53 protein-coding genes, 2 tRNA genes, 1 other RNA gene and 1 pseudogene (2 of these 57 running past the window's edge) are annotated in these 56,049 nt (G+C 67.8%); 38 read left to right on the forward strand and 19 right to left on the reverse strand.

The window, feature by feature from the left end:
- Positions 1-294, reverse strand: partial view of a patatin-like phospholipase family protein gene (locus RMP06_RS20105; RefSeq protein WP_310463637.1) — the 5' end (the start) only. It extends 624 nt beyond the left edge of the window; only the first 294 of its 918 coding nucleotides appear in the window; its start codon is at positions 292-294; its stop codon lies beyond the left edge, outside the window.
- Positions 295-391: 97 nt separating this feature from the next.
- Between RMP06_RS20105 and RMP06_RS20110 the strand changes: the two genes are divergently transcribed.
- The 13 genes from RMP06_RS20110 to RMP06_RS20170 all read left to right on the forward strand — a co-directional run bounded on the left by RMP06_RS20110 (position 392) and on the right by RMP06_RS20170 (position 12,129).
- The gene (locus RMP06_RS20110) at positions 392-1,189 is read left to right on the forward strand and encodes a sulfite exporter TauE/SafE family protein (RefSeq protein WP_310463571.1); all 798 of its coding nucleotides are present in this window, start codon (positions 392-394) and stop codon (positions 1,187-1,189) included.
- 17 nt (positions 1,190-1,206) lie between these two features.
- Positions 1,207-2,907: a nitrite/sulfite reductase gene (locus RMP06_RS20115; protein ID WP_310463572.1), complete on the forward strand. Its 1,701-nt coding sequence runs from the start codon at positions 1,207-1,209 to the stop codon at positions 2,905-2,907.
- Positions 2,908-2,915: 8 nt separating this feature from the next.
- Positions 2,916-3,446 carry a DUF934 domain-containing protein gene (locus RMP06_RS20120; protein WP_310463573.1) on the forward strand — a complete coding sequence of 177 codons (531 nt, stop codon included), beginning with the start codon at positions 2,916-2,918 and terminating at the stop codon, positions 3,444-3,446.
- On the forward strand, positions 3,443-4,165 hold the full coding sequence (locus tag RMP06_RS20125) for a phosphoadenylyl-sulfate reductase (RefSeq protein WP_310463574.1): 723 nt from the start codon (positions 3,443-3,445) through the stop codon (positions 4,163-4,165). Before RMP06_RS20120 ends, RMP06_RS20125 begins: the two co-directional genes overlap by 4 nt.
- Positions 4,166-4,203: 38 nt before the next feature.
- The gene (gene cysD, locus RMP06_RS20130) at positions 4,204-5,175 is read left to right on the forward strand and encodes a sulfate adenylyltransferase subunit CysD (RefSeq protein ID WP_310463575.1); all 972 of its coding nucleotides are present in this window, start codon (positions 4,204-4,206) and stop codon (positions 5,173-5,175) included.
- On the forward strand, positions 5,175-6,497 hold the full coding sequence (locus tag RMP06_RS20135; RefSeq protein ID WP_310463576.1) for a sulfate adenylyltransferase subunit 1: 1,323 nt from the start codon (positions 5,175-5,177) through the stop codon (positions 6,495-6,497). The genes cysD and RMP06_RS20135 overlap by 1 nt, the downstream gene beginning before the upstream one ends.
- 16 nt (positions 6,498-6,513) lie before the next feature.
- Entirely contained in the window at positions 6,514-7,233 is a 720-nt protein-coding gene (gene cobA, locus RMP06_RS20140) for a uroporphyrinogen-III C-methyltransferase (protein WP_310463577.1), read from the forward strand.
- Between the two features lie 56 nt (positions 7,234-7,289).
- Positions 7,290-7,613, forward strand: coding sequence for a ferredoxin FdxA (gene fdxA / locus RMP06_RS20145; protein WP_293996603.1), 324 nt, complete (start codon positions 7,290-7,292; stop codon positions 7,611-7,613).
- Between the two features lie 15 nt (positions 7,614-7,628).
- A complete protein-coding gene (locus RMP06_RS20150) occupies positions 7,629-8,678 on the forward strand; it encodes an NAD(P)/FAD-dependent oxidoreductase (RefSeq protein WP_310463578.1) in 1,050 nt (349 codons plus the stop codon).
- Positions 8,679-8,884: 206 nt separating this feature from the next.
- A complete protein-coding gene (locus tag RMP06_RS20155; protein WP_310463638.1) occupies positions 8,885-9,688 on the forward strand; it encodes an ABC transporter substrate-binding protein in 804 nt (267 codons plus the stop codon).
- Positions 9,689-9,764: 76 nt separating this feature from the next.
- Positions 9,765-11,855, forward strand: coding sequence for a sensor histidine kinase (locus RMP06_RS20160; protein ID WP_310463579.1), 2,091 nt, complete (start codon positions 9,765-9,767; stop codon positions 11,853-11,855).
- A gap of 72 nt (positions 11,856-11,927) precedes the next feature.
- Positions 11,928-12,003 (forward strand) — tRNA-Asn (locus tag RMP06_RS20165).
- 50 nt (positions 12,004-12,053) lie between these two features.
- Positions 12,054-12,129: transfer RNA gene (locus RMP06_RS20170), tRNA-Asn, on the forward strand.
- Between the two features lie 82 nt (positions 12,130-12,211).
- Here RMP06_RS20170 and RMP06_RS20175 read toward each other — a convergent pair.
- Complete coding sequence (locus RMP06_RS20175; protein ID WP_310463580.1) at positions 12,212-12,529, reverse strand: H-NS histone family protein; 318 nt, start codon at positions 12,527-12,529, stop codon at positions 12,212-12,214.
- A gap of 99 nt (positions 12,530-12,628) precedes the next feature.
- Between RMP06_RS20175 and ffs the strand changes: the two genes are divergently transcribed.
- Positions 12,629-12,727: signal recognition particle sRNA small type (gene ffs, locus RMP06_RS20180), an RNA gene on the forward strand.
- On the opposite strand, the gene RMP06_RS20185 is transcribed toward ffs, so the two are convergent.
- Positions 12,723-13,889 carry a class I SAM-dependent methyltransferase gene (locus RMP06_RS20185; protein WP_310463581.1) on the reverse strand — a complete coding sequence of 389 codons (1,167 nt, stop codon included), beginning with the start codon at positions 13,887-13,889 and terminating at the stop codon, positions 12,723-12,725. The genes ffs and RMP06_RS20185 overlap by 5 nt on opposite strands.
- A 100-nt stretch (positions 13,890-13,989) precedes the next feature.
- On the opposite strand from RMP06_RS20185, the gene RMP06_RS20190 reads away from it, so the two are divergent.
- On the forward strand, positions 13,990-14,454 hold the full coding sequence (locus RMP06_RS20190; protein WP_310463582.1) for a universal stress protein: 465 nt from the start codon (positions 13,990-13,992) through the stop codon (positions 14,452-14,454).
- A 10-nt stretch (positions 14,455-14,464) separates the two neighbouring features.
- Here the strand turns inward: RMP06_RS20190 and RMP06_RS20195 are convergent, their stop codons facing one another.
- The 3 genes from RMP06_RS20195 to RMP06_RS20205 form a co-directional block, all read right to left on the reverse strand.
- On the reverse strand, positions 14,465-16,147 hold the full coding sequence (locus tag RMP06_RS20195) for an MFS transporter (RefSeq protein ID WP_310463639.1): 1,683 nt from the start codon (positions 16,145-16,147) through the stop codon (positions 14,465-14,467).
- A gap of 179 nt (positions 16,148-16,326) precedes the next feature.
- A complete protein-coding gene (locus RMP06_RS20200; RefSeq protein ID WP_310463583.1) occupies positions 16,327-17,106 on the reverse strand; it encodes a hypothetical protein in 780 nt (259 codons plus the stop codon).
- Positions 17,107-17,386: 280 nt separating this feature from the next.
- Entirely contained in the window at positions 17,387-18,184 is a 798-nt protein-coding gene (locus RMP06_RS20205) for a gamma-glutamyl-gamma-aminobutyrate hydrolase family protein (RefSeq protein WP_310463584.1), read from the reverse strand.
- A 166-nt stretch (positions 18,185-18,350) separates the two neighbouring features.
- Here RMP06_RS20205 and folE point away from each other — a divergent pair, with 166 nt between their 5' ends.
- The 3 genes from folE (at position 18,351) to RMP06_RS20220 (ending at position 20,877) form a co-directional block, all read left to right on the forward strand.
- Positions 18,351-19,091 (forward strand): GTP cyclohydrolase I, encoded by a 741-nt coding sequence (gene folE / locus RMP06_RS20210; RefSeq protein ID WP_409050212.1) that lies wholly within the window; start codon positions 18,351-18,353, stop codon positions 19,089-19,091.
- 5 nt (positions 19,092-19,096) lie between these two features.
- Positions 19,097-19,522, forward strand: coding sequence for a BLUF domain-containing protein (locus tag RMP06_RS20215; RefSeq protein WP_310463586.1), 426 nt, complete (start codon positions 19,097-19,099; stop codon positions 19,520-19,522).
- Positions 19,523-19,611: 89 nt separating this feature from the next.
- The gene (locus RMP06_RS20220) at positions 19,612-20,877 is read left to right on the forward strand and encodes an SUMF1/EgtB/PvdO family nonheme iron enzyme (protein WP_310463587.1); all 1,266 of its coding nucleotides are present in this window, start codon (positions 19,612-19,614) and stop codon (positions 20,875-20,877) included.
- On the opposite strand, the gene RMP06_RS20225 is transcribed toward RMP06_RS20220, so the two are convergent.
- From RMP06_RS20225 to RMP06_RS20235, 3 genes are read right to left on the reverse strand one after another with little or no spacing between them, the layout of a single operon-like run.
- Positions 20,827-22,884, reverse strand: coding sequence for a putative bifunctional diguanylate cyclase/phosphodiesterase (locus RMP06_RS20225; protein WP_310463588.1), 2,058 nt, complete (start codon positions 22,882-22,884; stop codon positions 20,827-20,829). The genes RMP06_RS20220 and RMP06_RS20225 overlap by 51 nt on opposite strands.
- A gap of 8 nt (positions 22,885-22,892) precedes the next feature.
- On the reverse strand, positions 22,893-23,489 hold the full coding sequence (locus RMP06_RS20230; protein ID WP_310463589.1) for a YfiR family protein: 597 nt from the start codon (positions 23,487-23,489) through the stop codon (positions 22,893-22,895).
- A 24-nt stretch (positions 23,490-23,513) separates the two neighbouring features.
- Positions 23,514-25,541: a TonB-dependent receptor plug domain-containing protein gene (locus RMP06_RS20235; RefSeq protein WP_310463590.1), complete on the reverse strand. Its 2,028-nt coding sequence runs from the start codon at positions 25,539-25,541 to the stop codon at positions 23,514-23,516.
- A gap of 180 nt (positions 25,542-25,721) precedes the next feature.
- On the opposite strand from RMP06_RS20235, the gene RMP06_RS20240 reads away from it, so the two are divergent.
- The 11 genes from RMP06_RS20240 to RMP06_RS20290 all read left to right on the forward strand — a co-directional run bounded on the left by RMP06_RS20240 (position 25,722) and on the right by RMP06_RS20290 (position 37,899).
- Positions 25,722-27,899: a TonB-dependent receptor family protein gene (locus tag RMP06_RS20240; protein ID WP_310463591.1), complete on the forward strand. Its 2,178-nt coding sequence runs from the start codon at positions 25,722-25,724 to the stop codon at positions 27,897-27,899.
- Between the two features lie 14 nt (positions 27,900-27,913).
- Positions 27,914-28,717, forward strand: coding sequence for a quinoprotein dehydrogenase-associated SoxYZ-like carrier (locus RMP06_RS20245; RefSeq protein ID WP_310463592.1), 804 nt, complete (start codon positions 27,914-27,916; stop codon positions 28,715-28,717).
- A 4-nt stretch (positions 28,718-28,721) separates the two neighbouring features.
- Complete coding sequence (locus RMP06_RS20250) at positions 28,722-29,738, forward strand: quinoprotein relay system zinc metallohydrolase 1 (RefSeq protein ID WP_310463593.1); 1,017 nt, start codon at positions 28,722-28,724, stop codon at positions 29,736-29,738.
- 120 nt (positions 29,739-29,858) lie between these two features.
- Positions 29,859-30,344 (forward strand): (2Fe-2S)-binding protein, encoded by a 486-nt coding sequence (locus RMP06_RS20255; protein WP_310463594.1) that lies wholly within the window; start codon positions 29,859-29,861, stop codon positions 30,342-30,344.
- Positions 30,345-30,369: 25 nt separating this feature from the next.
- A complete protein-coding gene (locus tag RMP06_RS20260; RefSeq protein ID WP_310463595.1) occupies positions 30,370-32,727 on the forward strand; it encodes a xanthine dehydrogenase family protein molybdopterin-binding subunit in 2,358 nt (785 codons plus the stop codon).
- 25 nt (positions 32,728-32,752) lie between these two features.
- Complete coding sequence (locus tag RMP06_RS20265; RefSeq protein WP_310463596.1) at positions 32,753-33,547, forward strand: FAD binding domain-containing protein; 795 nt, start codon at positions 32,753-32,755, stop codon at positions 33,545-33,547.
- A 32-nt stretch (positions 33,548-33,579) separates the two neighbouring features.
- Positions 33,580-34,506, forward strand: coding sequence for an AAA family ATPase (locus RMP06_RS20270; RefSeq protein WP_310463640.1), 927 nt, complete (start codon positions 33,580-33,582; stop codon positions 34,504-34,506).
- Positions 34,503-35,699 carry a vWA domain-containing protein gene (locus RMP06_RS20275; protein WP_310463597.1) on the forward strand — a complete coding sequence of 399 codons (1,197 nt, stop codon included), beginning with the start codon at positions 34,503-34,505 and terminating at the stop codon, positions 35,697-35,699. Before RMP06_RS20270 ends, RMP06_RS20275 begins: the two co-directional genes overlap by 4 nt.
- A complete protein-coding gene (locus RMP06_RS20280; protein ID WP_310463598.1) occupies positions 35,675-36,208 on the forward strand; it encodes an SRPBCC family protein in 534 nt (177 codons plus the stop codon). Before RMP06_RS20275 ends, RMP06_RS20280 begins: the two co-directional genes overlap by 25 nt.
- A 27-nt stretch (positions 36,209-36,235) precedes the next feature.
- Positions 36,236-37,243 (forward strand): XdhC family protein, encoded by a 1,008-nt coding sequence (locus RMP06_RS20285; protein ID WP_310463599.1) that lies wholly within the window; start codon positions 36,236-36,238, stop codon positions 37,241-37,243.
- Positions 37,240-37,899: a nucleotidyltransferase family protein gene (locus RMP06_RS20290; protein ID WP_310463600.1), complete on the forward strand. Its 660-nt coding sequence runs from the start codon at positions 37,240-37,242 to the stop codon at positions 37,897-37,899. The genes RMP06_RS20285 and RMP06_RS20290 overlap by 4 nt, the downstream gene beginning before the upstream one ends.
- Here RMP06_RS20290 and RMP06_RS20295 read toward each other — a convergent pair.
- The 9 genes and pseudogenes from RMP06_RS20295 to RMP06_RS20335 form a co-directional block, all read right to left on the reverse strand.
- A pseudogene (locus RMP06_RS20295) lies at positions 37,839-38,924 on the reverse strand (substrate-binding domain-containing protein); the annotation flags it as partial. The gene RMP06_RS20290 and the pseudogene RMP06_RS20295 sit on opposite strands and share 61 nt — an antisense overlap.
- A 45-nt stretch (positions 38,925-38,969) precedes the next feature.
- Positions 38,970-39,275 (reverse strand): hypothetical protein, encoded by a 306-nt coding sequence (locus RMP06_RS20300; RefSeq protein WP_310463601.1) that lies wholly within the window; start codon positions 39,273-39,275, stop codon positions 38,970-38,972.
- 9 nt (positions 39,276-39,284) lie between these two features.
- The gene (gene thiS, locus RMP06_RS20305) at positions 39,285-39,539 is read right to left on the reverse strand and encodes a sulfur carrier protein ThiS (RefSeq protein WP_310463602.1); all 255 of its coding nucleotides are present in this window, start codon (positions 39,537-39,539) and stop codon (positions 39,285-39,287) included.
- Positions 39,540-39,549: 10 nt separating this feature from the next.
- Positions 39,550-40,875: an NAD(P)/FAD-dependent oxidoreductase gene (locus RMP06_RS20310; protein WP_310463603.1), complete on the reverse strand. Its 1,326-nt coding sequence runs from the start codon at positions 40,873-40,875 to the stop codon at positions 39,550-39,552.
- Positions 40,876-40,949: 74 nt separating this feature from the next.
- Positions 40,950-42,797, reverse strand: a complete 1,848-nt coding sequence (locus RMP06_RS20315) for an aldehyde ferredoxin oxidoreductase family protein (RefSeq protein WP_310463604.1) — start codon at positions 42,795-42,797, stop codon at positions 40,950-40,952.
- A 25-nt stretch (positions 42,798-42,822) separates the two neighbouring features.
- Positions 42,823-43,296, reverse strand: coding sequence for a 4Fe-4S dicluster domain-containing protein (locus RMP06_RS20320; RefSeq protein ID WP_310463605.1), 474 nt, complete (start codon positions 43,294-43,296; stop codon positions 42,823-42,825).
- 224 nt (positions 43,297-43,520) lie between these two features.
- A complete protein-coding gene (locus RMP06_RS20325; RefSeq protein WP_310463641.1) occupies positions 43,521-44,321 on the reverse strand; it encodes an ABC transporter substrate-binding protein in 801 nt (266 codons plus the stop codon).
- 23 nt (positions 44,322-44,344) lie between these two features.
- The gene (locus tag RMP06_RS20330; RefSeq protein WP_310463642.1) at positions 44,345-45,064 is read right to left on the reverse strand and encodes an ATP-binding cassette domain-containing protein; all 720 of its coding nucleotides are present in this window, start codon (positions 45,062-45,064) and stop codon (positions 44,345-44,347) included.
- A gap of 5 nt (positions 45,065-45,069) precedes the next feature.
- Entirely contained in the window at positions 45,070-45,783 is a 714-nt protein-coding gene (locus tag RMP06_RS20335; RefSeq protein WP_310463606.1) for an ABC transporter permease, read from the reverse strand.
- Positions 45,784-45,897: 114 nt separating this feature from the next.
- Between RMP06_RS20335 and moeA the strand changes: the two genes are divergently transcribed.
- From moeA to RMP06_RS20355, 4 genes are all read left to right on the forward strand, one after another.
- Positions 45,898-47,196: a molybdopterin molybdotransferase MoeA gene (moeA, locus tag RMP06_RS20340; protein WP_409050213.1), complete on the forward strand. Its 1,299-nt coding sequence runs from the start codon at positions 45,898-45,900 to the stop codon at positions 47,194-47,196.
- Positions 47,197-47,444: 248 nt separating this feature from the next.
- A complete protein-coding gene (locus tag RMP06_RS20345) occupies positions 47,445-49,184 on the forward strand; it encodes a PQQ-dependent methanol/ethanol family dehydrogenase (protein ID WP_310463608.1) in 1,740 nt (579 codons plus the stop codon).
- A 101-nt stretch (positions 49,185-49,285) separates the two neighbouring features.
- Positions 49,286-49,579 (forward strand): DUF427 domain-containing protein, encoded by a 294-nt coding sequence (locus tag RMP06_RS20350; RefSeq protein ID WP_310463609.1) that lies wholly within the window; start codon positions 49,286-49,288, stop codon positions 49,577-49,579.
- The gene (locus tag RMP06_RS20355) at positions 49,576-50,565 is read left to right on the forward strand and encodes a Bug family tripartite tricarboxylate transporter substrate binding protein (RefSeq protein WP_310463610.1); all 990 of its coding nucleotides are present in this window, start codon (positions 49,576-49,578) and stop codon (positions 50,563-50,565) included. The genes RMP06_RS20350 and RMP06_RS20355 overlap by 4 nt, the downstream gene beginning before the upstream one ends.
- A 16-nt stretch (positions 50,566-50,581) precedes the next feature.
- Here RMP06_RS20355 and RMP06_RS20360 read toward each other — a convergent pair whose 3' ends face one another.
- Positions 50,582-51,469 (reverse strand): LysR substrate-binding domain-containing protein, encoded by an 888-nt coding sequence (locus RMP06_RS20360; RefSeq protein ID WP_310463611.1) that lies wholly within the window; start codon positions 51,467-51,469, stop codon positions 50,582-50,584.
- A gap of 134 nt (positions 51,470-51,603) precedes the next feature.
- Between RMP06_RS20360 and RMP06_RS20365 the strand changes: the two genes are divergently transcribed.
- From RMP06_RS20365 to RMP06_RS20385, 5 genes are all read left to right on the forward strand, one after another.
- Positions 51,604-52,353 carry an SDR family NAD(P)-dependent oxidoreductase gene (locus tag RMP06_RS20365; RefSeq protein ID WP_310463612.1) on the forward strand — a complete coding sequence of 250 codons (750 nt, stop codon included), beginning with the start codon at positions 51,604-51,606 and terminating at the stop codon, positions 52,351-52,353.
- A 56-nt stretch (positions 52,354-52,409) separates the two neighbouring features.
- The gene (locus RMP06_RS20370) at positions 52,410-53,405 is read left to right on the forward strand and encodes a TRAP transporter substrate-binding protein (protein ID WP_310463613.1); all 996 of its coding nucleotides are present in this window, start codon (positions 52,410-52,412) and stop codon (positions 53,403-53,405) included.
- Positions 53,406-53,477: 72 nt separating this feature from the next.
- Complete coding sequence (locus tag RMP06_RS20375) at positions 53,478-54,014, forward strand: TRAP transporter small permease (RefSeq protein ID WP_310463614.1); 537 nt, start codon at positions 53,478-53,480, stop codon at positions 54,012-54,014.
- Positions 54,015-54,063: 49 nt separating this feature from the next.
- Positions 54,064-55,323 (forward strand): TRAP transporter large permease, encoded by a 1,260-nt coding sequence (locus tag RMP06_RS20380; RefSeq protein WP_310463615.1) that lies wholly within the window; start codon positions 54,064-54,066, stop codon positions 55,321-55,323.
- Between the two features lie 50 nt (positions 55,324-55,373).
- Positions 55,374-56,049: the 5' portion of a transketolase gene (locus RMP06_RS20385; protein ID WP_310463616.1), read on the forward strand. The gene runs 188 nt beyond the window's last position; 676 of the gene's 864 nt are visible here — the first part of the coding sequence; its start codon is at positions 55,374-55,376; its stop codon lies beyond the right edge, outside the window.

A 56,049-nucleotide genomic window follows, 5' to 3' on the forward strand; every position in this document is an offset into this window, starting at 1 on the left:
CGCGGCATAGAGCGCCGCCACGACGCTGCCCGCCGAGGTGCCGACGACCAGATCCGGGTGGATGCCGTTTTCCTCCAGCACCTGGATCACGCCGATGTGCGCGAAGCCGCGCGCCGCGCCGCCACCCAGCGCCAAGCCGATGCGCGGCAGGCGCGGAGCCGGCCGTGGCTGCGCCACCGGATCCACCGGCGCATTGCCGGTCACCAGCGGCGCCGTGCTGCAGCCCGCAAACACCAGCAGTGTCGCTGCCCCCAGACCCACAAGACAGCGTCGGCGCACCGTCTTCATATTCATTTTCATATAAACATCATCTCAAAAAGTCGTTTGCAGGCATGACAACACCCACTAGAGTCGCACACTCTCATTTTGCTGCGCTGCAAGGTACTTATTCATGCTCGACACCCTGGGTTTCACGATCGATTGGCTGGCCGTCGCGGCCGGCTTCGGCATCGGGCTGATCGTGGGCCTCACCGGCGTGGGCGGTGGCTCGCTGATGACGCCGCTGCTGATTTCGGTGTTCAACCTGGAAAAGGCCGTCGCCATCGGCACCGACCTGTGGTTCGCCTGCCTGACCAAGGTGTCCGGCTCGGTCGCGCACCACCGGCACGGCCATGTGGACTACAAGATCACCGGCCTGCTGCTGGCCGGCAGCATCCCCGGCTCCATCGCCACCGTCGCCTACATGCACATGGTCGGCCTGACCAAGAAAGCCGACAGCGCGCTGACCTTCGCGCTCGGCCTCGCGCTGGTGCTGACGGCCATCACGGTCATGATGAGGCCGGTGTGGTACCGCGTCGGCTTGTGGCTGGAACGCTGGATCACGCCGGCCCGCCAGCCCTGGCTCACGGTGCTGTGCGGCCTGGTGCTGGGCGTGCTGGTGTCGCTGAGTTCGATCGGCGCGGGCGCGGTGGGTGCCACGCTGATCCTGCTGATGTATCCGCGCATGGAGATGCGCCGGCTGGTGGGCACCGACATCGCCCATGCCGTACCCTTGACGCTGGTGGCAGGCATCGGCCACGCCACGCTGGGCAATGTCCACTGGCTGTTGCTGATCGAGCTGCTGATGGGCTCGCTCCCCGCCATCTGGCTCGGTGCCCACCTGACCAAGATGCTGCCCGACAAGTACACCCGCCTCGCGCTGTGCGCATCGCTGCTGTTCGCCGCCAAGAAAATCCTGCTGACCGCCTGACTGCCAGACTGCCCGCCATGTACCAATACACCGACTTCGACCGCCAGTTCGTCCACGCCCGTGCGGCCCAGTTCCGCGACCAGCTCGACCGCCACTTCGCCGGCCAGCTCGACGGCGACGACTTCAAGGCCCTGCGCCTGCAGAACGGCTGGTACATCCAGCGCCACGCCCCGATGCTGCGCGTCGCGGTGCCCTACGGCTCGATCAGCAGCCGCCAGATCCGTGCGCTGGCCGAGATCGCCCGTGTCCACGACCGCGGCTACACCCACTTCACGACCCGCCAGAATGTCCAGTTCAACTGGATCCCGCTGACGCAGGCCGCAGACGTGATGGACAAGCTGGCCGCCGCCGACATGCACGGCATCCAGACCAGCGGCAACTGCATCCGCAATACCACCACCGACGGGCTGGCCGGTGTCGCCGCCGACGAGATCGTCGATCCGCGTCCCTACTGCGAGATCCTGCGCCAGTGGAGCACGCTGCACCCGGAATTCGCCTTCCTGCCGCGCAAGTTCAAGATCGCCGTGTCGGGCGCCGTGGAAGACCGCGCCGCGATCGGCTGGCATGACGTGGGCCTGCAACTGAAGAAGAACGCCGCGGGCGAGATCGGTTTCCGCGTCCAGGTCGGCGGGGGCATGGGCCGCACGCCGATCATCGGTTCGGTCATCAGCGATTTCGTGCCGTGGCAGCAGATCCTCGTCTACATCGAAGCGATCGTGCGCGTCTACAACCGCTACGGCAGGCGCGACAACGCCTACAAGGCGCGCATCAAGATCCTCGTCAAGGCGGAAGGCCAGAAGTTCTTCGACGCCGTGAACGCCGAGTTCGCCAACATCCTGAGCCGCGACCTCGACGGCAGCGCCCACCTGATCACGCAGGCCGAATTCGACCGCGTGGCCGCCAGCTTCACGCGGCCGGCCGAGGTGGCGCCGCTGCCGGAAGTCGGGCTGCCGGCCGATCTGCCGGTGGCGTACCAACGCTGGATTCAGCGCAACGTGCATGCGCACCTCGTGCCGGGCTGGCGCGCCGTGACGCTGTCGGTCAAGCGCGCCGGTCAGGCGCCGGGCGACGTGACGGACGTGCAGATGGACCAGGCCGCCGACCTCGCCGACCGCTACAGCCACGGCGAGCTGCGCGTGACGCACGACCAGAACCTGCTGCTGCCGTGGGTCAAGGCCAGCGACCTGCCCGAGGTCTACGCCGCCGCCAAGGCCGCCGGCTACGCCACCCCCAACATCGGCCTGGTCACCGACATGATCGCCTGCCCCGGCGGCGACTTCTGCGACCTGGCCAACGCCCGCTCCATCCCGGTGGCGGCCGAGCTGACCGAGCGCTTCGCCGACCTGGACGAGGTGTTCGACCTGGGCGAGATCGACCTGCACATCAGCGGCTGCATCAACTCCTGCGGCCACCACCACAGCGGCCACATCGGCATCCTCGGCGTGGACAAGGACGGCAGCGAGTGGTACCAGGTCACGCTGGGCGGCTCGGACGGCTCGGCCCACGCGCCCACCGCCGTGCCCGGCAAGGTGATCGGCCCGTCGTTCGCGGCCAGCGAGATCACCGACGCCGTGGAAGCCATCCTCGACACCTACCGCAGCCACCGCGAAGCCGGCGAGAAGTTCATCGACGCGCTGCACCGCCTCGGCCTCGACCCGTTCAAGGCCGCCGCCAACGCCCAGCGCATCGCCACCGCCCGCGACCACACCCCTGCTTGAGTCTCACCATGAAATTCATCGACACCCCTCACGACGCCTGGCACACCGTCGGCGGTGAAGACGGCCCCTCGCCGCACCCCGTCGCCCGCGACCACCAGTTGCTGACGCTGGCGCAGTGGCACGCCGTGCGCGAAACATGGCCGGCCGGGCTGCTGACCGGCGTGATCGTGCCCAACACCGTGGACATCGAGACGCTGGAGGCGGACCTGCCGCGCCTGTCGCTGGTCGTGCTGCACTTCCCCAAGTGGGTCGATGGCCGGGCCTACACGCAAGCCCGGCTGCTGCGTTCGCGCTACCGGTTTGCCGGCGAGATCCGCGCCACGGGCGATGTGCTGGTGGACATGATGCTGCTGCTGCAGCGCACCGGCTTCGACGCGGTGGTGCTGCGCCGTGACCAGTCGCTGGAAGCGGCCGACCGGGCGCTGATGTTCTTCCCCGGCCACTACCAGGGCGATGTCAAGGAGCGCCGCCCCGTCTTCGGCCGCCCGGCCGACGAGGCAGGCCAGCGCGAATACCTGAACGCCGGAGCCGCGATATGAGCGCCATCGCCCTCTATGGCCGCAAGACCGCCGGCTTCGACGAGCGGCTGGCCGCGACGGTCCAGATCCTGAAGGACGCCGCCGCCGCCCACCCCGGCACCATCCTGCAGTCCACCAGCCTCGGCGCCGAGGACATGGTCGTCACTGACCTGATCGCCAAGCTCGGCCTGCCGATCACACTGGCGACGCTGGAAACCGGCGCACTGCACCCCGAGACCGTCGCGCTGATCCCGCGCATCACCGAACACTACGGCCTGGCGGTCGAGGTGTACCGGCCGGTCGAGGAGTCGGTGGTCCAGTTCGTGCGCACGAACGGCGAGAAGGCGATGTACGAGAGCCTGGCGCTGCGCAAGGCGTGCTGCGGCATCCGCAAAATGGAGCCGCTTGGCCGGATGCTCACCGGGCGGACGGCGTGGGTGACGGGGCTGCGCCGCGAGCAGTCGAATGCGCGCGGTGAAGTGTTGGCGGTCGAGGCCGATGACCAGGGGCGTGCGAAAATCAACCCTTTGGTCGATTGGAGCTGGAACGACGTGTGGCACTACATCGCGACCAACGAGGTGCCCTACAACCCGCTGCACGACCAGTTCATGCCCAGCATCGGCTGCGCGCCCTGCACCCGCGCCATCGCTGTCGGACAGGAGTTCCGCGCCGGCCGCTGGTGGTGGGAAGACGAGAGCGCCAAGGAATGCGGTCTCCACGTCAAGCAGCCCGCCGCCTGAGCCTGAATCGACCCGATCGACACGTCCCCACAAGACCCATGAACGCCCCGACGACCATGACCCAACTGCTCCCCGACGTGGACCACCGCCACCTCGACGCGCTGGAGGAAGAAGCGATCTTCATCCTGCGCGAAGTGGCCGGCGCCTTCGAGCGGCCCGGCCTGCTGTTCTCCAGCGGCAAGGATTCCTGCGTGGTGCTGCACCTCGCCGAAAAAGCCTTCAAGCAGAAGCTGTCGAAGCCTGGCGAGCGCCCGGTGTTCGCCGGCAAGCTGCCCTTCCCGCTGGTGCATGTCGATACCGGCCACAATTTCCCCGAGGTCATCGAGTTCCGTGACGCCCGCATTGCCGAAATGGGCGAGCGGCTGATCGTCGGACACCTCGAAGACTCGATGGAGCGCGGCACGATCCGCTTGGCGCACCCGCTGGAGTCACGCAATGGCCACCAGACGGTGACGCTGCTGGAGACGATCGAGGAGCACCGCTTCGACTGCATGATCGGCGGCGCCCGCCGCGACGAAGAGAAGGCCCGCGCCAAGGAGCGGATCTTCTCGCACCGCGACAGCTTCGGCCAGTGGCAGCCCAAGGAACAGCGCCCGGAACTCTGGAACCTGTTCAACACCCGCATCAAGCCGGGCGAGCACTTCCGCGCCTTCCCGATCAGCAACTGGACCGAACTCGACGTGTGGCTTTACATCGAGCGCGAGAAGATCCCGTTGCCGCACATCTACTACACCCACAAGCGCGAGATCTACCGCCGCAAGGGGCTGCTGGTTCCGGTGACGGACGTGACGCCGCCGGACGCGAGCGACACCGTGGAAACGGTGGACGTGCGCTTCCGCACCGTGGGCGACATGACCTGCACCTGCCCGGTGGAGAGCGACGCCGCCACCAACGCCGACATCGTGGCCGAGACGCTGCAGGTGACGGTCTCCGAGCGTGGCGCGACCCGCATGGACGACCGCACCTCCGAGGCGTCGATGGAACGCCGCAAGAAGGAAGGGTATTTCTGATGAGCACCGTGCAGACTGACGTGAACAACGTGGAACACATCGACGCCGGAGAAGAACTGGCGCACAAGGCCCTGCGTTTCCTGACCGCCGGCAGCGTGGACGACGGCAAGAGCACGCTGATCGGGCGCCTGCTGTTCGACAGCCGCGGCATCCTGGCCGACAAGCTTGACGCGCTGGAAAAGCGTGCGGCGGGTGCGCCGATCGACCTGTCGCTGCTGACCGACGGCTTGGAGGCCGAGCGCGAACAGGGCATCACGATCGACGTGGCGTACCAATACTTCACCACCAAGACGCGCAAGTTCAACATCGCCGATGCCCCCGGCCATGAACAGTACACCCGCAACATGGTGACGGCCGCGGCCGGCTCCGACGCGGCGGTCGTGCTGGTGGACATCACCAAGCTCGACACGGCGGTGGACGACGTGGTGCTGCTGCCGCAGACCCGCCGCCACAGCCTGCTGGCCCGCCTGCTGCGCGTGCCGAGCATCGTGTTCGCGATCAACAAGCTCGACGCGATCGAAGTCGGCACACAAGCCGCCTATGACGCCGTGTCGAAGGCGCTGAACAAGTTCGCCGAAGAAGCCGGGATCACCGTGCGCGGCATCGTGCCGGTGTCGGCCCTGCGCGGCGACAACGTGGCCACGCCGTCGGCGAACTGGGACTGGTACACCGGCCCGACGCTGCTGCAACTGCTCGAAACACTGCCCGTCGCCGACGAAGCGCACGACGGCAACCTGCTCGTGCCGGTTCAGTACGTCGCCCGCGACGAAGGCCACGGCACCGGCCACCAGCACCGCGTCATGTGGGGCCGCATCGCCCACGGCTCGGTGAAGGCCGGCGACACCGTGCAGATCTTCCCGAGTGGCGAGACCGCCATCGTCGCCTCGGTACGCCACGCCGGCAGCGTGGTGGATGTCTGCACCGCCGGGCAATCCGCCGGCATCGTGCTGGACCGCCAGGTCGATGTGTCCCGCGGCGACTGGGTCTTCACGCCCGGCAGCGCCCCGACGCAGCAGACCTTCAGTGGCACGCTGGCCTGGCTCGACACCGAACCCGCCGTGCTCGGCCGCAAGTACTGGGTGCGCCACGGCAACCGCTGGGTGCAGGCCCGCATCACCGCGATCGACCACCGGCTGGACATCAATACGCTCGAAAAGGTCGATGCGCATGAACTGGCTGTCAACGAGATCGGCCGCGTGCAGATCCAGACCCAGCAGGCGCTGCCGGTGGAAGCCTATGCGGACAACCGTGTCGGCGGCGCGCTGATCGTCGTCGATCCGACCACCAACCGCACCAGCGGCGCGCTGCTGGTGAGCGCCTGAACCGGTGGCGGAGCGCATGGACACCGCAGAGGTCCGCGTCGTTTTCATCGGCGCCGGCCCCGGCTCGGCCGACCTGATCACCGTGCGCGGCCTGAACCGGCTGCGGGCGGCGGAGGTCGTGCTGGCGGACGCGCTGACCGACCCGGCCCTGCGTGCGGAAGCACTTGAGGCCGAGTGGATCGACGTGGGCAAGCGCGGCTTCAGCAGCGAGAGCACCGGCCAGACGCGCATCAACGCGCTGCTGGTCGAGTGTGCGCAGCGGTCGGCGCGGGTTGTGCGGCTCAAGGGCGGCGACCCGAGCGTGTTCGGCCGGCTTGAAGAAGAGCTGGAGGCGCTGCACGCGGCAGGCATCGGCTGCGAGGTGGTGCCGGGCGTGACCTCGGCGCTGGCCGCCGCCGCGGTGTCGCAGCAGCCGCTGACCCGCCGCGGCGTCGGCCGCAGCGTTGCCTTCAGCACCGCGATGACGCAGACCGGCGACCTCGAAGCCCGCCGCAGCGCCGACACCGAGGTGTTCTACATGGCGGGTCGGCAACTGCCCTCGCTGGCCGAGCGGCTCGCCGAGGTCGGCTGGCCCGAAGGGACGCCGGTGGTAGTCATCTCGCGTGCGGGCTGGCCCGACGAGCGGTTCAGCCGCCACACCGTCGCCACGCTCGCCGAGGCCGATCCGCTGCACCGCGGCCGGCCCACGCTGGTCACGGTCGGCGCGGGTGCGCGGCCCGTCGCGCATCAGCCTTAAAATCGAACGTTTCGCAAATCGTTCTCCATCCAACTTACCCGAGTGAAAACCGCGTCATGACACACGTCGTCACCGAAGCCTGCATCCGCTGCAAGTACACCGATTGCGTGGACGTCTGTCCCGTCGATTGTTTCCGCGAAGGCCCCAATTTCCTGATCATCGACCCGGACGAGTGCATCGACTGCGCGGTCTGCATCCCCGAGTGCCCGGTCAACGCGATCCTCCCCGAGGAAGATGTGCCGGCGGACCAGCTCGCCTTCATCAAGATCAACGCCGAGCTGACCCCCAAGTGGCCCAGCATCACCAAGCGCAAGGCCCCGCTGCCGGACGCCGATGACTGGAAAGACGTCAAGGACAAGATCCAGTTCCTGCAACGCTGAACGGGATCGGTTGACGTGACCACCACACCGGCTGCACCGATCGAGACCGATGCGCTGGTGATCGGCGCGGGTCCGGTCGGGCTGTTCCAGGCGTTCCAGCTCGGACTGCTGGGGCTGTCGGTGCAGGTGGTGGACGTGCTGCCACAGGCTGGCGGCCAATGTGTCGCGCTCTATGCCGACAAGCCCATCTACGACATTCCCGGCGTGCCGGTGTGTACCGGTCGGGAGTTGACCGACCTCCTGCTGCGGCAGACTGCGCCCTTCCAGCCGGGTCTGCATTTCGGCCATGAGGTGCAGACGCTGCGCCCGCTGGGGGATGGTCGGTTCGAGGTCGGGACCCATGCGGGGCTGCAGTTTCTGGCGTGCAGCGTATTCATCGCAGCGGGCGTGGGTGCATTCACACCCCGGCGCCTCAAGGTCGCAGGACTGGAGGCGCATGAGCAGCGGCAGGTCTTTCACCACCCGGACGATCTGGCGCCATTCGCTGGCCAGCGTGTCCTTGTGGTGGGCGGCGATGACGCCGCACTGCACTGCGCGGCCGCGCTTGCCGAACACCCCCGAACGACCGACGTGACGCTGCTGCACAGGCGCGACCAGTTCACCGCCGAAGCCGATCTGCTGGCGCGTGTCGCTGCACTGCGGGCCAACGGGCGCCTGCGGGTCTGCATCGGCCAGATCACCACCGCGCGTGCGCAAGGTGATCGCCTGGACGCCGTGACCGTGCTGGACGCGCAGGGCCTCGAAACGCTGTGCCCACTGGACGTACTGATCGTCTGCCAGGGGCTCAGCCCGCGGCTGGGGCCGATCGCCGACTGGGGACTCGCGCTGGAGCGCAAGCTGCTGCCGGTCAATGTCACCACGTTTGAAACCGTGTTGCCCGGGATCTACGCCGTCGGCGACATCAATACCTATCCTGGCAAGAAGAAGCTGATTCTCTGCGGCTTCCACGAAGCAACGCTCGCCGCCCACGCGGCACACGACCACCTGCGTCCGCAGGAGCGCGGGCCGCTGCTGTACACGACCAGCAGCGCGCTGCTGCACCGGCGTCTAGGGCTCACTGGCTGAGCCTGGCTCATTTCAGGGAGCTTCCCGCTCGGTCGCCGTGACAGGCTTGTGCGCATTCCCTCACGGCAACCGGCGTGAATCAGGCTCCTGCCCTTCAGGCAGTCCGTGGTTTGCCCGAAGGCGGCATCACACTCCCCGATGTCAAAATTCGTATCTTTGCGGACAGGGCATCCAACAGAGCGGTCGTCACGCAAGGCAGGTTCAAGATGAAATGCTTCTTTCAGGTGGTTTCCGGTTTTCTGCTGGCTGGTCTGATGCACACCGCAGCCACGGCCGGCGAGGTGCTTGAGCGGGTCCAACGCAGCAGCGAGCTGCGGGTCTGTGTCTGGCCGGACTATTACGGCATCAGCTACCGCAACCCCAAGACTCGCCAGTTCACGGGCCTCGACATCGACATGTCGGCCGAATTCGCGCGCGAGCTGGGCGCGCGGCTGCACCACGTCGATTCCTCATTTGCCACGCTGGTGGACGACCTGCTGAAGGACCGGTGCGACATCGCGATGTTTGCCGTCGGTGTACTGCCACAGCGCGAAAAATTCCTGCGCTTCAGCCAGCCCTATCTGCAGAGCGACATCTACGCCGTCACCAGCCGCAGCAGTCGGGTCGTGCGGCGCTGGGAGGACATCGACCAACCGGGCGTGCAGGTGGCGGTCCAGGCCGGCACGTTCATGGAACCCGTGATGCGCGACTCCCTGCGTCAGGCAAACATGGTGGTGATCCGCCCGCCGACCACGCGTGAACAGGAACTCGAAGCGGGCCGGGTGGATGTCTTCATGACGGACTACCCCTACAGCCGCCGCCTGCTGGACAACGCAGAATGGGCACGCTTGATCAGCCCTCCACAACCGTTCCATGTGCTGCCCTATGCCTATGCAATCCGCCCCGGTGATGACGAGTGGCTGGCCCGCATCAACCGTTTTGTTACCGACATGCGTCAGGACGGCCGCCTTGAAAGTGCTGCCCGTCGCCATCGGTTGTCCGAAATCGTGATCCGGCCGACCGCCCGTTGACCCGCCCATGAGCCTGAAAGACGTTCCCACCCGCCTGATCTGGTTGAGTAGCGCGCACCTGGTCTGGGCCGGATCGGTGCTGGCGGTGCTGCTGACCCTGCTGTCGGGTGCGTTCGCGGTCTACCAGCGCAAGGACACGATCACCCAGGAAACTCGGCGAACGCAATTGCTGGCAAGACTCCTCGAGGACGAGACCAGCCGAACGCTCGACGCCGCTTCGCTCACGCTGGCGATGATCAGCCAGCGCGTGCAGAACCGCGAAACTGTCAGCGGTGATCTGTCCGAACGGCTGGTCGAAGCCGTGCGCGGACTCCCATATATGCGTAGCCTCTCGGTACTGGATGCCAGTGGCAAGGTGATGGTGAGTTCCAATGCCGCGGCGGTCGGAGCGGTATTTGACGTGCACCTGCTCGGCCAGCCGGTCAATGCAAGTGAAGCCTGGCTTGGCCCGTGGTTGCCGGGCCGTGATCTGCTCGACGCCGCACGACTGCGATCGCCTGGACAGGCCGGCACACCCCACGCCCTTCCTGGGGTCGGCCTGATCACGCTGATCCACCGCGGCACCACGCCGGATGGACAGCCCTTTCTGGCGGTGGCAGCGCTGAATCCGGACTACCTCGCCAACCATTTCCAGCAGATTCTGGGCGAACGGTCGCTGAACGCGGCGCTGCTCGACTACCAGGGCCGCATGCTGGCCGGCACCGAAGGCGTGCAGCGCCTGCCCGGCACCAGCGTGCAAAACCACCGCGCGCTGCAGGAGTTTCTGCCAGACCAGGAGTCTGGCAGTTACGAAGGCGCGGGGTTGGACACAGCGGTGGTGATCACCTCGTTCCGGACAAGCCGAAAGCACCCGCTGCTGGTTGTGGTCGAGGAGCCAATGGCCGAAGTGACGGCCAACTGGCGCCGCAAACTCGGCTGGCTGCTGATCGTGGACCTCGTCGGCATGCTGATGATCATCGCGGGTACCGTCACCACCTGGCGCAGTCTGCGCGCACACGAACGCATGGCAGCAGTGCTCGACCGCACACGCGGTCGTCTGGAAGAGAGTGAACGCCACCTCCGCGCCGTGATCGAGGCGGCTCCGGCGCCAATGTTCGTGCTCGATCCGCTGGGGCGTTACGTGTTGGTGAACCAGGCGTTCGAGGATTTCCTCGGCGTGCGGCGCGATGACCTGATCGGCCAGCGTGCCGACACCGACCCCACTCTGAGCCACCTGGCCTACCACCCCGTGCGCGACGTGGCACTGTGGGCCGGCGCGGGCCAGAGCAGCTACATGGAAAACATCGTGTTGCGCAACGGTGCGTGCCGGCAGGCGCTGATCGCCAAGGTCGCGCTGACACGGCCGGACGGCCGACCAGGCGGCGTGATCGGCAGCATCACCGACGTGACCAGCTTCCGCGAAGCCGAGCAGCGCGCTGCCGACGCGATGACCGCCTCGGCCACGGCGCACCGTGCAGAATCAGAGTTCATCGGCAACCTCAGCCACGCGCTGCGCACGCCCCTGCAGTCGATCATCGGTTTCTCCGAACTGGGTGTCATGCGCAGCCGCCACGACAGCGCGCAACACGAGATGTTCACACACATTCAAAGCGGCGGGCAGCGGATGCTCTCGGTCGTGAATGACATGCTCGATCTGTCACGCGTCAAGAATGCGACCGGCACGCTGCACCGCAGCGATGCGGACACCGGTGACCTGATCGAGGAAGTGATACGGCACGCACGCATTGATGCGCGGGCGCGTCAGATCGACATCGTCGTCAAGCCATGCGCTAACGGCATGGCGAGCGTGGACGCCTTGCGCTTCCAGCAGGCGGTGCGCACGCTGATCGAGCGTGCTGTGCGGGTATCACCGGCCGGGAGCCTGATCGAGATCCGCTCGTCACGCGACAACGATGGCGCGCTGCACTGGTGGATTCATGATGCCGGACCGGGCTTGCCTGACAGCGAATGCGAAGCAATGTTTTCGGCGTTCTTCCAGCCGCGCAGGGCCAGCGATGGCCTAGGAGATGGCAGCGGCCTGGAGCTGACTATCTGCCAGCAGATCCTGCGCGGACTTGACGGCGAAGTGCAATGCAAGAACCATCCGAACGGCGGCAGCGTCTGCCACCTGACCCTGCCGGCCCTGGGTCGGGTCTCGGTGACGGCGTTGAGCAATAAAATTGCCTGAAACTATTGCGCCGACGGCAGTCGGTGTCATACAATTGCGGTCTTGTCAGTTGACGCCAAAGCGCAATGCGATTCCCTGATAGCTCAGTTGGTAGAGCGACGGACTGTTAATCCGCAGGTCCCTGGTTCGAGTCCAGGTCGGGGAGCCAAATCAAATCGCGCTGAACGGCATTCAAAGCGGCATCCGCAACTGCACAATTCCCTGATAGCTCAGTTGGTAGAGCGACGGACTGTTAATCCGCAGGTCCCTGGTTCGAGTCCAGGTCGGGGAGCCAAACAAACCAAACAAGAAGGTCTGCATTCGCAAGGATGCAGACCTTCTTGCCTTGTGGAATGTCAAATGCCCCCGTGGGGATTTCAGCTGGCCGGCGTCAATTCGATCGAGATAGACTGACCCGCGACCGGGCGCAATTCATCTACTGTATAGCCCTCCTTGATCAGGGCATCACGCAACCACTGCGGTTGCGTGCCGCAACCATCCCAGACCTCCAGCGTGACCGGGTGCCGGTAGCGAATCTGGGCCGGTTCCTGCGAACGCGCGGAAGCAACTGGGCGTCCTCGCAATTCGGCTGGTGTGATCCGCCAGAAATCAATCAGTTTGCGGATCTTGCGGATGGCAGCAATTCTTTCGACGTCGTCTTCGAGGTCGACGATCTGGCGTTCGGTGTTCTTCATCGATGAATGACAGCCCTGCAAGCTGTAACAGAAACCAGATAATCGCACAGAACCGGATTCGACACAGCATCCTTGGTCAAGTCGATTACAATCTTCGGTGACGGGCCTCCCTGCATGGGGGCGCGGCCAAACGGGTCAGGTCGGGAACGAAGCAGCCCTAACCGTTAGCCTCCAGTGCCAGGGTTCAGGCTCGTCACCCATTCCCCTTGGCAACCAGTTGCCAGAGCATCGTGACTTCAGCAGTCCGGGCAGCGTGCAGCACATCGTTGGCATCGCCTGCTTTCGGATGACGCGGACGGATCGTCGGACACGCTATCACGCGCAACCCGGCCTGTTCGATCCATTCCAGCAATTGCGCACGTCGGCGCAACCCGAGATGTTCGGCCAGATCGGACAAGATCAACCATCCTTGCCCGTTCGGAGCCAGGTGATCGGCCAGCCCGCGCAGGAAACCCCGCAACATCCGGCTGTCCGGATCGTAGATGGCGTGTTCGATCGAGGAACTGGGCTTGCCCGGAAGCCACGGCGGATTGCAGACGACAAGCGGTGCCCTGCCCGGCGGAAACAGGTCCGCCTTCATCAGCTCAACCCGCCCGGCGTGCCCCAGCCGCTGCAGGTTGTCGGCGGCACAGGCCAGCGCGCGGTCGTCGAGTTCGGTCGCGACGATCCGCCTGACACCCCGCTGCGCCAGCACCGACGCCAGGACGCCCGTGCCGGTCCCGATGTCGAACGCCAGTTCCAGCGAGGGCAGTGGCGCCGCCGCGACCAAATCGATGTACTCGCCCCGCACAGGCGAAAAGACCCCGTAGTGGGCATGCACGCGCCCGCCCGCCGCGACGATGGGAACGCCCTTCTTGCGCCATTCGTGCGCCCCCACCAGGCCCAGCAACTCGCGCAGCGAGACCACGCTGGCCTGCCCGTCCGGCGCGCCGTAGGCTTCCGCGCAGGCCAGGCGCAGGTCGGGTGCGCGGCGCAAGGCAATGGCGTAATCCGCCTCCAGAGTGAGGGTGATCGCCGACAGCAGGCGCGACCGCTGCGCCTGCGCCAGCCGGTGACGGTGAAATGCGTCTGCGGGTGATCCGCCCGCAGCGCCCGGTGCTGTTGGCCCAGCGCGCGAACCCGCACGGTCCAGCCGCCGCCCCATGGCCTGCAGCAGCAGCCGGGCACTCTGGAAATCACCGCGCCACAGCAACACCGCACCCTCGCGTGCCAGGCGCAAGGCATCGTCGGCCCGGGTCTGGTCGTCAGCGACCACGACACGGCGTGGCACAGCCGCGCCGTTTTCGGACCGCCAGCGCGCGGTGTGGACTTGATCGGCTTCGGTCCAGGTCAACGTCGGGAACTGGAGGGGCAACGGCATGTGGATACGCGACGAACGGCGGTCATGGAAGAAGGCCGGCAGTATCGCCCGGCAGACGGTAGCATCACCGCATGCCCCCATTCATGACAGGAGTCACACGATGATCCGCACCCTTTTGCCCATCGACGGAAGCCCCCAGGCACTGGACGCCGTGCGGCAGGCACTGCAATTGCGCACGCAGGGGCTCGATTTCACCGCCGTCCTGCTGAATGTGCAGGAGCCGCCACATCTCTACGAAGTGGTGCTCGCCCCGAATGTCGACGTGATCGAAGGCGCCAGCCATGGTGCCGGAGAACACGCGCTGCTCGCCGCCCACGCCTTGCTGGACGAGGCAGGTGTGGCGCATGAGTCACTGGTGGTCACAGGGGATGTGGCACAACAGGTGGTGGAGCAGGCCGATCTGCTGGGCTGCGACCTGATCGTGCTGGCTGGCCGCAGCCAGGCGGTGACACAGGCCGTGGAGCGCCACAGCCATGTGCCGGTGCTGCTGGTGCCGCAGCGTCGCTCGGACGTGGAGGCGGAGGACCTCGCCGATCTGGTCGACGAGGCAGCCGAACAACCCTGAACGCCTCAGCCTACTTGCGCATCCGGTTCGGGTGCCAGAAGAGGAACTTGGCGTAGATGTCCACGTCCTTGGTCTCGCGGATGAAGAGCATGCCGACCACGAAGGTCAGCGCCGCGACACCGATCGGGTACCAGAGACCGTGGTACATGTCGCCGTTCTGCGCCACCATCGCGAAGGCGATGGTCGGCATCAGACCCCCAAACCAGCCGTTGCCGATGTGGTACGGCAAGCTCATCGAGGTGTAGCGGATGCGGGTCGGGAACATCTCGACCAGCGTCGCGGCGATCGGGCCGTAGACCATCGTCACCAGCAGCATCAGCACCACCAGCACCGCCACCACGCCGACGTGGTTGATCTTGGTCGGATCGGCCTTGCGCGGGTAACCAGCCGCCTCCAGCGCATCCGGCAGATCCTGCTTGCGGAACTGGGCGATATCGACGAGGTTTTCGGACTCGAATCGGTCGCCTTCGGCGGTCAGGCGGCCATTGGGCGGTGTCAGCACGGTGCCACCCACATGCACCTCCGTCGGTGTGCCCGAGGGCAGCGGCACGTTGGTGTAGCTGGCCGACAGCTGGGCCAGTGCGCGCTTGGCGATGTCGCACGAGGAAGTGAAGTCGGTTTCCTTGGCGATTGGACTGCCCTGGAACGAGCAGGTCATCGGATCGGCCTTGACGACGATCTGCACCCGCTCCTGCGCGGCAGCCAGATCGGGGTTGGCCAGCGAGGTCAACAGCTTGAAGAGCGGGAAATACACCAGGCACGCGATCAGCAGCCCCGCCATGATGATGGGCTTGCGGCCGATGCGGTCCGACAATGTTCCGAACACCACGAAGAACGGCGTGCCGATCAGCAGCGCGATGGCGATCAGGATGCTGGCCGTGCTCGGATCGACCTTGAGCACGCCGGTGAGGAAAAACAGCGCATAGAACTGCCCCGTGTACCAGACGACCGCCTGCCCGGCCACCAGCCCGAACAGCGCCAGCACGATGATCTTCAGATTCTTCCACTGACCGAAACACTCGGCCAGCGGCGCCTTGGAGGTCTTGCCCTCTTCCTGCATCTTGCGGAAGGCCGGCGACTCGCTCATCGACAGACGGATCCACAGCGAAAACGCCAGCATCACCGCTGACAGACCGAACGGAATGCGCCAGCCCCAATCGGCGAACTGCGCTTCGCCCAGCAGGTTGCGGGTCACCAGGATCACGACCAGCGACAGGAACAGGCCGACAGTCGCCGTCGTCTGCACCCAGGCGGTGTAGGCGCCACGGCGGTTCTGGGGCGCATGCTCGGCCACGTAGATGGCGGCGCCGCCGTACTCCCCGCCCAACGCCAGACCCTGCAGCATGCGCAGCAGCACCAGCGCGATCGGCGCGAAGGCACCGGCCGTGCTGTAGGTCGGCAGCACGGCGACCAGCATCGTCGAGATGCCCATGATCACGATGGTGGCCAGGAAGGTGTACTTGCGCCCGATCATGTCGCCCAGACCACCGAAAATCACGGCCCCGATCGGTCGCACGATGAAGCCGGCAGCAAACGCCAGCAGCGCAAAGATGAAGGCAGAGGTCGGCTCCAGCGCTGTGAAGAACTGCCTGGCGATGATGGCGGCCAGCGCGCCGTAGAGGTAGAAGTCGTACCACTCGAAGATGGTGCCGAGCGACGAGGCGAGGATGACCTTGCGCTCCTGCGCGGTCATTGGGGTCGGGGCATCGTGGTATTCGGCGTCGGTGTCGACGGCGGCGTCACGGACGTCCTGCAGATTGGACATGCTGTTCTCCTGCCGGGGCGGACGGTAAAATCGCCCGCGCACGCGGCGCAATAGTCAAGGCAAGACCGGGGGCTTCGGCACGAGGCCGCACCCACCAGTCATTCGGATCAGATGCGCAGGCCCTTGATGGTGACCAGCAGGCGACGCGGCGCAAACACCTTGGCCTCAGGCACAGCCTCGGCCGCGTCCAGACCGCGCTTGAGGACGTGGTCTGCACCTGCGCGGCCGAATGCATCACCCAGCGCCAGATAGACCACGCGGGTCAGTTCGGCCAGATCGGCGTGCGTGCCCGACAACTGCCAGTCGTGCTGCAGTGCACGGCTCCAGCCGCTGCGGAATTGCTGGCGCAAGGCGGGCACGGCCATCGAGTCGTCCAGCCGCTGCAAGGCATCCTTGCGGACCTCGTCGAGTGCCTCGCGGTGGTGCTGGAACACCTCGGACACGATGGCCCGCATCAGCGCGCCGAAGATGACCGGCGGCTCCTCCGGCACCAGCGTCTGCACAGGCACTGCGGCCTGCGCCGCCGCCAGCGCGGCCGCGACCGGATTGATCACCGGCGAGATCACTGGAGCCACTGGCGCCACGGCTTTCGGTGGTGGCGCGGGTGGCCGAGCCGCTGCACGGGCCGCCTGCATGGCCGGCCACGGATCCAGCGGCAGGCGCTCCGGGCTTTCGCGCAGTGCCTTGTAGAACCCGTTGTAGAGCCGCTTGACGGATGCCACGTCCAGCAGATTGCGCTGGGCGACCGCGTCGACGAACGCGATGATGTCCGAAACGTTTTCCCCTCGCATCGACTCGTGCTGGAGCCAGAGTGCCTCGGTCAGTGCCGTCTCGTCGAGCAAATCCGAAAACACGGACACAGCCGCTCGGCGCCGGGTTGCTTGCATGTCGGCCATGGTCAGGCGCCCCCACGTCTGTCTTGAATTGAAAATTTCATGCTATCCCGTCGAACGCCGTAGGGTCGGCGCCTTTGTTGTCAAGAACGATGCTCAAGAAAAATTTGAAAACATCAAATCCTGACATAAATTCACGCGAATTTTCGGGCTCCCCCTCGAATCATGGAGCGGTACCACGTCGTTTTTCACATAGGGTCCGCATACAACCCTATATCGACAGAAGCACAAGACTTTCAAGCAGTAACAGTATCCACGGCGACACGGGCTGCAGTCACCCCCGGCGGCGCAGGCAGGCCGCCAGGAAATCCGAAAGAATCGGGTTGCCGTCCAGCTGAGTGGCGTGGCTCAGCTGCTGCGCCATGAACTCCGGGTGCCACTGCATGCCGAAGACGTAGCTCGGGCCGTTCCAGCGGATGGCCTCAACCAGGCCGTCTGGTTGGGCGCGGGCCTCAACCGTGAGGTTGCGGCCCAGATCTTTCACCGCCTGGTGGTGGATCGAGTTGATCACCGCCGTACTCACACCCGGGTAAAGCGCCGACAGCCGCGTCCCCGGCACGATGCCCATCGCGTGGAACTGCTGGTCGTACTGCTCCAGGTGCAGATGGCGCACCGAGGATGGCGCCTGCGTGGGGATGTCCTGGTAGAGCGTGCCACCAAGGGCGACGTTGATGAGCTGGCAGCCACGGCAGATGCCCACCACCGGCTTGCCTGCCGCGACAAACGCCTCGAACAGGTCGATCTCGTAGCGGTCACGGACGCGGTCGCCACTCCACTCGGGGCGCAGCGGAGCTTCGCCGTAGCTCTCGGGCGCGATGTCATTGCCGCCCTGCAGCACCAGGCCGTCGAGGTGGCTGGCGTACTCCGACAGGCTCATCTCGCTGCGGGCGATCATGCCGTCGCTCTCGATGGCGGGAATCATCACGGCCAGCGCCCGCCCTCCCAGCACCCAGTGCGCCACCGACTGCTCCAGGTAGTGCAGCGTGCGGGTGAAGACACCACCCAGATCGGCCACCGGCGTGTTGGGGAAGTAGATGCGGGCGGAAATACCGATCAGCGGAGGGCGCGACATGGAGGCTCCTTGGATTCCATTCCAGTGCGTCCATTCTTGCAAACCCTTAGTCCGACCCGGCAGCAATGTTGCGGATTTGTGCGAGCACATCCGCACGCAACCCGCTCCGGGCATGGGAAGCCGAGCCCTGCTAGGATTTCTGCCTACTCCGGATGCCGCCAGCACGATGAACAGTCCCACCGAACTCTCAGCCCCGACGCCGTCGGGCGATCTCGACCAGGAGACTGGACGGCCGATGTCCGCTGTCATCCGGGCCCGCATCCAGGCCGCCAACCGGCGTTTCCATGCCAACGACAACATCGCCGACTTCATCCACCCCGGTGAACTCGACGCCCTGCTCGACGAGGTGCAGGGCAAGATGGCCGGCGTGCTCGACAGCCTGGTGATCGACACCGACAGCGACCACAACCCCCAGGACACCGCCCGCCGCGTGGCCAAGATGTACCTGCAGGAGGTGTTCCGGGGCCGCTACGTCGCCCAGCCGCCTGTCACGCAGTTCCCCAATGTGGAGCACCTGAACGAGCTGATGATCGTCGGCCCGATCACCGTGCGCAGCGCCTGCTCGCACCACCTCTGCCCGATCATCGGCAAGCTCTGGATCGGCGTGATGCCCAACGCGCACTCGGCGCTGATCGGCCTGTCCAAGTACGCGCGGCTGGCCGAGTGGATCATGTCCCGCCCGCAGATCCAGGAGGAAGCCGTCACGCAGGTGGCCGATCTGCTCAACGACAAGATGCAGCCCGACGGGCTGGCCGTGATCATGGAGGCCGACCACTTCTGCATGGGCTGGCGCGGCGTCAAGGATCTGGACTCCAAGATGATCAACAGCGTCATGCGTGGCTCCTTCCTGAAGGATCCGAACCTGCGCCGCGAATTTCTCGCGCTCGTCACCCACCGCAAAGGCTGAACCCCATGCTCGTCCGTCTGCTGTATGCAAGCCGCGCCTACGCGGTAACGACCGAGATGATCGACTCGATCCTCGCCCAGTCCCGTGCCCACAACCCCGCGCTCGGCATCACGGGCATCCTCTGCCACGGCGGCAATGTGTTCATGCAGGTGATCGAGGGCGGGCGCGACACGGTGAACCGGCTCTACAACGCCATCGTGCGCGATGGTCGCCACCATGACGTGATGGTGCTGCACTACGAAGAAATCACCGAGCGGCGCTTCTCCGGCTGGACGATGGGCCAGGTCAATCTGGCGCGCATCAATCCGTCGATCGTGCTCAAGTACAGCGACAGGCCGGTACTCGATCCCTTCTCTGTCTCGGGTCGGGCTTCGCTGGCCATGCTGGAAGAGCTGATCGCCACCGCGTCGATCGTCGGACGCACCACCTGACCGTCCCCCCAGTCCCAGGGCGCTCCACCCGCCCGGTCAGGTGTGTGGCAAGCATCGCCGAATAGCGTGAACAAGTTCACAATCGTTGCATGCCTTCCCTCCCTGGCCTGCCCACGATGCTGATGCCCGCTGCAGATCTTGACCACCCGGTGACGATGCGCCATGCCGGGCGCGAATTGCTGTCACTGGCCTTGATCGACGCCCGCAACCGCAGCTTGCGCCTGTTCTCGGCCTTCGAAGCCGCGGCACGGCCGGATGCGCTGGACGGCACCCCGCCACCGCTGCAAGGCTCACCGCTGTGGTGGCTGGGCCAGCTCGGCTGGCTTCAGGAAATCTGGATCGCCCGCAACGTGCAACGCCACCGCGGTCGGCGCTGCGACGCGCGCGGAATCCGCCTGGCGTCGATCGACCCGCGGGCCGACCTCTGGTGGGATCCGCGTCTGCGTTCCCCGGTCGAGCGCAACAGCGGCGACCTGCCGGGGGTGACCGCTGTCCGGCAGTACCTGGTCGACACGCTGGAGGTGACGCTGGAACTGCTGATGGACGCACCCGAACAGGACGACACGCTGTACTTCTACCGCGACGCACTGTTCCAGGAGGACCAGCAAGCCGAACGCCTGATCGAGGCCGCCCAGATGCTCGATGTGCCCCTGACCGAGGCCACCGCGCCGGGCGCCTGGGTGCCGCACCAGCCGCTGGCAGTGGCCGGCGGGCACTGGCACATCGGCATTGCGCCCGAAGACGGCGGTTATCTCTTCGAAAGCGAACGTGGCCGGCGCCTGGACTCCTGTCCCGACCACGACATCGACGCCCAGCCCGTGTCCTGGCAACAGTTCCTCGAATTTGTTGCGGACGGCGGCTACCGCCAGTCGCGCTGGTGGAGCCCGGCGGGCTGGGACTGGGTCTGCCAGCAGCAGCGCCGCGGCCCGGCCATGGTCGAAGACCCCGACGATGGTTTGACGCAAACGAGGTTCGGGCGAGCGGTGCGTATTCACCCGAATCATCCGGTCGTGCATGTCAACCTGCACGAAGCGCAGGCCTGGTGTCGCTGGGCTGGGCGCCGATTGCCGAGCGAGGTGGAATGGACCCACGCCGCCGAGCGCCTGGGCAGCCGCGGCTTCCGATGGGGCGCGGTGTGGGAGTGGACCGCTGACCGGCTGGTTGCCCTGGAGCAGGACCTGGGCGACTGCAACTTGCCGCAGCGCGAAGCCTTTCTCGCGGCCTGTTCACGGCATCGCGTCCTGCGCGGCGGCTCGACCATGACCCGGGCACGCCTGCGTGACCCGCGTCACCGCAGCCACCGCCTACCCGAGGACTGCCACGGCCTGACGGGTTTCCGCAGCTGCGCCCTGTGAAGCGGCCCAGTCGCGCAGGAATGGCGCGACCGCCTCGACCCGCAGTGGCCGGGACACCAGATAGCCCTGCACCTCCGCGCAGCCCTCTTCGAGCAGGGCCGCCATCTCGGCCTCGCGCTCGACCCCTTCAGCCAGCGTCTTCATGTGGAGGCCGGTGGCCATGTCGATGATGGCGTGGACGATCACGCGCGCGTCCGACTCGGTGGTCAGCGCCTTGACGAAGCAGCGGTCGATCTTGAGCTTGTCGAAGGGGAAGCGACGCAGATAGGCCATCGACGAATAGCCGGTGCCAAAATCGTCGAGCGCGATGCGCACCCCCAGCCGATTCAGTCCGTGCAACTGGGCCAGCGTCGCCTCGGTCTCGTTGAGCAGCACGGACTCGGTGATCTCCACCTCCAGCCGCACCGCAGGAAGTCCGGTGGCCGCCAGCACGCGACCGACCAGCAGCGGCAGATCCTGCGTCATCACCTGCACCGCCGAGAGGTTGACCGCCACCGACAGGTGTTCAGGCCAGGTACTCGCCACCAGGCAGGCCTGCTCCAGCACCCAGGCGCCAATCTCGTTGATCAGTCCGGCGTCTTCCGCCACGGCGATGAACTCGTCCGGACGCACTTCGCCCAGCTCCGGGTGGTTCCAGCGCACCAGCGCCTCGAAACCGGTGACGGCGCGGCTGGCCAGATCGACCTGTGGCTGGTAGACCACCGAGAGTTGGTCCAGCGTGATAGCCGAGCGCAAGGCCCGCTCCAGCTGCAAGCGCCGGACGACTCCTGCGCTCATGCCCGCGTCGTAGAAACAGGCACGACCACGCCCACCCGCCTTCGCGCCATAGAGCGCGAGGTCGGCGTTCTTCAGCAGCTGCTCGGGCTGGTCACCGTCCCTGGGCGCCAGCGCGATGCCGACACTCACGCCCATCGGCACAGTCAGCCCTTCGATGTCCACGGAGGCACACAGCGTCGCCAGCACGCGGTCGGCGATGCGCTGCACCTCGTGGCGGTCTGCGACGTCCAGCAGGATCATCGCGAACTCGTCGCCGCCGAGCCGCGCCACCATGTCGCCTTCGCGGGACACCGCCATCAGGCGCTGGCCCACCAGGGTCAGCAGCATGTCGCCCACATCGTGGCCCAGCGCGTCATTGACCGTCTTGAAGCGGTCCAGGTCCAGGCAAAGGACAGCGAAGGGGTGTCCGGACAGGCGGATCAACGCCTCGTCGAGCATCAACCGGAAGTGGTGGCGGTTGCTCAGACCGGTCACGGCATCGATGTGCGCCAGCGTGAACAGCCGTGCCTGCTGCCGCTGCAGGACGGTATCCCGTGCCTCCAGTTCACCCAGCAGCAGGTTGAATCCGTCGTACAGCGCGCCCACCTCGTCGCTGCGCTGCGTGCGGACGCGGGTGGCGTAGGAATGGGTACGCGAAACGTCATGCATCACGTCGGCCAGCCCGGAGATGGGCTGGACCATGCCGTCCTGCACCTTGACCGCCACCGCGCTGGCCAGCAGCCCGATGACTGCCGCCCCCACCAGCACCAGCACCGCCCGGGCCAGCGTGGCGCTGAACGCGGGTGAGGCGTCGGTGCACAGCACGAGCTGCCCCACCACCGCACCATCCACCCGGACCAGCTCCAGCGTGTGGACGAGGGATCCTCGCGACGCCTCCGTCGCCGCCGTGCGGCGCCCGATCTCGAATGCGGACGGCACCGCCTGCCCCTTGTGTGCAAAGGACGCGAACACGGCCGCATTCGCGTCAAGCAAGGCTGCCCAGCGCACTTCCGGCACGGCCCCCAGGCCTTCGAGCACCCGGTGCGCGGCGGCGGGGTCCTCGAAGGACAGCGGTGCGCGCACGTTCTGGGCCAGCACCCGCGCCAGGCCCTGCGCGCGCTCCTCGACCCGGTGGCGCGAGTCGTGGTACTCCAGCACAGTGACCACCAGGAACAGCAGCAGCGAGGCCATCAGCGTCGAGGTGATGACCACCAGGCTCAACTTGGTGCGCAGGCGCAGGTTGTTCAGCATGCGGGCAATCACATGGTTCCTTCCCGCCGGACCGCACCATCGACCACGCTCATCGCCAGTGACAGCAGATCAGCCGACAGCCGCAGGCCCGCCGCCTGCGCCATGCCACGGTTGATCTCGAAACGCAGCCGGCCACTCTGGCGCACCAGACCGATCACGCCGCCCTGCTGCGCGAACCCAGGCAGGTCGCTCACCGTGAGCACCGGCTGCCCGCCCAGCTGTGCCAGCGGCAGGCCCGCCTCGGCGATGAACAGCACATGACAGCCACGCACCTCGTCGAGCTTGTTCACCTTGCGCCACTGGATCGGCACGCCCTGCAGCAGGCGGCCTTCCAGCGCCCGGAAGGCCTGGGCAAGCTCATCGCGGGCGCCGAACTGGCAGAGCTGCATGGCGGCCTGGCGGCCAGGCAGAGTGGCCGGCGGCCACTCGGTGAACTTGGCAAAGTTCAGCACGAAGGCGGCCTGGACCGCCGATTCGTCCGGTGCCGCCTCGGCCGTACCGCCCCACCCCAGCACGCCGAGCACGACGGCACACGCCATCCGGGCGGTCCAGCCTGAGCGGTGCGCACGTCTGATGGGGCGCGGCGGTGAAAGGGCGGAGGACATGTCCGAATCTGTGGGTCAGTGGGGTCAGTGGCTGATTTCCACGCGCAGCCCAACACCAGGGGCCACCTCGACTGGCATCGAGTAGCCCATGTCCGGCTGGATCTCGACCCGGCGCGGACCCCCCAGGTTGTAGGCCCGGGCACTCAGCACCACGTCACGGGCGACCGACCAGCGCGCGCTCAGGTCCAGCACCTTGCGGGCCGCGATGTAACTGGCAGATGCCGTGTCGTGGCCACGCTCGCTGGTGTAGCGCGCCCAGGCATCCACACTCAGGTGCGGCGAGAGGTCGTAGGACAGGCGCAGCGTCAGCAGGTGGCGCGGACTCTGCGTCAGTGCGCTGCCATTGCGGGACTGGGATTCCGAAACCTCGGTCGCGAGCCAGGTATACCCAAGCTGCTGCCGCAGGAAGGGCAAGGGCCGCCAGTCGGCGGACAGCTCCAGCCCCTGCACCACGGCACGCCCAGCCTCACGGCCCAGCGACGCGTCGATGTACGGCGTCTGCGCCATCACGACCTGCGGATTGACGGGTATCGGGGAGCGCAAGCCCAAGGGATCGTAGACCTGCCGGAACAGGGTCGCATCGAGCGCCAGCTGGTCATGGATGCGGCTGCGCAGACCCACCTGCAAGGCCCGGACGGACTCGACCAGGGTCGGCGCATCGGAGCCGGAGCGCAGCAGCACCGGCAGCGGATTGCCCGCGGCCCCAGGCGGAATCACGGCCACCGCCAGATCGGCGTCCTCCTCGCCGCGCGAGGGCACGCGGATGGCCTCCGACAGCGAGGACCACAGCGTCGTGTCCGGCGTCTGCTTCCACGCGACCGCCAGACTGGGCTGGCTGCGCGTCCCGGCGAAGTAGGTGTGGTCCACCCGCAAACCGCCCACCACCGACAACCGGTCGTCGATCCCCACCCAGCGGTCCTGCGCAAAGAAGCGCCAGTCCAGCAGGCGCCGCCGTGCGGGCGTGAACTGCCCCAGGCCCTGGGTCTCGTTGTGGTCCACGTAAAGGCGGCCCCCCACGCCCCAGGTGATTTGGTGCGCGGCATCGGCGGGTCGGAAGGCATGGGACACCTCCACATCGGCGGACTGGCTGTCGACGCTCTGCGAGCCGCGCTCCTCGCCCGATTCGATGGCCACCCAACCAGACACCGTGAACCGGGACTCTTCCGCCAGCCGCCGGGTCAGCGTGCCGTGGGCGTGGGCGCGGCTGAAGGTCTGCGTGGTCGGAGATTGCAGCGAATACGGCGGGATCACCACCGGCCGCAACCGGGTGTCGTCGACCCGCGAATGCAGCACCTGTGCCTGCGCGCTGACCTGGGTGTGGGCATCGACATCGCGGTCGAAGCGCAGCCCCGCAGTACTGACCAGCGAAGCGTCATTGGCGTCACCACCGGCGGGATCGGAAGAGCGCCCGGTGCCATCCGCATGGGCGTACAGCCGCCAGGCGCCAGCCGCCGCTGTGCCGCTGCTGCGGCTGCCGTGGAGCACAGCCGCCCCCTCGCTGCCCAGCTCCACATCGACTTGCTGTCCAAGACTGTCCTGCGCCCGCCGCGTGATGATGTTGATGACCCCGTTGACCGCATTGGCGCCCCAGACCGCCCCGGCCGGTCCGCGGATGATCTCGATGCGCTCGATGTCGGCCAGCGGCACGCGCTGCGTTTCCCACATCACGCCGGAGAACAGCGGCGAGTAGATGCTGCGGCCATCGATCAGCACCTGCAGCTTGTTGGAGAACCGCCCCGCATCCCCGCGCACACCCACCGCCCAGCGCCCCCCCGATAGCCGCGCCACGTCCACGCCCGGCGCCAGCCGCAGCGCCTCGGGCAAGGAGCGCACACCCGTGCGCAGGATGTCGTCGCGCGTGATCACGAACACCGGCGCAGCCACATCGCCCAGGCGGTCGCTGCCACGGCTGGCACTGACGACCTCGACGCGCATCAGATCTTCCAGCGACAACTCCGCCAGCGCCCGCACACCGCCGGCGTTCTGTCCCTGCGCAAAAGGAGAAATCAGCGCAAGACACGCCAGCGCGGCGAACGTTCGGATTGCATGCATGTACGTCCGGGGCAGCTGGCGGCCCCGCTCCGAGAGAAGTTCTTGCTCTTATCGGTTCCGGCAGCGCTTAGCTTGAGATGTCACTTTCTGGCGCAACACCCGGTCCTGACCGGGTTAATGCCAACTGGCTCCAACCGGCACCGCACAGGTACACCGCCAGACTGAATCCCTGCACCTGCCATGACGCCGATCGCTCACTCCACCTCCCCTCTGCACCTGCGCCCGACCGCCGTTGCCGCCCTCGCCTGCCTGCTGTCGGGCTTCCACGCCGCAGCCCTCGCCCAGACCACGGCAGACACCACGCTGGAGACGGTCGTCGTCACCGGTTCGACCCGCGAACGCAAGCTGACCGAGGTGCCTTACGCCATCACCGCCGTCGGCGCCGAGGCCCTGCGCAACAGTGGCCCGATGGTCAACCTGTCCGAATCCCTGGCCCGCGTGCCAGGACTGGTGGTGGCCAACCGCAACAACTACGCGCAGGATCTGCAGATCAGCTCGCGCGGTTTCGGCGCACGGGCCGGCTTCGGCGTGCGGGGTCTGCGGCTGTACGCGGACGGCATTCCGGCCTCCATGCCGGACGGCCAGGGCCAGGTGGCGCATTTCGACCTCGCGGGCGCCGAGCGCGTCGAGGTGCTGCGCGGGCCGTTTTCGGCTCTGTACGGCAACTCGTCGGGCGGCGTGATCGCGCTGTTCTCGAAGCCGGTACGCGAGCGGCAGTTCGAGGTGGGCGTTGACGCCGGCAGCTTCGGGCTGCGCCAGGGCCGGGTATCGGTCGCAGCGCCGCTGGCGGACGGATTCGACATGTCGGCCAGCCTGTCGCGCCTGTCGATCGACGGCTTCCGACCCCAGAGCGGCGCCGACCGCCAGCTCGCCACCGCCCGCCTCGGCTGGAAAGGCGACCACGACCGTGTGACCGTCACGGTCAGCGACCAGAACCAGACGGCCGATGACCCGCTCGGCCTGACACGTGCCCAGTTCGCTGCCGATCCGGACCAGACCACGCCCGAAGCCGCCCAGTACGGCACCCGCAAGGTCATCCGCCAGACCCAGGCCGGCGCCAACTGGACCCACCAGTTCACCGACACCGGCCCGTTGTCGCGCACGCAGGTCACCGGCTACACCGGCTCGCGCGGCGTGATGCAGTTCCTCGCGATTGCACCGGCCACACAGGCCAACGTCCGCCACGGCGGTGGTCTGGTCGATTTCGACCGGCAGTACAACGGCGTCGATGCGCGTGCGCTGTGGCACTGGGACACGCTCGACCTGACCACCGGTGTCAACGTCGAGAAGCAGACCGACGACCGCCGCGGCTACAACAACTACACCGGCACCGCCGCCGCGCCGACAGCGCTGGGCGTGGCCGGCACGCTGCGCCGCAGCGAGACCAACCGCGCGGACACCCGTGAAGCGTACGCCCAGGCCGACTGGGCACTCGCCACCGACTGGCAAGCCAGCCTCGGCGTGCGCAGCGGCCGGGTGCGGATGCGGGTGAACGACGCCTACCTGAGCAATGGGGACGATTCCGGCGCGCTCGACTACCGCTACACCAACCCCGTGGCTGGCCTGCACTGGCGCGCCAGTTCGGCGCTGACGCTGCACGCCGCGGCCTCGCGCGGGCACGAGTCGCCCACGCTGGGCGAACTCGCCTACCGCCCCGACGGCAACAGCGGCTTCAACACCGACCTGCAGGCGCAGACCAGCCGCCAGGTCGAACTCGGGGCCAAGTGGCGCGAGGGTGGGCTGGCACTGGACGCCACCGTGTTCCGCATCGACACCGACCAGGAGATCGGCGTGGCCACCAATGCGGGCGGGCGCTCCTCGTTCCGCAACGTCGGTCGCACCGAGCGCTTCGGCGCCGAACTGGGCGCGGGCTGGCGTGTGATGCCGGGCTTGCGTGCGCAGATGGCACTGACGCTGCTCCACGCGCAGTACGCCGACGGCTTCCGCACCTGCACTGGCATCCCCTGCACCCTGACCGCCGCGACCAACACCACCACGGTCCCGGCGGGCAACCGCATCGCCGGCACCCAGCCCGCCTCGGCCTACGCCGAACTCGCGTGGACCACCCCGTGGAGCCCGGACGCCGAAGCCGCCGTCGAATGGCGCGCCCAGGGCCGCACCGCGGTGAACGACACCAACACCGACCACGCCGGCGGCTACGGCCTCTTCAACCTGCGCTACAGCCACCTGTGGCGCGTCGATGAAGCCGGCTCGCTGCAATTGCTGGCCCGCCTGGACAACGTCGCCGGACGGCGTGTCGTCGGCAGCGTCATCGTCAACGATGGCAACGGGCGCTATTTCGAACCCGGTGCGCCCCGCAGCGCGCTGGTGTCGCTGCGTTACCTCCGGCGCTTCTGAACCAGAGATCTGCCATGTCCATGTGCATCCGCCACCTGCTCGCCGCCCTGCTGACGCTCTGGCTGGGTCACGCCACGGCGGCGCCGGACCCGTTCGAGGGCGACCCCTACCAGTCGCACCCCTGGGTGGACATGCGCAAGGCGTACCTCGGTGCCGACGCGAAGGCGGTGTTCGACGCGCGGGTGCAGGTGCGCGGCCCGGTGTTCGCGGAAGACCCGATGAACGTGCCGATCACGGTATCGGTGAAAGACCTGCCCGGCGTGGACCGCATCGTCGTGCTGGTCGATCGCAACCCGATCCGCAAGGTGCTGGAGTACCAGCCGATGAGCGCGCTGCCGAGCGTGTCCTTCCGCTTCAAGCTGGAACAGGCCAGCCCGGTGCGCGCCGCGGCCAGGACGGCGGACGGTGTCTGGCACATCGGCGGCACGCTGGTGGACTCATCCGGTGGTGGCTGCACCGTGGCGGGCGCCACACGCAAGGACGGCTCGTGGACGCAGACGCTCGGCCTCGTCAGCGCCCGGGTGTTCGACGCGACGCCGATCCCCGGTGAATCGGCGGCGGTGGGGTCAGGTTCCCGGCTGCGGCTGAAGGTGATGCACCCGATGGACACCGGGCTGGTCGGCGGCATCCCGGCGTTCTACGTCAACCGCCTCTCGGTGCGCGATGCGCAGGACCGGGAGCTGCTGCGCCTGCAGACCTTCGAGCCGGTGAGCGAGAACCCGGTGTTCTCGTTCGACTTCCCCACCAGGCCGGCCGGTGCGCTGCGCATTGTCGGCACGGACAACAACGGCAACCGCATCGACGCGAAGCTGGAGTGAGCGCATGACGAAGCCGTCCTCCTCTGCCATCTGGCTGCAGACCCTCGTGCTGGCCGTGGGCCTGGCGCTGCTGGCCGCCGTGCCGGCCCTGGTCTTTGCCGAGGCGCCGAAGGTCGATCTGGCCCGCTTCGACCACGGACTGAGTGCCCGGGCACTCGCCGACGGGGTCTACGTGGTCGAAGGCGCCAACGACGACTTCACCGTCGCCAACGGCTGCAACATCATCAACACCGGTTTCATCACCACCGGGTCCGGCGTTGTCGTGGTCAATACCGGCACCAGCCGCCGCTACGGCGAACAGTTGCGTGCGCTGATTGCCCGCACGACGGGCGAACCTGTGGTGCAGGTGCTGCATCTGAACCTGCACCCCGACTACTTCCTCGGCAACCAGGGCTTCGCCGACGTGCCGCGCTCGGCCACACCGACCACCCGCGCCGGCATCGCCCGCGAGGCCGCCAGCTACGAGACCAACCTGTACCGGCTCTGCGGCGACTGGATGCTCGGCACCGAGACCGTGGCCCCTGACCGCGACACGCCCGCCGCACACGCACCGGGTGGCAGCGTCTGGCAGGTCGGATCGCGCACCTTCGAGCTGCGCGAGTTCAGCGGCCACACGGCGTCCGACCTCGTGCTGATCGACCGCACGAGCGGCGTGGGCTTCGTCGGCGGGCTGGTGTTCGTGCAGCGCATCCCGACGACGCCGCACGCCGAGGTTGGCCCGTGGCTGAAAAGCCTCGACGCGCTGGAGGCCCTGAACCTGCGCACGCTGGTGCCAAGTCATGGCCCGGTGCAGACCACGCCCGAAGCTGCCCGCGACGGCATCGCGCAGACGCGGCGCTACCTGCAGTGGCTCGACCAGCAGTTCGGCGACTGGGCGCGCCAGGGGCTGGAGATGAACGAGGTGCTGCGGGCGCCGGTGCCGGCCGAGTTCCGGGGCTGGGCGGCGTTCAGGACCGAGTACACGCGCAATGTCGCGCATCTCTACCCGGTCTACGAACAGCGGGTGCTTGGCGCCCGATGACCGCCCGGCAGCCCTTGGCTGTATGCACGGTCGAACATAAGGGAACGTCATCTGAACGAAAGCCTGTCTGACTCCAACAATGGGTTGATCGATCAACCAAGGTCAACCTAGGAGACAGACGTGGGCGTCCCGATTTCCCTTACCGTCAATGGCAAGCCCGTCAGCGCAGACGTGGACCCGCGCACCCTGCTCGTGGAACTGCTGCGCGAGAAGCTGCACCTCACAGGCACCCACCAGGGCTGCGACACCGCCCAATGCGGCGCCTGCACCGTCCACCTCGACGGCCGGGCGGTCAAGTCCTGCTCGATGCTGGCCGTGCAGGCCCAGGGCAGCGCGGTCACCACGATCGAAGGGCTGTCCCAGGATGGCGCACTGCACCCGATGCAGGCCGCTTTCCGCGAGTGCCATGGCCTGCAATGCGGCTTCTGCACCCCCGGCATGGTGATGTCGGCCGTGCAGCTGCTGCAGGACAAGCCCGACGCCAGCGAGCAGCAGATCCGCGAAGGCCTGGAAGGCAATATCTGCCGCTGCACCGGCTACCACAACATCGTCCAGGCCATCCAGTTCTGCCAGCGCGGCAGTGTGGCCGCCAGCGCCCGCGCCTGACCGAACGCCCCAAGGAGCCACCGAGATGTCCGACCTGTCGAATTCCCCCATCGGCAAGCCCCTGCGCCGCCGCGAGGACGAACGTTTCCTCACCGGCGCCGGCCAGTACACCGATGACGTGACGCTGCACGGCCAGACCTACGCCGTCTTCCTGCGCTCGCCCTACGCGCACGCCCGCATCCGCTCGATCGACACCACCGCCGCCCGCCAGGCCCCCGGCGTCGTCGCGATCTTCACCGGCGCCGACATCGCCGCGTCGAAGATCGGCGGCCTGCCGTGCGGCTGGCTGATCCACAGCAAGGACGGCACGCCGATGAAGGAGCCGGCGCACCCCATCATCGCCCACGACAAGGTCCGCCACGTCGGTGACCAGGTCGCGCTGGTCGTCGCCGAGTCGGTGCTGCAGGCCAAGGACGCCGCCGAGCTGATCGAGGTGGACTACGACGAGCTGCCCGCCGTCATCAACATCAGCCGCGCCGATGGTGCCGCCTCGTCGGTGCACGACGACGTGCCCGGCAACGTCTGCTACGACTGGGGCCACGGCAACAAGGACGCCGTGGACGCCGCCTTCGCCGTGGCGGCGAAGGTCAGCGCACTGGAGTTCGTCAACAACCGGCTGATCCCGAACGCGATGGAGCCGCGCGCCGCCAATGCGTCCTACACCCGCCACGACGAGAGCTACACCCTCTACGTCTCGAACCAGAACCCGCACGTCGAGCGGCTGCTGATGTGCGCCTTCGTGCTCGGCATCCCCGAGTCGAAGATGCGCGTCATCGCCCCGGACGTGGGCGGCGGTTTCGGCTCGAAGATCTTCCTGTACGCCGAGGAAACCGCGCTGGTCTGGGCCAGCAAGCGCGTGGGCCGCCCGATCAAGTGGACCGCCGACCGCAGCGAAGCCTTCCTGTCCGACGCCCACGGCCGCGACCACGCCACCAAGGTCGAGCTGGCGATGGACGCGCAGGGCAACTTCCTGGCGATGCGCGTCAAGACCATCGCCAACATGGGCGCCTACCTGTCCACGTTCGCGTCGAGCGTGCCGACCATCCTGTACGCGACGCTGCTGGCCGGCCAGTACAAGACCCCGGCCATCTACGCCGAGGTCAAGGCGGTCTTCACCAACACCGCGCCAGTCGATGCCTACCGGGGCGCAGGCCGTCCGGAAGCCACCTACGTCGTCGAGCGCATCGTAGAGACCGCCGCCCGCGACATGGGCATGGACCCGACGGCGATCCGCCGCCAGAACTTCATCACCACCTTCCCCTACCCCACGCCGGTCGGCCTGACCTACGACATCGGCGACTACAGCGCCCACCTCGACAAGGCCATCGCGCTGGCGGACGTGGCCGGCTTCCCGGCGCGCAAGGCGGCGTCCGAGGCGGCGGGCAAGAGGCGTGGCCTCGGCTATAGCTGCTACATCGAGGCGTGCGGTCTGGCGCCGAGCAACATCGCCGGGGCCTTGGGCGCTCGGGCGGGGCTGTTCGAGGCAGGCGAGGTGCGCGTGCATCCGACCGGCACCGTCACCGTCTTCACCGGCTCGCACAGCCACGGCCAGGGCCACGAGACCACCTTCGCGCAGGTCGTCGCCGGCCGCCTGGGCATCCCGGTCGAGAACGTCGAGATCGTCCACGGCGACACCGGCCGCATCCCCTTCGGCATGGGCACCTACGGCAGCCGCTCGCTGTCGGTGGGCGGCACCGCCATCGTCAAGGCGGTGGACAAGGTCATCGCCAAGGGCAAGAAGATCGCCGCCCACCTGCTCGAAGCGGCCGACACCGACATCGAGTTCGACAACGGCGAGTTCCGCGTGGCCGGCACCGACCGCAAGATCCCGTTCGGCGCCGTCGCGCTGACCGCCTACGTGCCGCACAACTACCCGCTCGACAAGCTGGAGCCCGGCCTGAACGAAAACGCCTTCTACGATCCGACGAATTTCACCTACCCGTCGGGCACCTACGTCTGCGAGGTGGAGGTCGATCCCGAGACCGGCAAGACCCGCGTCGAGCGGTTCACGGCGGTCGATGACTTCGGCAACATCGTCAACCCGATGATCGTCTCCGGTCAGGTCCACGGCGGCCTGGCACAGGGGCTGGGTCAGGCGATGCTCGAAGGCTGCGTCTACGACGAGGAGTCCGGCCAGTTGCTCACCGGCTCGTACCAGGACTACGCGATGCCCCGGGCCGACGACCTGCCGAACTTCACGGTCGATCACACCGTCACGCCCTGCACCCACAACCCGCTGGGCGTGAAGGGCTGCGGCGAAGCGGGCGCGATCGGCTCGCCACCGGCCTTCATCAATGCGCTGACCGATGCGCTCGGCGTGCGCGACATCGCCATGCCGGCCACGGCCGAACGGGTCTGGCGTGCCGCCAACGGCGTGGTCTGAACCGCATTGCACAGGAGATTTCCTCATGTACACCTTTGACTACCAGCACCCCACCGACCGCGTCGACGCGGCGGCGGCCTTCCAGGGCGACAGCCGCTATCTAGCGGGCGGGCAGAGCCTCGTGCAGGCGATGAAGCTGCGGCTGGCCTCGGCCGAGCGGCTCGTCGATCTCGGCGGCGTGGCCGATCTGAAAGGCATCACGGTCGATGCCGGCAGCATCACGATCGGCGCGATGACCACGCACGCCACGGTCGCCCGCTCGGCCGCCGTGCAGCAGGCCATCCCCGCGCTGGCGGAACTGGCCGGCGGCATCGGCGACCCGATGGTGCGCAACCGGGGCACCATCGGTGGCTCGCTGGCGCATTCGGACCCGGCTGCCTGCTACCCGGCGGGCGTGCTCGGGCTGGGCGCGACGATTCACACCGACCGCCGCTCGATCGCCGCAGACGATTTCTTCCTCGGGCTGTACGAAACCGCGCTGCAGCCCGGCGAGCTGATCGTCAGCGTGCAGTTCCCGATCCCCGAGGCGGCGGCATACATCAAGTACAAGCAGCCCGCGTCGCGCTTCGCGCTGATCGGCGTGTGCGTGAGCCGCTCGGCGGCGGGCGTGCGCGTCGGCGTGACGGGGGCGAAGTCGGCCGCCTACCGCGAAGCGGCGATCGAGGCGGCGCTGAACGCCAGCTTCACGCCCGAGGCGGCCAAGGCGGTGCAGATATCGGCGGCCGACCTCAACGGCGACATGCACGGCTCGACCACCTACCGCGCCGCGATGATCAGCGTGATGGCGTCGCGGGCAGTGGCCGCCGCGCTGGCCCGCTGACACGGCATGGCCATGAAGACGACGCCACGATGATGTTGCCGGATTCGGTCGATGCGGTGATCGAGCGGCTCGCCGGTCAGGACTATGTCTGTGACCGGCGGCTCGCCACCGCGCTGTTCCTGGCGCTGAAGCTGCGCCGGCCGCTGCTGCTCGAAGGCGAGCCGGGCGTCGGCAAGACGGCGCTGGCGCAGGCGCTGGCCGGTGCGCTCGGGGCCGAACTGCTGCGGCTGCAGTGCTACGAGGGGCTGGAGGTGGCGCAGACGGCCTACGAGTGGAACGTGGCGCGGCAGATGATCGAGATCCGCCTCGCCGAAGCCACGCACGAGGTCGATCACGACCGGCTGGCGCGTCACCTCTACTCGCGCGAGATGCTGATCGAGCGGCCCTTGCTGCAGGCGCTGACCCGGCCGCAGACGCCCGTGCTGCTGATCGACGAGCTGGACCGCGCCGACGAGCCGTTCGACGCTTTCCTGCTCGAAGTGCTGGCCGAGAACCAGATCACCATTCCGGAACTCGGTGTCATCCGCGCCGAGGCACCGCCGATCGTGCTGATCACCAGCAACCGCACCCGCGAGGTCCACGACGCGCTCAAGCGCCGCTGTCTCTACCACTGGGTCGAGTTCCCCGACGTGGCGCGTGAACTCGACATCGTGCGCCGCAAGGCCCCCGGTGCGCCCGAGCGGCTCTCAAGGCAGGTGGTCGAGTTCGTGCAGCGCATGCGCACGCTCGACCTGTTCAAGCTGCCCGGCGTGGCCGAGACGATCGACTGGGTCAACGCGCTGGTGGCGCTGAACGCGATCCGGCTCGACCCGGAAATGGTGCAGGACACGCTCGGCGTGCTGCTGAAGCACCAGGACGACATCGCCAAGCTGCAAGGCGGTGACACGGCGCGGCTGCTCGACGAATTGCGCGCCAAGGGGCTGCTGGAGGCGGCCGGGCCGGGAACCGCCGCGCCGTGATCGCCGAGAACATCGTCCACTTCGCCCGCGTGCTGCGCCGGGCCGGGCTGCCGGTCGGGCCGGACCGTGTGCTGGCGGCGATCGAGGCGGTCGAGCTGGTCGGGCTGGCGCGGCGCGACGATGTCCATGCGGCGCTGTCGGCGGTGATGCTGGATCGGCGCGAGCAGCAGGTGTTGTTTGATGCTGCGTTCGCTGTCTTCTGGCGCGATCCGAAGTTGCTGGAGCAGTTGCTGTACCTGCTGCTGCCGAAGATCACGGGCCGGGGCGAGAAACACCGCCCGACGCGCAGCAACCGCCTCGCCGAAGCCCTGGCCGCCCAACGCGAAGCCGCCCAGGCCCGCGAGGAACAGAAGGCTGCGCCGGACGAGATCACCTTCGAGACCACCTTCACCTTCTCCGAGCGCGAGCGGCTGCAGACCCTCGACTTCGAGACCATGACCACCGCCGAGTTCGACCGAGCGAGGAAGCTCGCCGAACAGGCGCCGCTGCCGGTGCAACCCGTGCGCCAGCGCCGCCACGCGCGGGCAGCCAGCGGCACCATCGACCTGTCCGCCACGCTGCGGCAGATGGCCCGCCAGCCGCTGACGCTGATTCCGCGCTACACACGGCCGAAAAAGGTGCTGCCGCCGCTGGTGGTGCTGCTCGACGTGTCCGGCTCGATGGACCGCTATGCGCGGCTGTTCCTGCACTACGCGCACGGCCTGACGCGCCGCCACCTGCGTGTCCACACCTTCACCTTCGGCACCCGGCTGTCCAACATCACCCGCTGCCTCGCCCACCGCGACCCCGACGTGGCGCTGGCACAGGCCGGCACGCAGGTCGAGGACTGGAAAGGCGGCACCCGCATCGGCGCCTGCCTCGACGACTTCAACCGCCACTGGGCGCGGCGCGTGCTCGGTGGCAATGCGGCGGTGATGCTCGTCACCGACGGGCTGGACCGCGACGACGGCGGTCGGCTCGCCGAGGCCGCCGCCCGGTTGCACCGACTCGCGCACCAGGTCGTCTGGCTCAACCCGCTGCTGCGCTTCGACGGTTTCGAGCCGAAGGCGGCCGGGGTGCGGGCGCTGCTGCCGCACGTGGACCGCCTGCTGCCAATCCACAACCTCGCCAGCCTCGCCGACCTGGAGCGGGCGCTGCGCCAACCACTGCATTCACAAGGAACCCCGCCATGGAACTCAAAGGCGAACGCCTGATCCCCGCCCCGATCGAGGCCACCTGGGCCGCGCTGAATGACCCCGAGGTGCTCAAGGGCTGCGTGATCGGCTGTGACACGCTGGAGCGCAACGGCGACGATGGCTTTCTGGCGCAGATGGCCGTCAAGATCGGGCCGGTGAGCGCCCGCTTCAAAGGAAGCATGAAGCTGACCGACGTGAACCCGCCGACGAGCTACACCATCCACTTCGAAGGACAGGGCGGCGTCGCGGGTCACGGCAAAGGCTCGGCCGACGTGACGCTCACCCCGACCGACGATGGCCAAACGCGGCTCGCCTACCTCGCCCGGGCGCAGGTCGGCGGCAAGATCGCGCAGATCGGCTCGCGGCTGGTCGATGCGGCGGCGGGCAAGATCGCCGACGAGTTCTTCCAGGCGTTCGAGGCGTACTTCACGGCCCAGCAGGCGCCTGTCGAGGGCGAGTCCACCACCACCGAAGACGAAGAAGAAGGCAAAGCGAAGAAATCATGGCTGCCGTGGAAACGCGGCTGAAGATGCGGCTGAACCGGGAGACCTGACATGGACAGCCTAGACCTGCAAGTGCTGCAACAGGCGCGTGACTGGCGCGCAGCGGGCCACGCCGTGTGGCTGGTGACGGTGATCGAGACCTGGGGTTCGGCGCCCCGGCCGCCCGGTGCGCTGCTGGCGGTGTGCGACAACGCACAGGTGGTCGGCTCGGTGTCGGGCGGTTGCGTCGAGGACGACCTGATCGACCGCGTGCGCCGCCAGGAGCGCGTCACCCACCCGGCGCTGATGACCTACGGCGTGACGAAGGAGGAAGCCGCCCGCTTCGGCCTGCCGTGTGGCGGCACGCTGCGGCTGGTGCAGGAGCCGCTGGGCGACACCGCGTGGATCACCGAGGTGCTGGCCCGCACGGCGCGGCACGAGCTGGTGGCGCGGGTGCTCGATCTCGACAGCGCCACGGTGACGATCGAGCCGGCAGCGCGGGGCGAGGCGTTCACGTTCGATGGCCGGCGCCTGCGGGCGCTGTTCGGGCCGCGCTGGCGGATGCTGATCATCGGCGCGGGGCAGCTCTCGCGGGCGGTGGCGCAGATGGCGCTGATGCTCGATTTCGAGGTGATCGTCTGCGACCCGCGCGAGGAATACCACCTGAGCTGGGACGTGGCCGGCACGACCTTCAGCACCGCCATGCCCGACGACCTCGTGACCGAGCTGCAGCTCGACCCGCACAGCGCGGTGATCGCCGTCACGCACGACCCCAAGCTCGACGACCTGGTGCTGCTGGAGGCGCTGAAGTCGCCGGCCTTCTACATCGGCGCGCTGGGTTCGCGGGGCAATACCGCCAAGCGCAAGGAGCGGCTGGCGCTGTTCGACCTGTCGGCGGCCGAGATCGACCGGCTGCACGGGCCGATCGGGCTGGACCTCGGCAGCCGCACGCCGGCGGAGATCGCGGTGTCGGTGGTGGCGGAGGTGGTGGCGGTGCGCAATGGGGTGGTGTTGCAGCAGAAGAAGGTGGGGTCGGCGGTGGCAGGGGTGGGATGCGCGCTGACAGCGCGGCAACCATGATCTCAGGCCTGTTGCTGGCTGCCGGCCTAGGCCAACGCTTCCACACGGCTGGCGGTGGCGACAAACTCACGGCGCGGCTACCTGACGGAACGCCCGTCGTACTCGCTTCGCTGCAGCGACTACAGGCAGCACTGCAGCCACTGAACGGCGGCCCGGTCACCGCCGTAGTGCGCGAGGGCCGGGACAATCTGGCCAACCTGCTGCGCTCGCACGGAGCCGAAGTGGTGGTCAGCGCCCGTGCGGCACAGGGCATGGGCGCGAGCCTGGCCGACGGCGTGGCGCACTGGCCGGCGGACCATGCCGTGCTGGTCGCGCTAGGCGACATGCCGGACATCGCGCCAACCACGCTCGCCGCGGTCGGCGACGCCTTGCGGGCCGGTGCGTCGATCGTGCGGCCCCGGCACTGCAGCCAAGCAGGGCATCCGGTCGGCTTCGCACCGCACTGGCTGCCGGCCTTGCAGGCGCTCGACGGCGACCACGGCGCCCGCGACCTGCTGCGCCAGTACCCGGATCAGGTCACCTGGCTGGCCGCGGACGACGACCCGGGCTGCTTGCGCGACATCGACACGCCCGCCGACCTCGCCCCCTTGAGCGCCCACCACGGCAGCGCCCGCGTCAGCGACAGCACCTCGCCGATCTCCTCCGCGCCCTCGTAACCCGGCAGCGTCTGCAGCGTCTGCTGCCAGCGCCGCCCCTGCAGCACCTGCCGCAACCGCAGCACGGCCGGGTGCTCCAGCGTGTCCTTCAGGCACACCAGGAAATAGTCCTCGGCCACGATCGGCACGAATGCCAGCCCGAATGCCTGCGCCGCCGCCTCGATGCCCAGCCCCACGTCGCCCAGCCCGCTGGCAATCGCGGCGGCCACGGCGAGGTGGCTGTCCTCCGGTGGATCGAAAAAGCTCGTGATCGCCGAGGACTCGACCCCCGCCTGCTGCAACAGGTGATCGGCCAGCAGCCGCGTCGCCGAGCCCTCCTGCCGGTTGACGAAACGCACCGGCCAGCTCGCCAGATCCTGCAGCGTGCGCAGCCCGAGCGGGTTGCCCGGCGCGACCATCAGCCCCTGCATGCGCCGGGTGCAGCCGATCAGCTTGTGCTGGCCCGGCTTGAGCAGCGGCTTGAGCGCCTGCGCGAACAGCGGCGCGGCGGTCTGGATGCGCGGCACGTGGAAGCCGGCGACCAGACAGCGCCCCTCGGCCAGCGCCCGCAGCGCATCGACACTGCCGGCGAAGCGCAGGTCGATGTGCAGCCGCTCGTCCGCGCTCGCCAGCTCGCGCAGCCGGGTGAGCGCCACGTCGTGGCTGGCGTAGACGGTCAGCACCTGCTGCGAGCCGTCGAACGCCTCGGTCAGCACCCGCTCCAGCTCGACCCGCAGCGCCTCGATGTGCGGCGTCAGCCGGGTGCGCGCGCGCGTCTCGGCCCACAGCAGCCGGTCGGCGAACGGCGTCAGGCGCGACGGCTGGCCCTGTGTCCACGTCACCAGCGGCTCGCCGAGCGTCTCCTCCCACTGCTTGAGCGCACCCCAGACGTGGCGGTACGACGCGCCGAGCGCCTTGGCGGCGTGCTGGATCGAACCGTGTTCGCGCACGGCACCCAGCAGGTCGAACAGCGGGTTGCGCAGGTCGGCGCCGCGCTGGTCCGGCTCGCCGAAGGTGTATTGCAGGTGGATGCCGCGGGTTTTCATGCCCGCGACGATACCGCACGCGGGTGCGCCAGCGCGGCCACCGCCTCAGCCGCCGCCACGCTGCATGTAGAGGTCGAAATAGCGCATGAACCGCTGGCGGGCGTCCTCGTCCACCTCAGTGAAACGGAACCCGATCGCCAGCCGCGGCAGCCGCACGAGGGCGATCTGGCGCGGCGGCAGCGGGTGCCACGCCAGGTCGAGCACGCCGCCGTCGATGTCCACCCGCGCCGCACCGCCCGAAGCCGTCAAGGTCAGCGCATGGCCCCGCACCGCGCCGGGCAGCCACGCCAGCCACTCCGCCTCGGTGCAGCCCTGGTCGCGCTCGAAGGCCGCCGCATAGTGGCCGATCACCGCCCGACCTCAGCCACCCGCGATCGGCGGCCAGATCGCCAGCACGTCGCCCTCGACCAGCGTGCGCGTGGCACGCTCGGCCGGGTAGACGTACACGCCGTTGATCAACACGAGATGTACCAGATTCATCGGCAGGTTGAACGGCGCAATGATGGTGGCGATGGTCGCTTCGGGCGCGATCTCCAGCGTCATCCAGTTGCTGGTGCGCCGGTCGGCCGGCAGGTAGTCGGTCAGCGACGCGTAGAGCTTGAACGTGATCTGCACAGACGTGGCCTCACCACTTGCCGGCGACAAACTGGTGCTGCCCCTGCGCACGGGCAATGTAGGCCTCCATCAGCAGCGTCGGATCGGCGATGAGCTTGTCCTTCCAGTCGCCCAGCCGCACTTGGCCCTCCACCAGCCCGCGCATCACGCCGACGTGCTCGGTCCAGCCGATCGAGTTGCAGCCGATCAGCAGATCGCCATCGAACTGCAGGCTCAGGTGACGCCCGGCGGCCAGATCGGTCAGCTCCACATGCTGTCCACCGGGAATGCCGTCCCACTTGCCGAACGACGCCGAAATCATGCCCAGCGTGTCGAGCACGTTGATCTGCGTGACGCCCTTGAGCGTGGCCTGCGTCTGGCCGACCATGTTGAGTGCGGCCACGCGGGCCTGCTCGGCGGCGTTGGGCTGGATGGCGCTGACGATGGTGGTGCCGCTCACCTTGTCGAAGGCTTCGGCGCAGTCGCCGGCCGCGTAGATGCCGGGGACATTGGTCTGCAGGTGCTCGTCGGTCAGCACGCCGACCAGGCAGGTGACGCCCGAGTCCTTCAGGAAGCCGATGTTCGGCCGCACACCCGTGGCGCTGATGACCAGATCGGCCTCCAGCGACTCGCCCGTGGACAGCCGCACCGTCATGGCCGAACCCTTGTGCGAGGGCTTGATCCCGGCCAACGCTGCGAGCTTGTCGAGAATGCCGGGCACGGGTCGCTCGATGGCCTCGACGCGGGCGCCTGTGTGGACCTTGACGTTCTTGGTCTCGCACCAGTCCTTGATCATCGTGCCGGCGGTCGGCCCCATCATGCGCGGCACCATGCGGTCGCCCATCTCGACGACGGTCAGTTCGACACCGCGCACCGCCAGCGCCTCCATGATGATGCAGCCGATGAAACCGGCGCCCATCTGCAGCACCTTGGCACCCGGTTGTGCGAGTTCCATGATGGCGCGCGCGTCCGCCAGCGTCCAGCAGGTGTGGACACCGGGACCGTGGATGCCGGGGATCGGCGGCGAGGCGGGCGAGGAACCCGTGGCGATCAGCAGCCGGTCGTAGACCACCGTGGTGCCATCGTCCAGATCGACAGCGCGGCCCTGCACATCGACGTGCGTGGCGCGGGCACGGTGCAGCGTGATGCCGAGTGCGGCGTAGTGGTTCTCGCCGTGGCGCAGGTGCGTGCCTTCCTCGCCGACCTTGCCGATGAGCAGGTAGGGGATGGCCATGCGCGAATACGGCGCTTCGGGTTCGTCGCCGATGACGATGACCTCGTCGTTCGGTGCGTGCTTGCGGATGGTTTCGGCGGCGATGATGCCGGCGGGGCCGGCACCCAGGATGACGTGTTTCATGGTTCGGTCGGTGCCAAAAAAACAAGGCGGTCGTGGCCGCCTTGTTTTGGGTTCATCGAGAAGTCAGCAGCTGGTCACAGGCCCAGACGCTCGCGCGTGGCCGCCTTGAGCTGGCCGTCGCCGTCCCAGCCGCGGATGTCGTAGTACTTCGGCAGCATCTCGGGCAGCTTGCTGACCAGGCCCTTGGCGGGGCCGGTCTTGGCCGGCTCGTTGAGCAGGCGCGGGGGCAGCGTGTCGTCCTTGCTGGTGAAGCCGGCGCGGTTGTTGAAGTCGCGCTCCAGGTTCCAGATCCGCTCGCCGATCTGCGACAGGTTTTCCAGCGTGAACTCTTCGCCGCAGGCCGCAGCGACCTGCGGCTGCACATCGGCCAGACCCCAGGCGAAGCTGGTGAAGATGCAGATGCCGGCCGAGTCGAACGCGGCGGTGGCGTCCTGGAAGGCCATCACGAGTTCGGGCTTGCCGTCGGCGGTCAGCGGGTCGGTCTTGACCGGGATGCCCAGCACTTCCGAGGCCACGGTGTTGCTGCGCAGGTGGCAGGCACCGCGGTTGGACGTGGCGTAGGTCAGGCCCATGCCCTGGATGCCGCGCGAGTCGTAGGCCGGGAATTCCTGGCCCTTGACGGTCATGCTCAGCTCGGGGTGGCCGTACTTGGTGCACAGGCGCTTGCTGCCCTGGCCGATCTCGATGCCGAAGCCTTCGCCCTTGGCCGTGATCTCGGCGAAGTGCGCCAGTGCTTGTGCCGAGCCGAACTTGGCGTCGATGCCGAGCTGCTCCTGCGTCAGCACGCCCATCTGGTACAGCTCCATCACCGCGCCGATGGTGGCACCGAAGGTGATCGGGTCCATGCCCTGTTCGTTGCAGAGCACGTTGGCGTATTGCAGCGCGTCCAGATCCTTGACGCCATTCGCCGCGCCCAGTGCCCAGGCCGCTTCGTATTCCAGGCCGCCCGAGGCGCCCCAGTACTGCGGCTTGTTGTCCACGGTGAAGTGGTTCTGGTCGATCTTCTGGATCCGGCCGCAGGCGATGGTGCAGCCGAAACACGCCTGGTTCGTCACCAGCGGCTTCTTGCCATCGCTCGCACGCGGCGTGGCCATGGCTTCCGCACCGATGTCCTTGGCGCCTTCGAAGGCCACGTCCTGGTGGTTGCGGGTCGGCAGCGCACCCATCTCGTTGATGACGCTCATCAGCACCTGGGTGCCGTAGGTCGGCAGGCCGGCGCCGGTGACGGCGTTGTCCTGCAGGATCTTCTTCTTCTCGTAGGTGACGCGCATGAACTCCTTGGGGTTGGCGATGTTGCCGACGCCCTTGGTGCCGCGCACGGCGATCGCCTTGAGGTTCTTGCTGCCCATCACGGCGCCGACGCCCGAGCGGCCGGCCGCACGGTGCAGGTCGTTCACCACGGCGGCGAACAGCACCTTGTTCTCACCGGCCAGACCGATGGAGGACACGCGCACCAGCGGATCCTGGTGGCCCTTCTTGATGATGCCTTCGGTCTCCCAGACCGACTTGCCCCACAGGTGGGCAGCGTCCTTCAGCTCGGCCTTGTCGTCCTCGATCGACAGGTACACCGGCTTGGCCGACGCGCCTTCGAAGATGACCATGTCCCAGCCAGCCATCTTCAGCTCGGCGCCCCAGTAGCCGCCCGAGTTCGAGCAGGCGATGGCGCCGGTCAGCGGGCCTTTGGTGACCACCGTGTAGCGGCCGCCCGTGGAGGCCATCGTGCCGGTCAGCGGGCCGGTGGCCCAGATGATCTTGTTCTCGGCCGACAGCGGATCGACCTTCGGATCGATCTCTTCGACGAGGTATTTGGAGGCCAGACCCCGGGAACCGAGGTACAGCTTCGCCCAGTCCATGCGCAGCGGCTCGGAGGTGACGGTGCCGGCGGTGAGGTTGACGCGGAGGATTTTTCCTGCCCAAGACATGTGTGTGCTCCTTAAGCAGTGCGGATCAGGCGGCAGACTGGTTGCCCAGCTTGTCGGCCCAGGACAGCATCTTGTTCAGACCCGTCCAGTTGGAATCGATGAAGGTGATCGCGCCGGTCGGGCAAGCCTCGACGCAGGCCGGCTCGCCGCCGCACAGGTCGCACTTCTGCACCTTGCCGGTTTCCTGCACGTAGTTGATCGTGCCGAACGGGCAGGAGATGGTGCAGACCTTGCAGCCGACGCAGGTGCTGTCGTTGACGACCTTGGCGCCGGTCACCTTGTCGAGCGTGATCGCTTCGACCGGGCAGGCGTGCAGGCACCAGGCCTCGTCGCACTGCGTGCAGGTGTAGGGGACTTTCTTGCCGGTCTCGTGGAAATCGAAGACCTTGATGCGCGACTTGGCCGGCGCGAACACGCCGTAGTTCTCGTAGGAGCAGGCCATTTCGCACTGCAGGCAACCCGTGCATTTGTCCGGGTTGATGTGAAGGCTCTTCTGCATGATGGGGTTCTCCGCAGTCGTCCGTTGGGGGGGTGCCCCGAGCGGGCGAGGCGCACACCGGGGAGGGTCTATGCAATCATCTGCATAACGACCGCGCCGGAAAACCTAGGCGTAACCCTGAAGAGCCTTACAACAGGCGGGAGATTGCTGGTTTCATGCTTATGAAGGCCGGTGCAGATGTACCAGCCTGACACGCTGGGTAGCCGCGACCCCATCTTCCGTGTTCAGCGTCCTGCGTTCGGGAAGAAGAGCTGATCTCCGCCGATCTTGTACGACGCGATCACCCCCTGCCCCGCCGGCGACACCACCCAATCGGCGAACGCCTGCGCGGCGGCCTGCTTGACGTGCGGGTGCCTGGCGGGATTGACGACCATCACGCCGTACTGGTTGAACAGCGCCTTGTCGCCCTCGACGAGGACCGCCAGATCGGCCCGGTTCTTGAACGCCAGCCAGGTGCCGCGATCGGCGAGCACGTAGGCGCCCGAGCTGGCCGCGATGTTCAGCGCCGGCCCCATGCCACAGCCGCATTCCTTGTAGCCGGCCGGCTTGGCGGCGGCCAGATCGGCGCCGGCCTGCTTCCACAGGCGCAGCTCGGCGGCATGCGTGCCGCTCTTGTCGCCGCGGGAGATGAACGACGCCTTGGCCGACGTGACCTTGAGCAGCGCCTCGGCGATGTTGCCGCCCCTGGCCTTGGCGGGGTCGCTGGCCGGGCCGATCAGCACGAAATCGTTGTACATGACGGCCTGCCGCCTGATGCCCCAGCCTTCGGCGACGAACTTCTCCTCGGCCACCTGGTCGTGGACGAACACCACGTCGGCATCGCCCCGGCGCGCCATGTCGAGCGCCTGCCCCGTGCCAACCGCGACGACGCGGATGTCGATGCCACTGGCCTGCTTGAACGCCGGCAGCAGGTGGCCGAACAGGCCGGACTGGTCGGTCGATGTGGTCGAGGCCATGACGATCGACTTGTCCTGCGCCTGCGCGGTCGCGGCCGGCAGCACCAGCGCAATCGTCAGGGTGCCCATCGCGGCGAAGGCGCGGCGTCGTTTCAGGTCCACGGCAATTCTCCTTTGAGGAACTGAGCCGCCTCGTGCGGCAACTCGTCATTGAAAAAACGGTCCACCGGCCGATCGACGACCAGCCGCCCGACTTCGAGGTAGACCACCCGGGTCGCCAGGCGCTTGACCTGCCCGAGGTTGTGCGTGCTCATCACCAGCGTCATGCCGCTGCGGGCAAAGTCGTCGATCAGGGCTTCGACCTCGCGCTTGGCGCTGGGGTCGAGGCTGGCGGTCGGCTCGTCGAGAAAGAGGATGTCGGGCTGCAGCGCCCAGGCCCGCGCCAGCGCCAGCCGCTGCTGCTGCCCGCCGGACAGCGCGCGCGCCGGCCGGTCTGCCGTGGCCTGCAAGCCCACCCGCGACAGCGCATCCAGCCCCCGGGCACGCCGCTCGGCCCGCGGCACACCGCCCAGCCACAGCGCCAGCATCAGGTTCCACCACACCGACAGGTGCAGCAGGAACGGCCGCTGGAACAGCATCGCCGCCACCGGCGCCCGGCCCGTCCCGCGCAGCGCGTGGACCTCGCGCCACCCGTCACAGGACAACAGGCCGTGCAGCAGGCGCAGCAGCGTCGTCTTGCCCGAGCCATTCGCGCCCACCAGCGCCAGCCGCTCGCCCCGGTGGAGCTGCAGCCGGATGCCGTGCAGCGCCGTCACCGCACCGAAGCGCACGGTCGCGCCGTCCAGCGTCAGCAGCACCTCGGCCGCGGGCATCGTCGTCACGCCAGCGCCTCCTGCGGCTGCCCGGCGCGCCACTGCACCAGGCCGATCAGTCCGTTGAGCAGCCCGACGACCCCCAGCAACACGATCCCGAGCGCCAGCGCCAGCGGCAGGTCGCCCTTGCTCGTCTCCAGCGCGATGGCCGTGGTCATGACACGGGTCAGGCCGTCGATGTTGCCGCCGACGATCATCACCGCGCCGACCTCGGCCACCGCCCGCCCGAACGCCGTCAGCAGCACCGTCAGCACCGCGAAGCGCTGGTGCAGCAACAGCAGCAGCGCCGACAGCAGCGGCCCCGCGCCCATCGAGCGCAGTTGATCACCGCCCTCGCGCAGCCCGTCCAGCACCAGGCGGCGCGACAGCGCAGTGATCAGCGGCAGGATCAGGATGCTCTGCGCGATCACCATCGCCGTCGGCGTGAACAGGATGCCCAGCGCCCCGAGCGGCCCGGAGCGCGACAGCAGCAGGTACACCGACAGGCCCACGACCACCGACGGCAGCGCCAGCAGCGTGTTCAGCGCCCAGACGACCACACGGTGCCCGGGAAACGTCGCCACCGCCAGCCACGCCCCGAGGGCGAGCCCGACCACCGCACCCAGCGCACACGCCACCGCGCTGACCTGCAGCGACAGGCCGGTGATGGAGAACAGCGCGGCATCGGCCTGGGCGATCAGGCGCAGCGCGGTGGAGAAACTCTCGGAGACGGTGGACATGGCGGCGCGATTCTGTCGCCGGATCCTGGCGCTGGCGATATGTCGGCGCTTGCATAGAGATCCACCCCAATGCCCGTCCCTTGCGCACCCGCCCACTATGATCGACGCCAATCCCTGAACCAACCGCCTCTGCCCACCATGTCGGAACTCGGCCCTTCCCCGCTCGCCACCGGTGGCGACCAACTCAGCGTCGAGGCGGCCCGCGCGGCCATCGCCGCCGCGCTGCGCCCGGTCACCGAAACCGAAACCCTGGCGCTGACCGCCGCGCTCGGCCGTGTCCTCGGCGCGGACATCGTCTCGCCGATCAGCGTGCCTGCGCACGACAACTCGGCGATGGACGGCTACGCGCTGCGCGGCAGCGACCTGCGCACGGACGCCGACACCGTGCTGACCGTGGTCGGCACGGTCCACGCCGGTGACGTGCCGGACTGCGTGCTCGGCGCCGGCCAGTGCGTGCGGATCATGACGGGCGCCGTGATACCAACCGGACTGGACAGCGTCGTGCCGCAGGAACTCTGCCGGGCCGCCGACGGTGTGGTGCGCATCAATCCCGGCACGATCCACCCCGGCGAGAACCGCCGCCTGCAAGGCGAAGACCTGCGCGCCGGCCACCCCGCGCTGACCACGGGCCAGCGGCTGCGCCCGGCCGACCTGGGCTTGATCGCGTCGCTGGGCATCGCCGAGGTGACGGTGGTCCGCCGGCTGCGCGTGGCGCTGTTTTCCACCGGCAACGAACTGCGCACGCTCGGCCAGCCGCTGGACGCCGGCTGCATCTACGACAGCAACCGCTACAGCCTGATGGGCGCGCTGGCCCGGCTGGACGTGGAGACCATCGACCTGGGCCTCGTGCGCGACGACCCGGCCGCGCTGGCCGCCACGCTGGACGAGGCGATTGCCCGCGCCGATGTCGTGCTGACCAGCGGCGGGGTGAGCGTCGGGGATGCCGACTACACGAAGGACTTGCTGGCCAGCCGCGGCGACGTGGCGTTCTGGAAGGTGGCGATGCGGCCGGGCCGCCCGTTTGCCTTCGGCCCGCTGCACCGCGGCGAGGACCGGACACCGGCCTGGCTCTTTGCGCTGCCGGGCAACCCGGTGGCGGCGCTGGTGACGTTCTACGCCTTCGCCCGTGACGGGCTGCTGCAGCTGGCGGGCGCCCGCCCCTCCCCGCTGCCAACCCTGCGCGCCCGCTGCACCACCGCCATCCGCAAGCGGCCGGGTCGGACCGAGTTCCAGCGCGCCATCGTCAGCTCTGGCGCGGACGGGCAGTGGGAGGTCCGCCTGACCGGCACGCAGGGCGCTGGCGTGCTGCGCAGCATGAGCGAGGCGAACGCGCTGGTCGTGCTCGGCCACGCGCAGACCTCGGTGGCCGCAGGCGATCCGGTCGAGGTGTGGCTCTTCGACGGGCTGGTCTGAGCGGCTCGACCAGATGCGTGGCGCAGGCATGGCGCATGTTGGCGCCGACTGTTCGCTCCTGGTACACCGCCCGGGGAGATACCCTGAGCCGAGGCACCGCTGCACGGTCCGCACACGGCCGGCAGCTAGTAGGATCCCCAAGGTTTCCTGAAATGGGTGGGGTGGCACATTTGTTGCCGAGGATTCACTCCCGAACGGCCACTTGTTCCAGCCGTTGTGACACCCCCACCTCAAAGAGGAGACCAACCATGCAGAAGAAACTGTTGAGCTTGCTGGTGTGTGCCGGACTTGCGTCCATGGCCGCCCATGCCACCGTGACCGATCAGATGATCGAAAACGACGCCAAGTCCACCGGCGATGTGCTCAGCTGGGGTATTGGCCAGCAAGGCCAGCGCTATTCCCCGCTCAAGCAGATCAACCCGTCCAGCATAGCCAAGCTGGTGCCGGTGTGGAGCTTCTCCTTCGGCGGCGAAAAGCAGCGCGGCCAAGAATCGCAGCCGGTGATCCACAACGGCAAGATGTTCGTCACGGCGTCGTACTCGCGGATCTTCGCGCTGGATGCCAAGACCGGCGCCAAGCTGTGGAAGTACGAGCACCGCCTGCCCGACGGCATCATGCCCTGCTGCGACGTGATCAACCGCGGTGCTGCGCTGTATGACAACCTCGTCATCTTCGCCACGCTGGACGCGCAACTCGTCGCGCTGAACCAGGACACGGGCGAAGTCGTCTGGAAGGAAAAGATCGACGACTACGCCGCCGGCTACTCCGCTTCGGCCGCGCCGCTGATCGCCGAAGGCCTGCTGCTGACCGGCGTGTCCGGTGGCGAGTTCGGCATCGTCGGCCGCGTCGAAGCGCGTGATCCGAAGACCGGCAAGATGGTCTGGAGCCGCCCGACGGTCGAAGGCCACATGGGCTACAAATACGACAAGGACGGCAACAAGACCGAGATCGGCATCTCCGGCGAGCAAGGCAAGACCTGGCCGGGCGACCTGTGGAAGACCGGCGGCGCGGCGACCTGGCTGGGCGGCACCTACAACGCCAAGACCGGTCTGGCCTACTTCGGCACCGGCAACCCGGCCCCGTGGAACAGCCACCTGCGCAAGGGTGACAACCTGTTCTCGACCTCCACCGTCGCCATTGACGTGAAGACCGGCCAGATCAAGTGGCACTACCAGAGCACCCCGAACGATGCCTGGGACTACGACGGCGTCAACGAGTTCATCACGTACGAAGACGGCGGCCAGATCCTGGGCGGCAAGGCCGACCGCAACGGCTTCTTCTATGTGAACGACGCCAAGACCGGCAAGCTGGTCAACGCTTTCCCGTTCGTCAAGAAGATCACCTGGGCCACCGGCATTGACCTGAAGACGGGCCGCCCGAACTTCGTGCCGGAAAACCGCTCGGGTGATCCCACCCAGGGCGCCGACGGCAAGAAGGGCAGCTCGGTGTTCGCCGCCCCGTCCTTCCTGGGCGGCAAGAACCAGATGCCGATGGCCTACTCGCCCGACACGAAGCTGTTCTACGTGCCGTCCAACGACTGGGGCATGGAAATCTGGAACGAGCCGGTCAGCTACAAGAAGGGTGCCGCTTACCTGGGCGCCGGCTTCACGATCAAGACGCTGTCGGACGGTCCCATCGGCGCCCTGCGCGCCATCGACCCGAAGACCGGCAAGATCGTCTGGGAAGCACCGAACAACGCCCCGCTGTGGGGTGGTGTGCTGACCACGGGTGGCAACCTGGTGTTCTGGGGCACGCCGGAAGGCTACCTGCAGGCCGCGGACGCCAAGACCGGCAAGATCGTCTGGAAGTTCCAGACCGGTTCCGGTGTCGTGGCGCCTCCGATCACGTGGTCGGACAAGGGCGAGCAGTACATCGCCGTGGCCTCCGGCTGGGGCGGCGCCGTTCCGCTGTGGGGCGGCGACGTGGCCAAGAAGGTCAGCTTCCTCGAACAGGGTGGCTCGGTGTGGGTGTTCAAGCTCGCGAAGTAAACTGAGTGCTCTTCGGCCGGCCTTGGTCGGCCCGACACGAAGCCCTGCAGCCCCGCGCCGCAGGGCTTTTTTCATTGACGCCCGGAACCCGAGACACCGACATGAAAGCCATCTGGAACGGCACCACCGTGGCCGAAAGCGACGACACCGTCGTCATCGAAGGCAACCACTACTTCCCCGCCGCGTCGCTGCGCCAGGACTGCGTGCTGTCCAGCAACCACCGCACGATGTGCTCGTGGAAAGGCGAAGCGCGCTACCTGAGCCTGTTCGTCAACGGCGAAGTGAACCCTGACGCTGTCTGGTTCTACGCGGAGCCGAAGGAAGCGGCGGCCGAGATCCAGGGGCGGGTGGCGTTCTGGAAGGGCGTGCGCGTCGTGGAAAGCAGCGCCCCATGACGATGCCCCACCTCGACCGGCGCCGGCTGCTCCAGCTTGGCGCGGGAGCTGCCGCAGGACTCGCCACCCCGCTGCTGCACGCGCAATCCGCCTGGCCGACGAAGGCGATCCGCTTCGTCGTGCCCTTCGCGCCGGGTGGCAGCTCCGAGATCATCGCCCGCGCCACCGCCGCCGAGATGCAGAAGATCCTCGGCCAGTCGGTGTACGTGGACAACCGCCCCGGCGGCGCCGGCAACGTGGCGATGGGAGAAGTCGCCCGCGCTGACGACCAGCACACCATCATCCTCGGCCACATCGGCACGCTGGCAGTCAACCCCTACATCTTCGACAAGCTGCCCTATGACCCGGTGAAGGACTTCCGCCCGGTCTCGCTGCTGGCCAAGGTGCCGAGCCTATACCTCGTTCATCCGGACCTGCCCGTGCGCAACATGGCCGAGTTCGTCGCCCATGCGAAGAAAAACCCCGGCAAGCTCAACTACGGCTCGGCCGGCAATGGCAGCGCCGGGCACCTGGCGATGGAGTACCTGAAGATGGCTTCGGGCACCTTCATCACCCACGTCCCTTACCGCGGCACCGGCCCGATGCTGACCGACCTGCTCGCCGGACGATTGGACACGGCGGCGATCGGTGCAGCAGCGGTGCTGCAGTTCATCCGCGCCGGCAAGCTGCGCTGCATCGCCACCGGCACCACCAGGCGCATCGCCCAGTTGCCCGATGTGCCGACCGTGGCCGAGCAGGGCTTCCCAGGTTTCGAGATGACGCAGTGGTATGGCCTGAACGTGCCGGCCAATCTGCCGCAAGCCGCCATCGACAAGCTGGCCGCCGCGGCCGCCAAGGCGATCAACGAACCGGCCACCGTGGAGCGCCTGGGCCATGACGCCGCCATCGCGGTGGGCAGCACGCCAGCCGACTACGCCAAGTTCATCGAGGCCGAGCAGAAACGCTGGAATCCGGTGATTGCGCGGGCGAAGATCAAGCCGGATTGAGGCGGACTGGACCGGCTCAAGGACTCCTGGCCGCCTCCCCATGCAGCCAGGTCAGAAACGCCTCCACCGTCGGCCGCTTCGCGTGGCGCGCCGGATAGACGGCGAAATGCGCCTTCACCCGGATCGCCTTGTCCAGCCCGAACACCGGCCGCAGCCGCCCCTCGGCGATGTGCCGGCCCGCCAGCGTGGCGCTTTCGAGGGCCACGCCCAGCCCCTGGATCGCCGCGTCCACCGCCATCAGCGCCCGGTCGAAGCGCAGCGAGATCCGCTCCGGGGCGCGCTGGCCAGCGTATTCGGCGAACCAGTCGGTCCACTGCACCACGTTGACGTTGCTCTGGATCAGCGGCACCTGCGGCAACTGCTCGATCTGCTTGAGCCGGTGTTCGCGGATGAAGGCCGGGCTGGCCAGCGGGACGATGCGCTCCTCGAACAGCGGCTCGATCACCACGTCCGGCCAGCGCGGCACGCCGTAGCGGATGTCGAGGTCGGCCTGTCCGAGGGCGAAATCGCTGTGGGTGTGCGCGGCGGACAGGTTCAGCGAGATGTCTGGACACGCCTGTGCGAAACCCTTGAGGCGCGGCATGAGCCACAGGCTGGCGATGCTGGGCGAGGAGTGGACGTACAGGCTGGTGCCGACGCCTTGCTTCAAGTCGTCGGTCGCTGCGGCGATGGCCGACAGCGCGCCACCGATGCGCCCCAGGTACTGCTCGCCGGCCGTGCTCAGCCGCACCCCATGCGCGCTGCGCTCCAGCAGCCGCACGCCCAGGTCCGCCTCCAGCCGGGCGATCTGGTGGCTGACCGCCGACGCCGTCAGGTGCAGTTCGGCCGCCGCCAGCGCAAAGCTGCGGCGGCGGGCGACCGCTTCGAAGGCCATCAGGTTGGCCACGGGCGGCATGTTGGCCATCGGGTCTTCCCTGTCGTTGAATGAAGATCCGTCATCTTAGGCTGATGACTCTTCGCTTGTCCTCATGCAAGGCAGCCGCGACCATGCGTGGCATTCCCGCCCCACAGACACACCTGCACTCAGGAGATTGACGCATGCTGCTCAAGGACAAAGTCGCCCTCATCACCGGCGGCGCCGGTCGCAACGGCCTCGGTTACGCCACCGCCCGGATGATGGCCGCACAGGGCGCCCGCGTGGTCATCCTCGACCTGGCCCGCGCCGAGCCGGCCGCCGCCGCCGCCGATCTCGGCGAGGGCCACCTGGGCGTCGTCGCCGACGTGACCGACAAGGCGTCCTGCGATGCCGCCGCCGCCGAAATTCTGCAGAAGCTGGGCCGCATCGACATCCTGGTCAACAACGCCGGCATCACCCAGCCGCGCAAGACGCTCGACATCACCGGCGCCGACTACGACGCCGTGCTCGACGTCAGCCTGCGCGGCACGCTCTACATGTCGCAGGCCGTGCTGCCCGCGATGCGCGAGCAGAAGTCCGGTTCGATCGTCTGCATCTCGTCGGTGAGTGCGCAGCGCGGCGGCGGTATCCTGGGCGGCCCGCACTACTCGGCAGCCAAGGCGGGCGTGCTCGGTCTGGCCCGGGCAATGGCGCGGGAATACGGCCACGACAACGTCCGCATCAACTGCGTGACGCCGGGCCTGATCGCCACCGACATCAACAAGGGCCTGATCCCGGACGACAAGCTGCAGGGCATCCTCGACGGCATCCCCCTGAACCGCATCGGCGAGCCGAACGACGTGGCCGGCTGCGTTGTCTTCCTGGCCAGCGACCTGGCCAAGTACCTGACCGGCGTGACGCTCGATGTCAACGGCGGCATGTTGATCCACTGATCGCCTGATCCCTGCCCCACCCCGCAACCCAGACCAAGATCCATAGGAGACAAGACATGATCGACCGCAACACCTTCACCCGCACCCTGTTCGCCCTTGCCATCAGCGCCCTCGTGCCGCTGTCCGCCCACGCCCAGGCCGCCATCAAGCTGACGCTGGGCCACGGTGCCGCCCCCGGCAACCCGCGCCACGAAGCCGCCGTCAAGTTCGCCGAGACGCTCAAGGCCAAGTCGGGCGGGCGCATCGAGGTACAGGTGGCGCCGTCCGCGCAGCTCGGCGACGACGCCGCGATGGTCACGGCGCTGCGCACGGGCGCGCTCGACATGTCGGCCAACTCGCAGGGCGCCGTGGCCAACGCAGTGCCGGAATACGCCGCCTTCGGCATGCCCTTCCTGTTCGCCAACCTGTCGCAGGCCTGGAAGCTGCTCGATGGCCCGCTGGGCAAGGAACTGGCGGACAAGAGCGCCGAGAAGGGCATGGTCGTGCTGGGCTACTGGGACAACGGCATCCGCCACATGAGCAACAGCAAGAAGCCGCTGCTCAAGCCGGAAGACCTGAAGGGCCTGAAGATGCGCACGCCGCCGGACGCCGTGACGGTGGACATCATGCAGGCGCTCGGGGCCGAGGCGCAGCAGATCAAGTTCGCCGAGCTGTACGTGGCGCTGCAGCAGGGCGTGGTGGACGGGCAGGAAAACCCGCTGATGAACATCCACGCCAGCAAGCTCTACGAAGTGCAGAAGTTCATCTCGCTGACGGGCCACAAGTACGAGATGACGCCCTTCCTGATGAGCAAGCGCACCTGGGACAAGCTCTCGGAAGCCGACCGCAAGGCGGTGCAGGAATCGGCGGTCGAGGCCACCGCGCTGCAGCGCCGCCTCTCGCAGGAAGCCGATGACAAGCTCATCGCCGACCTGAAGGCCAAGGGCGTGCGCGTGGACACCGTGGACAAGTCGGCCTTCGAGAAGAGCACAGCCAACGTCGATGACAAGTGGATGGCCAGCCCGATCGGGCCGTTCGTCAAGAAGGTCATCGCTGGCGCCCGCGCCAACTGACCCACGGCTGTACCGAGCTGACCCGCTGGCCGTTCTGGCCAGCGTTCCAACGTCTTACCAAGGGAGATGGCGATGACCCATGCTGACCAAGGCGCGAGCCTGCTTCAACGCGGCGTGACGGGGCTGTGCCGGGGCGTGCTGTGGGTGTCCACCTCGGTGATCTTCGTGATCCTGGTGGCCAACACGGTGTTGCGCTATGCCACCGGCTCCAGCCTGCAATGGGCCAACGAGGTGCCCGAGCTGCTGTTCCCGTGGCTGGTGATGGCCGGCGTGGTGCTGGCCGCGCAGCAGGGCGCGCACATCGCCACCACCTTCCTGATGGAGGCGGTGTCGCCGGCGGTCGGGCGCATCGTCGCCGTGCTGAGCTGGCTGGTGGTCGCGGGGCTGTATGGAACGCTGGTGGTCTCGACCTGGCGGATGCTGGAGATCGTGCATGACGAGAAGTCGCCGATCCTGCAACTGCCGGGGTCGATCACCTACGCCTGCGTGATGGTCGGCATGGCGCTGCTGGCGGTGCTGGCACTGCAGTCGGCGTGGCACGCCTGGACAACCCCCCCGACCGCCGCCGACCCGTCCGCCGAACCGGTCGTGCCGGTGGCGCACTGGTGAGCAGCATCCGTCCAACCCCCACACCCCCAACACCCGCGAAGACCTCGACATGAGCGCCCTCATCCTTCTCGTGTTCATGGGTGCGGCCATCGCGGCCATGCCCATCGCCCATGCACTGCTGCTCGCCGCCATGGCCGCCGCAGCCACCTCCGACAAGGTGCCGCTCGACCTGCTGGTGCAGCAGATGGTGGCCCAGGTGCAGAGCTTCCCGCTCATCGCCATCCCCTTCTTCATGCTGACCGGCACGCTGATGATGGGCGGCAAGCTCGGGGAAGCCTTGGTCGGCGTACTCTCGGCACTGATCGGCCGCTACCACGGCGGGCCGGCGCAGGTGGGCGTGCTGTCCTCGACGCTGTTCGGCGGCGTGTCCGGCTCGGCCGTGGCGGATGCCTCGGCCATCGGCTCACTGCTCATCCCCTGGCACCAGCGGCTGGGCTACCCGGCGGCGTTCTCGGCGGCCACGCTGGCGGCAGCAGCCACGATCGACATCCTGATCCCGCCGTCGATCCCGATGATCCTGTTCGCGCTGTCGTCCAACGCGTCGATCGCCTCGCTGTTCGTGGCGGGCGTGCTGCCGGGGCTGCTGATGTGCGCGGGCTTCATGGCGGCGTGCTGGTGGGTGGGCAAGCGGCGCAATTTCCCGCGCGACACCACGCCGTTCAACGCCACCGCCTTCGCCCGGCACCTCGCCTACGCCTCGCCGGCCGTGGTGCTGCCGGTGCTGATCATCATCTTCCTGCGCTTCGGCATCGCCACGCCGACCGAAGTCGCCGTGCTGTCCACGCTGTATGCCGGCGTGGTCTCGGCCGCGATCTACCGCGACCTCGACTGGAAGCGCCTGAACGCCGCCGTCATCGAGGCGGGTCTGGCCACGGGCGTGGTGCTGCTGGTGATCATGGCGTCGGCCGCGATCGGCTGGCTCCTCACCTTCGACCAGATGCCGCAAGGCGTCGTGCAGTGGGTGCAGCAGAACGTGCAGTCGAAGTGGCTGGTCATCCTGATGATGAACCTGCTGATGCTGTTCCTGGGCATGTTCATCGACCTGCCGGCCGCCGTGCTGCTGCTGACGCCCGTGTTCGTGCCGCTGGCCAACAGCATCGGCATGGACATGACGCAGCTCGGGATCATGATGGTCGTCAACCTCGCCATAGGTCTCTACACCCCGCCGGTCGGCACGACGCTGTTCATCACCAGCGCGCTGGCCAAGGTCAAGGTGGGCCAGACGGTGCGCGAACTCGGCCCGTTCTACCTCGTCGCGTTCTTCGTGCTGGCGCTCGTGTCCTACGTGCCGGCCAGCATCCTGCGCTGAACGCCCGCCACCCCTCTGCATCCCCCTGCTTTCGATCCGAAGGACTTTCCATGACCGACACGTCCGCCCGACTGGACGACCTGGACGGCCTCGCCGCCGCCGCCTGGCGGGTCCGCCGCTACGCGCTGCGCATGGGCGAGGTACAAGGCCAGGGCTATGTGGGCCAGGCCCTCGGCTGGGCCGATGTGCTGGCCGTCGCCTACCGCCACGCGCTGCGCCTGCAGCCTGACAACCCGCTCTGGGAAGGCCGCGACCGCTTCCTGCTCTCGCACGGCCACTACGCCATCGCCCACTATGCGGCGCTGATCGAAGCCGGCGTGCTGCCCGAAAGCGAGCTGGAGACCTACGGCAGCGACGACAGCCGCCTGCCCATGTCGGGCATGGCGACCTACACGCCCGGCATGGAGATGTCCGGTGGCTCGCTGGGCCAGGGGCTGGTCATCGGCGTCGGCATGGCGCTCGGGCTGAAGCAGAAGAAGAACCCGGCCTTCGTCTACAACTCGATGTCCGACGGCGAACTCGACGAAGGCTCGACCTGGGAAGCCGCGATGGGTGCCGCCCACCACCGGCTCGACAACCTGATCTGCCTGATCGACATCAACAACCAGCAGGCCGACGGCCCCTCCAGCAAGGTCATGGGCTTCGAGCCGCTGGCGGACAAGTGGGCGGCGTTCGGCTGGCATGTGCAGCGGGTGGATGGCAACGACCTGCCCGCCGTGCTGCAAG

This window comes from Sphaerotilus sp., from assembly GCF_031429695.1.
Taxonomy (GTDB): Bacteria; Pseudomonadota; Gammaproteobacteria; order Burkholderiales; family Burkholderiaceae_C; genus Sphaerotilus.

Coding starts and splice junctions, on each gene's coding strand:
- RMP06_RS20125 (WP_310463574.1), top strand. CDS start 3,443: ATGAGCGCCATCGCCCTCTATGGCCGCAAGACCGCCGGCTTCGACGAG.
- RMP06_RS20235 (WP_310463590.1), bottom strand. CDS start 25,541: ATGCATGCAATCCGAACGTTCGCCGCGCTGGCGTGTCTTGCGCTGATT.
- RMP06_RS20200 (WP_310463583.1), bottom strand. CDS start 17,106: ATGCAAGCAACCCGGCGCCGAGCGGCTGTGTCCGTGTTTTCGGATTTG.
- folE (WP_409050212.1), top strand. CDS start 18,351: ATGAACAGTCCCACCGAACTCTCAGCCCCGACGCCGTCGGGCGATCTC.
- RMP06_RS20225 (WP_310463588.1), bottom strand. CDS start 22,884: ATGCTGAACAACCTGCGCCTGCGCACCAAGTTGAGCCTGGTGGTCATC.
- RMP06_RS20320 (WP_310463605.1), bottom strand. CDS start 43,296: ATGCAGAAGAGCCTTCACATCAACCCGGACAAATGCACGGGTTGCCTG.
- RMP06_RS20110 (WP_310463571.1), top strand. CDS start 392: ATGCTCGACACCCTGGGTTTCACGATCGATTGGCTGGCCGTCGCGGCC.
- cysD (WP_310463575.1), top strand. CDS start 4,204: ATGAACGCCCCGACGACCATGACCCAACTGCTCCCCGACGTGGACCAC.
- RMP06_RS20185 (WP_310463581.1), bottom strand. CDS start 13,889: ATGCCGTTGCCCCTCCAGTTCCCGACGTTGACCTGGACCGAAGCCGAT.
- RMP06_RS20175 (WP_310463580.1), bottom strand. CDS start 12,529: ATGAAGAACACCGAACGCCAGATCGTCGACCTCGAAGACGACGTCGAA.
- RMP06_RS20345 (WP_310463608.1), top strand. CDS start 47,445: ATGCAGAAGAAACTGTTGAGCTTGCTGGTGTGTGCCGGACTTGCGTCC.
- RMP06_RS20350 (WP_310463609.1), top strand. CDS start 49,286: ATGAAAGCCATCTGGAACGGCACCACCGTGGCCGAAAGCGACGACACC.
- RMP06_RS20375 (WP_310463614.1), top strand. CDS start 53,478: ATGACCCATGCTGACCAAGGCGCGAGCCTGCTTCAACGCGGCGTGACG.
- RMP06_RS20195 (WP_310463639.1), bottom strand. CDS start 16,147: ATGACCGCGCAGGAGCGCAAGGTCATCCTCGCCTCGTCGCTCGGCACC.
- RMP06_RS20285 (WP_310463599.1), top strand. CDS start 36,236: ATGGACAGCCTAGACCTGCAAGTGCTGCAACAGGCGCGTGACTGGCGC.
- RMP06_RS20230 (WP_310463589.1), bottom strand. CDS start 23,489: ATGTCCTCCGCCCTTTCACCGCCGCGCCCCATCAGACGTGCGCACCGC.
- RMP06_RS20155 (WP_310463638.1), top strand. CDS start 8,885: ATGAAATGCTTCTTTCAGGTGGTTTCCGGTTTTCTGCTGGCTGGTCTG.
- RMP06_RS20215 (WP_310463586.1), top strand. CDS start 19,097: ATGCTCGTCCGTCTGCTGTATGCAAGCCGCGCCTACGCGGTAACGACC.
- RMP06_RS20315 (WP_310463604.1), bottom strand. CDS start 42,797: ATGTCTTGGGCAGGAAAAATCCTCCGCGTCAACCTCACCGCCGGCACC.
- RMP06_RS20265 (WP_310463596.1), top strand. CDS start 32,753: ATGTACACCTTTGACTACCAGCACCCCACCGACCGCGTCGACGCGGCG.
- RMP06_RS20205 (WP_310463584.1), bottom strand. CDS start 18,184: ATGTCGCGCCCTCCGCTGATCGGTATTTCCGCCCGCATCTACTTCCCC.
- RMP06_RS20355 (WP_310463610.1), top strand. CDS start 49,576: ATGACGATGCCCCACCTCGACCGGCGCCGGCTGCTCCAGCTTGGCGCG.
- RMP06_RS20290 (WP_310463600.1), top strand. CDS start 37,240: ATGATCTCAGGCCTGTTGCTGGCTGCCGGCCTAGGCCAACGCTTCCAC.
- RMP06_RS20330 (WP_310463642.1), bottom strand. CDS start 45,064: ATGCCCGCGGCCGAGGTGCTGCTGACGCTGGACGGCGCGACCGTGCGC.
- RMP06_RS20380 (WP_310463615.1), top strand. CDS start 54,064: ATGAGCGCCCTCATCCTTCTCGTGTTCATGGGTGCGGCCATCGCGGCC.
- RMP06_RS20250 (WP_310463593.1), top strand. CDS start 28,722: ATGACGAAGCCGTCCTCCTCTGCCATCTGGCTGCAGACCCTCGTGCTG.
- RMP06_RS20245 (WP_310463592.1), top strand. CDS start 27,914: ATGTCCATGTGCATCCGCCACCTGCTCGCCGCCCTGCTGACGCTCTGG.
- RMP06_RS20335 (WP_310463606.1), bottom strand. CDS start 45,783: ATGTCCACCGTCTCCGAGAGTTTCTCCACCGCGCTGCGCCTGATCGCC.
- RMP06_RS20115 (WP_310463572.1), top strand. CDS start 1,207: ATGTACCAATACACCGACTTCGACCGCCAGTTCGTCCACGCCCGTGCG.
- RMP06_RS20135 (WP_310463576.1), top strand. CDS start 5,175: ATGAGCACCGTGCAGACTGACGTGAACAACGTGGAACACATCGACGCC.
- RMP06_RS20360 (WP_310463611.1), bottom strand. CDS start 51,469: ATGGCCAACATGCCGCCCGTGGCCAACCTGATGGCCTTCGAAGCGGTC.
- RMP06_RS20190 (WP_310463582.1), top strand. CDS start 13,990: ATGATCCGCACCCTTTTGCCCATCGACGGAAGCCCCCAGGCACTGGAC.
- cobA (WP_310463577.1), top strand. CDS start 6,514: ATGGACACCGCAGAGGTCCGCGTCGTTTTCATCGGCGCCGGCCCCGGC.
- RMP06_RS20120 (WP_310463573.1), top strand. CDS start 2,916: ATGAAATTCATCGACACCCCTCACGACGCCTGGCACACCGTCGGCGGT.
- RMP06_RS20240 (WP_310463591.1), top strand. CDS start 25,722: ATGACGCCGATCGCTCACTCCACCTCCCCTCTGCACCTGCGCCCGACC.
- RMP06_RS20270 (WP_310463640.1), top strand. CDS start 33,580: ATGTTGCCGGATTCGGTCGATGCGGTGATCGAGCGGCTCGCCGGTCAG.
- RMP06_RS20220 (WP_310463587.1), top strand. CDS start 19,612: ATGCCTTCCCTCCCTGGCCTGCCCACGATGCTGATGCCCGCTGCAGAT.
- RMP06_RS20365 (WP_310463612.1), top strand. CDS start 51,604: ATGCTGCTCAAGGACAAAGTCGCCCTCATCACCGGCGGCGCCGGTCGC.
- RMP06_RS20310 (WP_310463603.1), bottom strand. CDS start 40,875: ATGAAACACGTCATCCTGGGTGCCGGCCCCGCCGGCATCATCGCCGCC.
- RMP06_RS20325 (WP_310463641.1), bottom strand. CDS start 44,321: ATGGGCACCCTGACGATTGCGCTGGTGCTGCCGGCCGCGACCGCGCAG.
- RMP06_RS20260 (WP_310463595.1), top strand. CDS start 30,370: ATGTCCGACCTGTCGAATTCCCCCATCGGCAAGCCCCTGCGCCGCCGC.
- fdxA (WP_293996603.1), top strand. CDS start 7,290: ATGACACACGTCGTCACCGAAGCCTGCATCCGCTGCAAGTACACCGAT.
- RMP06_RS20370 (WP_310463613.1), top strand. CDS start 52,410: ATGATCGACCGCAACACCTTCACCCGCACCCTGTTCGCCCTTGCCATC.
- RMP06_RS20280 (WP_310463598.1), top strand. CDS start 35,675: ATGGAACTCAAAGGCGAACGCCTGATCCCCGCCCCGATCGAGGCCACC.